64 protein-coding genes, 1 tRNA gene and 1 riboswitch (2 of these 66 running past the window's edge) are annotated in these 54491 nt (G+C 57.2%); of the genes, 32 read left to right on the top strand and 33 right to left on the bottom strand.

Going from position 1 to position 54491, the window contains the following annotated elements:
* Positions 1–518, bottom strand: partial view of a helix-turn-helix domain-containing protein gene (locus GOW92_RS03670; RefSeq protein ID WP_170558090.1) — the 5' portion only. The gene continues 490 nt to the left of window position 1, outside the view; 518 of the gene's 1008 nt are visible here — the first part of the coding sequence; its start codon is at positions 516–518; the stop codon falls past the left edge of the window.
* A 306-nt stretch (positions 519–824) separates the two neighbouring features.
* On the opposite strand from GOW92_RS03670, the gene GOW92_RS03665 reads away from it, so the two are divergent.
* The 6 genes from GOW92_RS03665 (at position 825) to ribD (ending at position 4409) form a co-directional block, all read left to right on the top strand.
* On the top strand, positions 825–1259 hold the full coding sequence (locus GOW92_RS03665) for a thiol-disulfide oxidoreductase DCC family protein (RefSeq protein WP_170558088.1): 435 nt from the start codon (positions 825–827) through the stop codon (positions 1257–1259).
* Positions 1260–1292: 33 nt separating this feature from the next.
* Positions 1293–1808: a DUF4166 domain-containing protein gene (locus GOW92_RS03660; RefSeq protein WP_170558085.1), complete on the top strand. Its 516-nt coding sequence runs from the start codon at positions 1293–1295 to the stop codon at positions 1806–1808.
* A 78-nt stretch (positions 1809–1886) separates the two neighbouring features.
* Positions 1887–2288: a hypothetical protein gene (locus GOW92_RS03655; RefSeq protein ID WP_170558083.1), complete on the top strand. Its 402-nt coding sequence runs from the start codon at positions 1887–1889 to the stop codon at positions 2286–2288.
* 18 nt (positions 2289–2306) lie between these two features.
* Complete coding sequence (locus GOW92_RS03650; RefSeq protein ID WP_170558081.1) at positions 2307–2720, top strand: secondary thiamine-phosphate synthase enzyme YjbQ; 414 nt, start codon at positions 2307–2309, stop codon at positions 2718–2720.
* 121 nt (positions 2721–2841) lie between these two features.
* Positions 2842–3312 (top strand): transcriptional regulator NrdR, encoded by a 471-nt coding sequence (gene nrdR / locus GOW92_RS03645; RefSeq protein ID WP_170324479.1) that lies wholly within the window; start codon positions 2842–2844, stop codon positions 3310–3312.
* On the top strand, positions 3309–4409 hold the full coding sequence (gene ribD / locus GOW92_RS03640; RefSeq protein WP_170558079.1) for a bifunctional diaminohydroxyphosphoribosylaminopyrimidine deaminase/5-amino-6-(5-phosphoribosylamino)uracil reductase RibD: 1101 nt from the start codon (positions 3309–3311) through the stop codon (positions 4407–4409). The genes nrdR and ribD overlap by 4 nt, the downstream gene beginning before the upstream one ends.
* Here ribD and GOW92_RS03635 read toward each other — a convergent pair.
* From GOW92_RS03635 to GOW92_RS03625, 3 genes are all read right to left on the bottom strand, one after another.
* On the bottom strand, positions 4406–6403 hold the full coding sequence (locus GOW92_RS03635) for a capsular polysaccharide biosynthesis protein (RefSeq protein WP_170558077.1): 1998 nt from the start codon (positions 6401–6403) through the stop codon (positions 4406–4408). The two genes, ribD and GOW92_RS03635, sit on opposite strands and share 4 nt — an antisense overlap.
* Positions 6403–7536: a polysaccharide biosynthesis/export family protein gene (locus GOW92_RS03630; RefSeq protein ID WP_170558075.1), complete on the bottom strand. Its 1134-nt coding sequence runs from the start codon at positions 7534–7536 to the stop codon at positions 6403–6405. Before GOW92_RS03630 ends, GOW92_RS03635 begins: the two co-directional genes overlap by 1 nt.
* Before the next feature lie 80 nt (positions 7537–7616).
* Positions 7617–8915, bottom strand: coding sequence for a capsule biosynthesis protein (locus tag GOW92_RS03625; RefSeq protein ID WP_170558072.1), 1299 nt, complete (start codon positions 8913–8915; stop codon positions 7617–7619).
* 138 nt (positions 8916–9053) lie between these two features.
* Between GOW92_RS03625 and GOW92_RS03620 the strand changes: the two genes are divergently transcribed.
* From GOW92_RS03620 to nusB, 4 genes are all read left to right on the top strand, one after another.
* The gene (locus tag GOW92_RS03620; protein ID WP_170558070.1) at positions 9054–9641 is read left to right on the top strand and encodes a riboflavin synthase; all 588 of its coding nucleotides are present in this window, start codon (positions 9054–9056) and stop codon (positions 9639–9641) included.
* Between the two features lie 112 nt (positions 9642–9753).
* The gene (gene ribB / locus GOW92_RS03615; protein WP_170558068.1) at positions 9754–10875 is read left to right on the top strand and encodes a 3,4-dihydroxy-2-butanone-4-phosphate synthase; all 1122 of its coding nucleotides are present in this window, start codon (positions 9754–9756) and stop codon (positions 10873–10875) included.
* 2 nt (positions 10876–10877) lie between these two features.
* On the top strand, positions 10878–11429 hold the full coding sequence (locus tag GOW92_RS03610) for a 6,7-dimethyl-8-ribityllumazine synthase (RefSeq protein WP_170558066.1): 552 nt from the start codon (positions 10878–10880) through the stop codon (positions 11427–11429).
* Positions 11426–11908, top strand: a complete 483-nt coding sequence (nusB, locus tag GOW92_RS03605) for a transcription antitermination factor NusB (RefSeq protein ID WP_170558064.1) — start codon at positions 11426–11428, stop codon at positions 11906–11908. Before GOW92_RS03610 ends, nusB begins: the two co-directional genes overlap by 4 nt.
* Positions 11909–12062: 154 nt before the next feature.
* Here the strand turns inward: nusB and GOW92_RS03600 are convergent, their stop codons facing one another.
* Positions 12063–12842, bottom strand: coding sequence for a helix-turn-helix transcriptional regulator (locus tag GOW92_RS03600; RefSeq protein WP_170558061.1), 780 nt, complete (start codon positions 12840–12842; stop codon positions 12063–12065).
* Positions 12843–12936: 94 nt separating this feature from the next.
* On the opposite strand from GOW92_RS03600, the gene GOW92_RS03595 reads away from it, so the two are divergent.
* Positions 12937–13233 (top strand): hypothetical protein, encoded by a 297-nt coding sequence (locus tag GOW92_RS03595; RefSeq protein ID WP_170558059.1) that lies wholly within the window; start codon positions 12937–12939, stop codon positions 13231–13233.
* Between the two features lie 255 nt (positions 13234–13488).
* Here GOW92_RS03595 and GOW92_RS03590 read toward each other — a convergent pair whose 3' ends face one another.
* The gene (locus GOW92_RS03590; RefSeq protein WP_170558057.1) at positions 13489–13914 is read right to left on the bottom strand and encodes an SRPBCC family protein; all 426 of its coding nucleotides are present in this window, start codon (positions 13912–13914) and stop codon (positions 13489–13491) included.
* Complete coding sequence (locus GOW92_RS03585; protein WP_170558055.1) at positions 13911–14231, bottom strand: ArsR/SmtB family transcription factor; 321 nt, start codon at positions 14229–14231, stop codon at positions 13911–13913. The genes GOW92_RS03590 and GOW92_RS03585 overlap by 4 nt, the downstream gene beginning before the upstream one ends.
* Before the next feature lie 114 nt (positions 14232–14345).
* On the opposite strand from GOW92_RS03585, the gene GOW92_RS03580 reads away from it, so the two are divergent.
* Entirely contained in the window at positions 14346–14777 is a 432-nt protein-coding gene (locus GOW92_RS03580) for an MmcB family DNA repair protein (protein ID WP_170558053.1), read from the top strand.
* 4 nt (positions 14778–14781) lie between these two features.
* Here the strand turns inward: GOW92_RS03580 and GOW92_RS03575 are convergent, their stop codons facing one another.
* Positions 14782–14970, bottom strand: a complete 189-nt coding sequence (locus tag GOW92_RS03575; protein WP_170558051.1) for a DUF6324 family protein — start codon at positions 14968–14970, stop codon at positions 14782–14784.
* 77 nt (positions 14971–15047) lie between these two features.
* Between GOW92_RS03575 and GOW92_RS03570 the strand changes: the two genes are divergently transcribed.
* The gene (locus GOW92_RS03570) at positions 15048–15530 is read left to right on the top strand and encodes a GNAT family N-acetyltransferase (RefSeq protein WP_170558049.1); all 483 of its coding nucleotides are present in this window, start codon (positions 15048–15050) and stop codon (positions 15528–15530) included.
* A 47-nt stretch (positions 15531–15577) separates the two neighbouring features.
* Positions 15578–15654: transfer RNA gene (locus GOW92_RS03565), tRNA-His, on the top strand.
* A gap of 92 nt (positions 15655–15746) precedes the next feature.
* Here the strand turns inward: GOW92_RS03565 and GOW92_RS03560 are convergent.
* The 11 genes from GOW92_RS03560 to secG form a co-directional block, all read right to left on the bottom strand.
* A complete protein-coding gene (locus tag GOW92_RS03560) occupies positions 15747–16553 on the bottom strand; it encodes an ABC transporter permease (RefSeq protein WP_170558047.1) in 807 nt (268 codons plus the stop codon).
* Positions 16550–17437 (bottom strand): ABC transporter permease, encoded by an 888-nt coding sequence (locus GOW92_RS03555; RefSeq protein WP_170559330.1) that lies wholly within the window; start codon positions 17435–17437, stop codon positions 16550–16552. Before GOW92_RS03555 ends, GOW92_RS03560 begins: the two co-directional genes overlap by 4 nt.
* Before the next feature lie 68 nt (positions 17438–17505).
* Positions 17506–18219 (bottom strand): transporter substrate-binding domain-containing protein, encoded by a 714-nt coding sequence (locus GOW92_RS03550; RefSeq protein WP_170558045.1) that lies wholly within the window; start codon positions 18217–18219, stop codon positions 17506–17508.
* Positions 18220–18250: 31 nt separating this feature from the next.
* Positions 18251–19027 carry an ABC transporter ATP-binding protein gene (locus GOW92_RS03545; RefSeq protein ID WP_170558043.1) on the bottom strand — a complete coding sequence of 259 codons (777 nt, stop codon included), beginning with the start codon at positions 19025–19027 and terminating at the stop codon, positions 18251–18253.
* 125 nt (positions 19028–19152) lie between these two features.
* Entirely contained in the window at positions 19153–19896 is a 744-nt protein-coding gene (locus tag GOW92_RS03540) for a phosphate/phosphite/phosphonate ABC transporter substrate-binding protein (protein WP_170559328.1), read from the bottom strand.
* Between the two features lie 5 nt (positions 19897–19901).
* Positions 19902–20339 (bottom strand): TerB family tellurite resistance protein, encoded by a 438-nt coding sequence (locus GOW92_RS03535; protein ID WP_170558041.1) that lies wholly within the window; start codon positions 20337–20339, stop codon positions 19902–19904.
* 20 nt (positions 20340–20359) lie between these two features.
* Positions 20360–20809 carry a TerB family tellurite resistance protein gene (locus GOW92_RS03530; RefSeq protein WP_170558040.1) on the bottom strand — a complete coding sequence of 150 codons (450 nt, stop codon included), beginning with the start codon at positions 20807–20809 and terminating at the stop codon, positions 20360–20362.
* A gap of 114 nt (positions 20810–20923) precedes the next feature.
* Positions 20924–21700, bottom strand: a complete 777-nt coding sequence (locus GOW92_RS03525) for an isocitrate lyase/PEP mutase family protein (protein WP_170558039.1) — start codon at positions 21698–21700, stop codon at positions 20924–20926.
* Positions 21701–21860: 160 nt separating this feature from the next.
* Entirely contained in the window at positions 21861–22343 is a 483-nt protein-coding gene (locus tag GOW92_RS03520) for a bacterioferritin (protein ID WP_170558038.1), read from the bottom strand.
* A gap of 123 nt (positions 22344–22466) precedes the next feature.
* Positions 22467–24110 (bottom strand): CTP synthase, encoded by a 1644-nt coding sequence (locus GOW92_RS03515; RefSeq protein WP_170558037.1) that lies wholly within the window; start codon positions 24108–24110, stop codon positions 22467–22469.
* A gap of 158 nt (positions 24111–24268) precedes the next feature.
* Positions 24269–24634: a preprotein translocase subunit SecG gene (secG, locus tag GOW92_RS03510; RefSeq protein WP_170412006.1), complete on the bottom strand. Its 366-nt coding sequence runs from the start codon at positions 24632–24634 to the stop codon at positions 24269–24271.
* A gap of 150 nt (positions 24635–24784) precedes the next feature.
* On the opposite strand from secG, the gene nthA reads away from it, so the two are divergent.
* The 5 genes from nthA to GOW92_RS03485 all read left to right on the top strand — a co-directional run bounded on the left by nthA (position 24785) and on the right by GOW92_RS03485 (position 28039).
* Positions 24785–25399, top strand: coding sequence for a nitrile hydratase subunit alpha (gene nthA, locus GOW92_RS03505; RefSeq protein ID WP_170558035.1), 615 nt, complete (start codon positions 24785–24787; stop codon positions 25397–25399).
* Positions 25396–26073: a nitrile hydratase subunit beta gene (gene nthB, locus GOW92_RS03500; protein ID WP_170558033.1), complete on the top strand. Its 678-nt coding sequence runs from the start codon at positions 25396–25398 to the stop codon at positions 26071–26073. The genes nthA and nthB overlap by 4 nt, the downstream gene beginning before the upstream one ends.
* Positions 26070–26405, top strand: a complete 336-nt coding sequence (locus GOW92_RS03495; RefSeq protein WP_170558031.1) for a nitrile hydratase accessory protein — start codon at positions 26070–26072, stop codon at positions 26403–26405. The genes nthB and GOW92_RS03495 overlap by 4 nt, the downstream gene beginning before the upstream one ends.
* A 99-nt stretch (positions 26406–26504) precedes the next feature.
* Positions 26505–27797, top strand: a complete 1293-nt coding sequence (locus GOW92_RS03490) for an adenylosuccinate synthase (protein ID WP_170558029.1) — start codon at positions 26505–26507, stop codon at positions 27795–27797.
* Positions 27797–28039, top strand: coding sequence for a DUF2842 domain-containing protein (locus tag GOW92_RS03485; RefSeq protein WP_170558027.1), 243 nt, complete (start codon positions 27797–27799; stop codon positions 28037–28039). Before GOW92_RS03490 ends, GOW92_RS03485 begins: the two co-directional genes overlap by 1 nt.
* Before the next feature lie 78 nt (positions 28040–28117).
* Here GOW92_RS03485 and GOW92_RS03480 read toward each other — a convergent pair whose 3' ends face one another.
* On the bottom strand, positions 28118–29731 hold the full coding sequence (locus GOW92_RS03480) for a hypothetical protein (RefSeq protein WP_170558025.1): 1614 nt from the start codon (positions 29729–29731) through the stop codon (positions 28118–28120).
* A 122-nt stretch (positions 29732–29853) separates the two neighbouring features.
* Here GOW92_RS03480 and GOW92_RS03475 point away from each other — a divergent pair, with 122 nt between their 5' ends.
* The gene (locus GOW92_RS03475; protein WP_170558023.1) at positions 29854–30561 is read left to right on the top strand and encodes a thiamine diphosphokinase; all 708 of its coding nucleotides are present in this window, start codon (positions 29854–29856) and stop codon (positions 30559–30561) included.
* Here GOW92_RS03475 and GOW92_RS03470 read toward each other — a convergent pair.
* The 4 genes from GOW92_RS03470 to GOW92_RS03455 are packed head-to-tail and all read right to left on the bottom strand — an operon-like array spanning position 30506 to position 33971.
* Entirely contained in the window at positions 30506–31420 is a 915-nt protein-coding gene (locus tag GOW92_RS03470) for a DMT family transporter (RefSeq protein ID WP_170558021.1), read from the bottom strand. The two genes, GOW92_RS03475 and GOW92_RS03470, sit on opposite strands and share 56 nt — an antisense overlap.
* A gap of 39 nt (positions 31421–31459) precedes the next feature.
* Entirely contained in the window at positions 31460–31870 is a 411-nt protein-coding gene (locus GOW92_RS03465) for a GFA family protein (RefSeq protein WP_170558019.1), read from the bottom strand.
* Between the two features lie 24 nt (positions 31871–31894).
* Positions 31895–33268 carry an L-serine ammonia-lyase gene (locus GOW92_RS03460; protein WP_170558017.1) on the bottom strand — a complete coding sequence of 458 codons (1374 nt, stop codon included), beginning with the start codon at positions 33266–33268 and terminating at the stop codon, positions 31895–31897.
* 1 nt (position 33269) lies between these two features.
* Entirely contained in the window at positions 33270–33971 is a 702-nt protein-coding gene (locus GOW92_RS03455; protein ID WP_170559326.1) for a glutathione S-transferase family protein, read from the bottom strand.
* A 167-nt stretch (positions 33972–34138) separates the two neighbouring features.
* Between GOW92_RS03455 and rpiA the strand changes: the two genes are divergently transcribed.
* The 6 genes from rpiA (at position 34139) to GOW92_RS03425 (ending at position 40524) form a co-directional block, all read left to right on the top strand.
* On the top strand, positions 34139–34924 hold the full coding sequence (gene rpiA, locus GOW92_RS03450; protein WP_170558015.1) for a ribose-5-phosphate isomerase RpiA: 786 nt from the start codon (positions 34139–34141) through the stop codon (positions 34922–34924).
* A 323-nt stretch (positions 34925–35247) separates the two neighbouring features.
* On the top strand, positions 35248–36606 hold the full coding sequence (gene gor, locus GOW92_RS03445) for a glutathione-disulfide reductase (protein ID WP_170558013.1): 1359 nt from the start codon (positions 35248–35250) through the stop codon (positions 36604–36606).
* Positions 36607–36678: 72 nt separating this feature from the next.
* Complete coding sequence (hflK, locus tag GOW92_RS03440; protein WP_170558011.1) at positions 36679–37824, top strand: FtsH protease activity modulator HflK; 1146 nt, start codon at positions 36679–36681, stop codon at positions 37822–37824.
* A complete protein-coding gene (gene hflC / locus GOW92_RS03435) occupies positions 37824–38702 on the top strand; it encodes a protease modulator HflC (protein WP_170558009.1) in 879 nt (292 codons plus the stop codon). The genes hflK and hflC overlap by 1 nt, the downstream gene beginning before the upstream one ends.
* Positions 38702–38896: a DUF2065 domain-containing protein gene (locus tag GOW92_RS03430; protein WP_170324515.1), complete on the top strand. Its 195-nt coding sequence runs from the start codon at positions 38702–38704 to the stop codon at positions 38894–38896. The genes hflC and GOW92_RS03430 overlap by 1 nt, the downstream gene beginning before the upstream one ends.
* A 185-nt stretch (positions 38897–39081) precedes the next feature.
* Positions 39082–40524: a DegQ family serine endoprotease gene (locus GOW92_RS03425; RefSeq protein WP_170559324.1), complete on the top strand. Its 1443-nt coding sequence runs from the start codon at positions 39082–39084 to the stop codon at positions 40522–40524.
* A 220-nt stretch (positions 40525–40744) separates the two neighbouring features.
* Here GOW92_RS03425 and GOW92_RS03420 read toward each other — a convergent pair whose 3' ends face one another.
* From GOW92_RS03420 to GOW92_RS03400, 5 genes are all read right to left on the bottom strand, one after another.
* The gene (locus GOW92_RS03420; RefSeq protein ID WP_170558007.1) at positions 40745–41413 is read right to left on the bottom strand and encodes a Crp/Fnr family transcriptional regulator; all 669 of its coding nucleotides are present in this window, start codon (positions 41411–41413) and stop codon (positions 40745–40747) included.
* Positions 41414–41573: 160 nt separating this feature from the next.
* Positions 41574–42179: an inner membrane-spanning protein YciB gene (locus GOW92_RS03415; protein ID WP_170558005.1), complete on the bottom strand. Its 606-nt coding sequence runs from the start codon at positions 42177–42179 to the stop codon at positions 41574–41576.
* Positions 42180–42195: 16 nt separating this feature from the next.
* Positions 42196–43098: an EamA family transporter gene (locus GOW92_RS03410; protein ID WP_170558003.1), complete on the bottom strand. Its 903-nt coding sequence runs from the start codon at positions 43096–43098 to the stop codon at positions 42196–42198.
* A gap of 87 nt (positions 43099–43185) precedes the next feature.
* The gene (ftsY, locus tag GOW92_RS03405; protein ID WP_170558001.1) at positions 43186–44349 is read right to left on the bottom strand and encodes a signal recognition particle-docking protein FtsY; all 1164 of its coding nucleotides are present in this window, start codon (positions 44347–44349) and stop codon (positions 43186–43188) included.
* Positions 44350–44407: 58 nt separating this feature from the next.
* Positions 44408–45046, bottom strand: a complete 639-nt coding sequence (locus GOW92_RS03400; RefSeq protein WP_170557999.1) for a lysoplasmalogenase family protein — start codon at positions 45044–45046, stop codon at positions 44408–44410.
* A gap of 133 nt (positions 45047–45179) precedes the next feature.
* Between GOW92_RS03400 and GOW92_RS03395 the strand changes: the two genes are divergently transcribed.
* Positions 45180–45575 carry a hypothetical protein gene (locus GOW92_RS03395; RefSeq protein WP_170557997.1) on the top strand — a complete coding sequence of 132 codons (396 nt, stop codon included), beginning with the start codon at positions 45180–45182 and terminating at the stop codon, positions 45573–45575.
* A gap of 10 nt (positions 45576–45585) precedes the next feature.
* Here GOW92_RS03395 and xseA read toward each other — a convergent pair whose 3' ends face one another.
* A complete protein-coding gene (gene xseA / locus GOW92_RS03390; protein WP_170557995.1) occupies positions 45586–47079 on the bottom strand; it encodes an exodeoxyribonuclease VII large subunit in 1494 nt (497 codons plus the stop codon).
* A gap of 74 nt (positions 47080–47153) precedes the next feature.
* On the opposite strand from xseA, the gene purD reads away from it, so the two are divergent.
* Positions 47154–48416, top strand: coding sequence for a phosphoribosylamine--glycine ligase (purD, locus tag GOW92_RS03385; protein ID WP_170557993.1), 1263 nt, complete (start codon positions 47154–47156; stop codon positions 48414–48416).
* Between the two features lie 70 nt (positions 48417–48486).
* On the opposite strand, the gene GOW92_RS03380 is transcribed toward purD, so the two are convergent.
* Both GOW92_RS03380 and GOW92_RS03375 read right to left on the bottom strand, forming a co-directional pair.
* Positions 48487–49230 (bottom strand): FG-GAP repeat domain-containing protein, encoded by a 744-nt coding sequence (locus GOW92_RS03380; RefSeq protein ID WP_170557991.1) that lies wholly within the window; start codon positions 49228–49230, stop codon positions 48487–48489.
* Positions 49230–49553 (bottom strand): 2Fe-2S iron-sulfur cluster-binding protein, encoded by a 324-nt coding sequence (locus GOW92_RS03375; protein WP_170557989.1) that lies wholly within the window; start codon positions 49551–49553, stop codon positions 49230–49232. Before GOW92_RS03375 ends, GOW92_RS03380 begins: the two co-directional genes overlap by 1 nt.
* A gap of 127 nt (positions 49554–49680) precedes the next feature.
* On the opposite strand from GOW92_RS03375, the gene GOW92_RS03370 reads away from it, so the two are divergent.
* Together GOW92_RS03370 and GOW92_RS25285 are read left to right on the top strand one after the other, a co-directional pair.
* Positions 49681–50055: an OB-fold nucleic acid binding domain-containing protein gene (locus GOW92_RS03370; protein ID WP_170557987.1), complete on the top strand. Its 375-nt coding sequence runs from the start codon at positions 49681–49683 to the stop codon at positions 50053–50055.
* 123 nt (positions 50056–50178) lie between these two features.
* A complete protein-coding gene (locus GOW92_RS25285) occupies positions 50179–51264 on the top strand; it encodes a Hint domain-containing protein (protein WP_170557985.1) in 1086 nt (361 codons plus the stop codon).
* Positions 51265–51278: 14 nt separating this feature from the next.
* Here the strand turns inward: GOW92_RS25285 and GOW92_RS03360 are convergent, their stop codons facing one another.
* On the bottom strand, positions 51279–51968 hold the full coding sequence (locus GOW92_RS03360) for a glutathione S-transferase N-terminal domain-containing protein (protein ID WP_170557983.1): 690 nt from the start codon (positions 51966–51968) through the stop codon (positions 51279–51281).
* Positions 51969–52089: 121 nt separating this feature from the next.
* A riboswitch (SAM riboswitch) is annotated at positions 52090–52167 on the top strand.
* A gap of 65 nt (positions 52168–52232) precedes the next feature.
* Between GOW92_RS03360 and metZ the strand changes: the two genes are divergently transcribed.
* Positions 52233–53423, top strand: coding sequence for an O-succinylhomoserine sulfhydrylase (gene metZ, locus GOW92_RS03355; protein ID WP_170557981.1), 1191 nt, complete (start codon positions 52233–52235; stop codon positions 53421–53423).
* A gap of 169 nt (positions 53424–53592) precedes the next feature.
* Positions 53593–54491 carry the 5' portion of a GTP cyclohydrolase FolE2 gene (gene folE2 / locus GOW92_RS03350; RefSeq protein ID WP_170557979.1) on the top strand. Its footprint extends 205 nt past the window's final position, so only the first 899 of its 1104 coding nucleotides appear in the window; its start codon is at positions 53593–53595; the stop codon falls past the right edge of the window.

Raw genomic sequence — 54491 nt, 5'->3', positions numbered from 1 at the left:
CTGGCTTCGCCGACCTCGTGTTGAAAGCGGATTTCGATAGGATAGAAACTTGTTTGCGTTAGCGAGCGTATGCGGGCGAGGGCCGCGAAAACCAAAAATTCGGTACGACGGTGATATCGGGCAAAACTGGCATCCTTCCAGTCGGCTTCGATTGAAGCAAAATTTCCGGAAACGCGCAGACTGAAGTATAACGCCGGGTCTATCATCCCGTGAAACCGCGACGAGTTTTCGATCACCTGCTTCAGATCACGCGAGTATTTACTGATATACGCCGTCAGGCTGGAGGACGACCTGAAGCCAAGCCCAGCACTGGCCGAAAAGGTGATGTCATTCAGCGCGTCGCAGGCGTAGCGGACAAACAACGCCTCTTTGTGTGCGCTATAGGCTGTTGCAGGTGGCGCAATGTCGCTGCGGCTCAAACCGGATTTGGCCAGAACGCGATCCCCAATCGAAGGATCTTTTGCCCGTTGATCCAACGTTTTGGACAACACTTGAATGCGCGCAATATCGACGTCCATGTTCAAACCCGAGTTAGCAGCATGTTTCTGATCACAGTCGAAATTCCGGCCGCTGGTGACAGTGTTGTCACCTATTCAAATGACAATGGCTGAACTTCGCAAGACTACAGTGACCATCAAGCGTATTTTCCGCGTGCTGTCGGGTTAGGCCTTGTGGGGATGAGGCCAGAGCCCAGGAAACTTGTCGCGCAGATGACCCGAGGCTCCCCGACACATCCTATTTCGCAAAGATGGCCCAGTGTCGCATTGCCGGAAAGGCGTAGTGGTGCGAATGTGCGTCAAATTGGGTTAGCAGGCGTAACTGATATGACCACACTGGCAACCGATGCGGCAGATGGTCAGGATTTCATTGTCTTTGACGGCGAATGCGTTCTGTGTTCGGGCTTCTTTCGTTTCATGGTCGCGCGGGACAAAGCGCAACAGTTCAAATTTGCCACCGCGCAATCGCCGTTGGGACAACGGCTGTACAATGAACTTGGACTGCCGGCCCGGGACTTTGAAACCAATCTCGTTGTGACCGATGGCGTCGTGCATCAACGGTTGGATGCTTTCGCCGCCGCGATGCACAAGCTGCCAGGGATCTGGCGTGCTCTTTCGATCTGCAAATACCTTCCAAGTATCATCAAAGACCCACTTTATTACGCGATTGCCAGAAACCGGTATGCCATCTTTGGGCGTTCACCGACCTGCATGGTCCCGGACAAAGCTCTGCGTGCTCGTTTCCTGCCCGAGGGGTTCTGAGTGCAACCCGATCCTTTTTTGCAAGCCTTGCCAATGGGAACAAGCCTGCCCAAAGCGTTGCAGGCATTGCATAACTCGGGCGGAATTTATTCCGGGCGATGCTCGGTCAAGCCGGGCAAGGGGTGGTTGGCCAAGGTCGCGTTGCGCTTTGCCAGTATGCCGCTTGGGGGTGACGACATCCCGGTGCGGCTCAGGATCGATCAAGAGGGGGGCACTTGGTTTTGGACGCGCGATTTCGATGGTCACGTCACGCAATCACGGCTGGCATTGGATCATCAAATGGGATGCGTCCGCGAACAGTTTGGACAGATTTCTGTCTGGCTGAAGCCGGTTTATGCGAACGAGCAGTTAGAGATCCAGATCCTGCGCCTCAGCTTGCTGCGCATACCCTGCCCAAAGCTGCTTTTGCCGCAATCAAAGACTGTGGAATGGCAGGATGAAGAAGGACGGTTTCGGTTTGATGTTTCAGCGCGGATGCCGCTTATCGGAGCTTTGATCCGGTATCAGGGCTGGCTAACGTGCGATCACGTCGGGACTGCCTTCGACTGAATTGATTGTGAACCAGCTTTGCCGGGTAAGAATGTATACTATTTGAAAAATCACCTCGAAACGAATGAGAGTATGATTATGAAAAAGGTTATGACTTTAGCGGTTTCGGCCGCGATCTTGCTGACTGTTCCGGTGTCGTCGGCCTCGGCCGCGCGAAACGGGTATCAAACAGTTTCTGTTAACAACACTGTATTCGAAGTGATCCCTCGGGCACGCCAGGATGTGGATGGATATTGGTGCGCGGCTGCGGACTATGCGCGTCGGACTTTAGGTGCAGGCTGGCAACAGCGTATTTATGTCTGGCGCGGCTATGGTCCCAGCGAAGCAACAGGTCGCCGCACAGCTGTTCAATTCTCGCTTCAGCAACCGACAAACGTGGCACAGCAAAGCAGTTCGTTCTCAGTCGGTTTTAAGGCTGGCGAAAGTATGTCGGTTCAGGGGGCCAATGGTCGCTGTCACGTTGTTCCTAGGTTCCGTTGAGCCAGGACGTATCGTAATATGCAGACCGAGTTTATTATTTCGACGAACGGGCCGGGGTTGTATGAGTTCACCGCGGACGTGCGCAACTGGCTGAACTCGGTCTCAGGCGATGGCCTACTGACAATGTTCGTGCGACATACGTCCTGTTCGCTGATAATTCAGGAAAATGCTGACCCCGAGGTACAAACAGATCTGCGTGCCTTTTTTGAAAGGCTAGTCCCGCCTTCCAATGACCCTGCGATGGCTTACCTGCGGCATATCTACGAGGGTCCCGACGATATGCCTGCTCATATCAAGGCAGCTCTTTTACCTGTGTCATTGTCTATTCCCGTGTCCGCCGGGCGTCCGGTACTGGGGACATGGCAAGGTATTTATCTTTTTGAACACCGTACTGCAGCGCACACGCGAAAGGTGGCGGCACACTTCGCCTGACCCCTTTATATTGCGGTGAAAATTTCCGACTACCCAAACTCTAGCGGCTATCCTATAGTTGTGGATAAGTAAGCGGCAAAGCTTACAAAAAGAGGCCGAACCAGGGACGAGGAGACGGCGGATGCGCTGCCCGTTTTGCGGAAATATCGATACTCAGGTCAAAGATTCACGCCCAGCGGAGGATCATGTGGCCATTCGCCGGCGACGGTTTTGTCCCGCGTGTGGCGGCCGGTTCACGACTTACGAACGCGTTCAGTTGCGTGATCTGGTGGTGATCAAAACCAACGGTAAACGCGAAGATTTCGATCGGGACAAGCTGGAGCGTTCGATCCGTATCTCGATGCAGAAACGCCCCATTGAACCGGATCGGATCGACCAGATGATCTCGGGCATCGTGCGCCGTCTGGAAAGCATGGGCGAGACCGATATCCCGTCCAGCAAAATCGGCGAGATCGTCATGGAAGCTCTGGCGCGGATCGACACCGTCGCCTATGTTCGCTTTGCGAGCGTATACAAGAATTTCCAGGCGGCCGATGATTTCGAGGAGTTTGTCCACGAACTGCGACCGCCGCAGCCTTCGACGGACGAGTGAGCGAAACAGATAAGCGATATATGGCGCTTGCCCTGTCTTTGGGGCGGCGTGGTCAAGGGACGTGCTGGCCAAACCCGGCTGTTGGTTGTGTTATTGTGCGCGACGGGCGCATTGTGGGACGCGGCTGGACTCAACCGGGTGGCCGTCCGCACGCTGAGCCTCAGGCGCTGGCACAAGCCGGCGAAGCCGCACAAGGTGCCACGGTCTATGTCACGCTTGAACCCTGCGCCCATCACGGGAAAACACCGCCATGTGCCGAGGCCCTGATCGTGGCGGGCGTGGCTCGTGTTGTTGCGGCCATCGAAGACAGCGATCCGCGTGTTTCCGGCCAGGGTTTTGCGATGTTGCGTGATGCCGGGATCGAAGTTATCACCGGCGTACTGGCTGACCAAGCGGCCCAAGATCTTTCCGGGTTTTTTCTGAAAACCGAACAGGGCCGCCCGTTCGTAACCTTGAAACTGGCCAGCAGTTTTGATGGGCGGATCGCCACCGCCACAGGCCACAGTAAATGGATTACTGGACCCAAGGCGCGGCGCGCCGTTCATGCCATGCGCGCGCGTCATGATGCGGTCATGGTCGGGGCAGGCACCGCGCGTGCCGACGATCCTTCCTTGACCGTGCGGGATATTGGCGTCGATGCTCAGCCCGTCCGGATTGTGGTCTCGCGGCATCTAGACATTCCCTTGATGGGGCAAATGGCACGAACTGCCGCAGAAGTTCCCGTTTGGCTCTGCCATGGCCCGTCACCGGATGCCGAACGCGCGCGTGCTTGGGAAGGTCTGGGTGCGCGTTTACTGCCCTGCGCGTTGGACGAACATCAGATCGACGCCGTAGACCTGTTGCATCAACTGGGACAAGCGGGCCTGACCCGCGTGTTTTGCGAGGGCGGGGCTGCTTTGGCCGCGTCGCTTCTTGCTGCTGATCTGGTGGATGAGTTGATCGGGTTCACTGCCGGTCTTGCGATTGGTGCTGAAGGGTTGTCAGCGATCGGCACGCTGGGTCTGGAAAAGTTGGACAATGCGCCGCGTTTTGAGCTGATCGAAACTCAAGTTATCGGGCCAGATATCATGCATCGTTGGGCGCGAGCGCTTCGCTAACGGCGCCAGATATGCGCGTGGGTCGCGAATGCCCCCTGCAACTTTGACAGTATACGAAGCAGTGGCCCGCTTGCCGGGGCAGCGCTTTGTGACAGCCGTTCGACAGCAACCTCGACAGGGCAGGGGTCACCTGTCACTGGGTCCATGTATCGAGGGTAGTCGATCAGAGCCGCGTGCACCAAGCCCAAGACCGTAGGTCGCGCGCCCCTTCGCGCGGGGACGGTTCCCAAATCGTTCGTCAGCCCCCACCCGGCATAGAACGGTGCGCCCAGGGTGGTCACACTAGTGCCGCGCATCAAAGCCTCGAACCCCAGCAAAGAGGTCATAGTCCAAACCTCCTGGACTTGCGATAGCAGGGCTGCGGGGTCGCATTGGGTGGCGATGACATCAGCAAACTCTGCGGCTTCGACAGCCCCATCGCGTAAGCCTGCTTCGACATCAGGGTGCGGCTTGTAGATCAGAATGGCGTTAGGGTTCGCTTCACGCACAACGCGCAGCAGATCGGTATTTGTGCGAATAGTGCTGGTGCCCAAGAGGATCGAGGCATCGTCTTCGACCTGACCAGGGACAAGTATCCGATGCCCTTCAGGTAGGTCCGGTGCGCCATCGCCAGTATTATATTTGGTAATCATGGCTGACACGATTTGAGCGATCAGTTTTTCAACTCGCAGTTCCTGATCCGGTCGCAAGGTTTCCCGGGCTGCAATCATCTCTTCCAATTGGCTGGGATGCGTGGGGTCATAATAAATCCCCTGATTGTCAGTCGCCAACGACAACGGCGGTACAAGATCTGCGCCCAGCCCGCGCGAGCGTAAAAACCCATCCTCAACTCGGACGACACTTTCCGTGCCCTTGGCCTTACTTGCCCAGACCATATGAGGGCGGTCGGACTGCGCCGGTTGTTCAGCGGTGAAGCGAACTTTTTTTTCGCGTCCGAACATTTGTTGAAGATGTTTGCGTTTCCACAGGCGCATACCCGACGCGGTCCATCCCTTATTATCCTGACGCCAGGCGCGCGTTTGCGCCTCAAGCGTATCCAGAACGGTTTCCAGCTGGCACAGCTTGTCCCTGTAAGGATCGTACCAAGTCGGGTAGAGGATCATCGCCGCAGCAAACAATTGCGCGCGCGTCAGGTTGCGTTGACGGTGCGGCAGGTGCGCTTCATCCTGCGTCAGGCCCCAACCAGCATAGAAAGGTTGGCCGAAGACACGCGGTTTGTGGCCTGCCAAAATTGCCTCGAACCCCATCTGTGAGGACAAGGTGTAAACTCCGACCGCGCCTTCCAACAAAGCCCACGGACTGACGGGCGTGCTGATGACCGAGACGCGATCGGATTGATCGGCTGTGGTAAAAAAGCCCGAACGATGCCCGGCTATGGTGTCCGGATGTGTCTTGATCAGAACTGTGGCGCCGGGGTTCTCTTCCTGCGCCATTACCAGCATTTCGCGAAACCGCGCCTCATCCCCGGCGCTAGCCGTTACGGCTGCGTCGCCGCGGACTTGATCGACAACCAGCACATAGCCGGGGTCGGGCGGCAGAGCAGACAGATCAAAAGCCGAGTACTTGCTAAGGTTCAATTTGCGCATCCGTTCGATCCCACCCCGCGCACGGTTCAGTAGGGCAGTGTCGTCCAACGGATGGGTGGCCAAAAGCGTTTCCAGATCAGATGTCTGGTTCGCGTCAAAATGCAAACCGGACCGATCAATTAACAGGCCAAGTGGGGGCTCTCCGCTGCGGCCCGGGTGTAAAGATCGTAGAAAGGCGTCTTCCACGCGCAACACTGGGGCATTGTGCCGGGTCGCGACCCCAAGGCCGCGATGGGCTGTTGGGCTGTTACCCCAAACCCCAACGTTGTCGCCCTGTTTCGGAAGGCCAATCCGCACGTCAAAACCGGACAAAGCCAACATGCGGCGAATGCGGCGAGATGTAAGGAGGCCGCCATTAAAGACAAGCAGCCGGGTACGTTCAGACCCGGCTGTTGTTTCAAGCGACATCAGTTGCCAGTCAATGTGGCGACATTGGCCAGCGGTGTGAGGCCACCAGCGATCAGGGAAATAGACTTGGTCCACTGCGCATATGGCGCTTCGGTCACATAGATAGTGTCGTCATCACGGATAACGAAATCCCGGGCAATGAACAGCCCGTTCGGGGCAGTCAGGTTCAACAAGTAGACCATTCGCTGATCGCCTTGCAGGTCCGAACGTCCCATCACCGATCGCGCGATGTCCTGACTTTCCCGGCGCAGAATGAATATCCCGGTAGGATCCGAGGACAACGACAGCAGGCCGCCGACCTGCGCCAATGCCTCAAGCGCCGAAAGGTCCTGTGTGTCAAACGCGACGCGAGATTGGCCGCCAGTTGCCCCCAAGGCAATGTACGACCGGCTGTCCGCCTCCACCAGAATGCGATCGTTGCCGCGAAGCGCCACATCCAGCTTTGGATTGCTGAATACGTCGTCGTACCAAACGGTTCCTTTCTGGTTGCCCCGGATCAGCGTCACGAGTGCAATGTCAGAACCTTCCACTACGCCGCCAGCCTGCGACAACATTCCGGACAGGGTTCGGGTCGGAAGTTCGATGGGATAAATCCCCGGAGCCGAGATGTTGCCTGTCAGCGCGACGGTTGCGCCATTCCCCGCAGCCCGGCGGACTTCGACCTGAGGGTCGGGCGTTTGATCCTGAAGTTTTTCGGTGATCACCTGACGGAGCTGCTCGGGCGTGTTTCCAGACGCGCGCACTCGCCCGGCATAGGGGACAAAAATGAATCCATCGGCATCCACCTGCACTTCGCTCAGGCTCGTCGAGGAACCGACCTCGCCTGTCAGCAGGCCGTCATCAACGTTTTCCCAGATCGTCAATCCCAACACGTCGCCGGGGCGAACGGTATCCGCCGTCAAACTCTGAGCACTGGTGAAGGAAGATGAAAAGCCGAATTGAGGGACTTTGGATGTCGCCCGCGCAACCCTGTCATCCACCTCGACGACAAAGGCATTTCCTCCATTCTCGACCGAACCCGCCAGAATCTCGGTTTTGTTGGGGCCTGATTTAGGAAGCTGGCACGCGGCCAGCGCGCCACAAACGGCAACAAGGGCGGCCCCTCGCGCCCAGCGAATTGGAAAGCAATGCACTGCCGATTATCCTCAGTCGTCTTTTGTTTGCGTCAATTTAGCTCGTTCATGGTTCAACATCCAGCACCAACCAGTCCGGCTCAATCGACAAGCTTCAACTGTGGCGTCTGCGCCTCGTTGCCGGCTAATACGGACTGATAAGGGTCATGCGCCTGCAATAGCATGTCGGCAGCTCGGCGCAGCAATTGACGCCGCCCGCGAAGTGAATAAAACCCGCCAGGTAACTGGCTGGTTTTCAATAGAAACTGACGGTAGGCGCGATAGGCTTCGTGGTCCGGAATGTCCGGGGCAGCAAAGAACCGAGCCAAGGGTTGCTGTGAAACAAACTCGGGTTTGTCGTAGACGGACCGCCCGAAGCTACGCAACGGTATTCCGCGCCAGAGAACTTGTTGGCCTGCGGTGGAGTTGATCGTTACGGCTGTGTTCGCGTCATCCAGCAATCGGGCCAGTTTGCCGCCAGGAACATAATGCACGCGATCCGCCACATTATGAGCGCGGGCTATTTCCCGCGCCCTGCGGCGCAGTGGCTCGCGATGGTTTTCAAGCGGATGTTCTTTCAGCACCAGATGGTGATGGATCGGAGCGCCTTTGGCGAATCCGGAAATGACATGCTCAAGGAAACCTGACATACAGGTATAGTCTGAATGCGCCTGAACCGAGCTGTCATGGCCCAGTTGCAAAAGGGCCAGGTGATAGGGGGCACCGCTTTGTCGAACGCGCATGGTGGCCCAAAGACGTCTGATACTGTGGAAAGGCATCAGCGCAAGCCGCTTGAAATACAGCCGGAACTCTTTTGCCACGGGCATTTCACGGTGTGTTTTGAAGTTGGAGTATCGCTTGTTTAAAAACAGAACAAACCAGTGGTATAGCGCGCCGTAGAATATGTGCTGTCGCATATCCCCCCAATGGGACGGTGGCGGTGGGACCGGTGCCTCTGACTGATCAAGCGCATGTTGCATCTGCGCGATGTCCAGTGACATCAGGCGTGAGTGCCCATTCGACCCGTCGCGCTCGTAAGTGACCCACCAAGGGCGCAGATACCCCTCTTCGAAGACATGGATGGTTACGCCCACTGCGCGTGCGACTTCCACGGCTTTTGCATGAACAGGGCGAGTGTCGCCATACAAAACAATGTCCGTGACCGACCGCGAGCGGATCAGCCCCTTTAGGGTTTCGGGCCACTGCTCGGGACCATCCAGAAACGGGATATAGGTGTTGCGGTCAAACCAGAATGCCTGATCGCCGGCGTTGAACCCCACGCGCAGAGTATCAGCACCGGCGGCGCGCAAAGTACGCGCCAGTGCGCTAAAAAACGGGCCATGTGGTCCCTGCAAGAACAGGAACACGCGGCGATCTGAGCCCGTGGTGAGTGAGTGCATAGTTGCTGCTCTTTATTCTGGTGCCGAAATTATGCCTGCTAACAGCAATCTGGGCAAGGCAGGGCTTGCCCACAGCGTTTCTTGGCCTTACCTCGGCTGTGATACATCCGCACAGGTTATAGACTAAGGGTATAAGCAATGTTCACAGGGATCGTCACCGATATCGGAATAGTTACCGAGCTGGACCAGCAAGGAGATCTGCGCGCCCGGATTAAAACGGATTATGACACTGCCGGTATCGATATCGGAGCATCTATCGCCAGTGACGGTGTCTGCCTGACCGTAATTGCCCTTGGCGACGACTGGTACGACGTGCAGATCAGCGCCGAAACTGTTTCGAAAACCAATCTGAACAACTGGACCGTCGGCCAGCGCGTCAATCTGGAACGCGCCCTCAAAGTTGGGGACGAGCTGGGCGGGCATATTGTTTCCGGCCATGTCGACGGCGTGGCTGAGGTTGTTGCGCTGCAGGACGAAGGCGACAGCACCCGTGTAACACTGCGTGCACCCAAAGAACTGGCCCGATTTATCGCGCCCAAGGGATCGGTTGCGCTGAACGGAACCTCTCTGACGGTCAATGACGTGGACGGCTGCGATTTTGGGATCAATTTCATCCCCCACACCAAAGAAGTGACGACCTGGGGCGATGTCTCTGTCGGAGATCGGGTAAACCTTGAGATCGACACGCTGGCACGCTACGTCGCCCGCTTGGCTGAGATGTCCTGAACCACAGGTTGAGACGTCGCGTTTCAGCGGGGTGTAGCAGCAAGCGCTCTGGTATTTGAACGCTTGGTGGTCTATCCAGCCGGTCAGAAACGCTCTTGCGAAAGGCTGCCCCATGAGCTTTGAAACCCCTGGCCCAGTCGAGGCCCAGCTGCGCGACGCGATCAGCCCGATCGAAGATATCATTGAAGAGGCGCGCAAGGGCCGGATGTACATCCTAGTCGACCATGAAGATCGGGAGAACGAGGGTGATCTGGTCATCGCGGCCGAGTTTGCGGATGCCGAAGCCATCAACTTCATGGCCACCCACGGACGGGGCTTGATCTGTTTGCCGATGACGGCGGAACGCGTCGAAACCCTTGGCCTGCCGATGATGGCAGTGAACAACTCATCCCGTCACGAAACCGCGTTTACCGTGTCCATCGAGGCACGCGAAGGCGTGTCAACCGGCATCTCAGCAGCAGATCGCGCGCTGACCGTGAAAACGGCGATCAACGAGCAAAATACGATGGCGCACATCGCGACACCGGGCCACATATTCCCGCTGCGTGCCAAGCGGGGCGGGGTGCTGGTGCGTGCGGGCCATACCGAGGCGGCGGTCGATATCTCACGGCTGGCCGGGCTGAACCCGTCGGGTGTGATCTGCGAGATCATGAAGCCCGACGGCACTATGGCACGTCTGCCTGATCTGGTTGCATTTGCAAAAGAGCACGACATGAAGATCGGTACGATCAGCGACCTGATCACCTATCGCTCGCGCAACGACAACCTGGTCGTTGAAACCTCACGCAGGACCGTAACGTCGGAATATGGCGGTGAATGGGAAATGCGCCTGTTTACCGATCAAACACATGGCATCGAGCATGTTGTCCTGATCAAAGGTGACATCACCACGCCCGAGCCGGTATTGACACGAACCCATGCACTGCATGAGGCGCCCGACATTCTGGGTCTGGGCCCGAAATCCCCGCAAGAACTGCCTCGAGCGATGGAAAAGATCGCTGCGAATGGGCGCGGCGTGGTTTGCTTGTTCCGCGAGCCGCGTAACTCGCTTTATGCAACCGATGACGAAGGTCCGCGCACTATCAAGCAAACTGGTCTGGGGGCGCAGATTCTGTCCAAGCTGGGTATCCAGGAATTGATCTTGCTGACCGATACTCCGGAAACAAAATACCTGGGGCTCGATGCGTTTGACCTGTCCATCGTTGGCACCCACTCCATTCTCAAGGATGATTGATCGTGGCTGAACAAGACAAACACGGCGTATTGCCGACACCGACCTTTGACAAACCGGTGAAACTGCTGGTCGTGGTGGCTCCGTTCTATCGCGCCATTGCCGACAATCTGGTCGCAGGCGCCAAGGCTGAAATTGAAGGGGCAGGCGGCACATGTGATGTAATTGAGGTGCCCGGCGCATTGGAAATCCCGACGGCGATCGCAATGGCGGATCGTCAGTGCAACTATGATGGCTACGTTGCGTTGGGTTGCGTCATTCGTGGTGAGACCACGCATTATGAGACGGTGTGCAATGATTCCAGCCGTGCGATCCAGTTGATGGGTTTGCAGGGTCTTCTTATCGGTAACGGTATCCTGACGGTCGAGAACGACGATCAGGCCGAGGTGCGCGCCAATCCAGAAAAGATGAATAAAGGTGGTGGCGCAGCCGCTGCGGCCTTGCATCTGATCGCACTCAGCCGTAAGTGGGGCGCTTCGAAAAAGGGCGTCGGTTTCAAGCCGCCGTCCGAGTCCATCCTTGTGGCGGGCGACAGCAACGGACCCACGACAGCATGACCCAGACCGACGCGCCGAAACCGGCCAACCAGAAACGCCTGATGAAATCCGCCGCCCGGCTGTATGCCGTTCAGGCGCTGTTCCAGATGGAGCAATCAGGACAAACGACCGAAGCAGTCGTGAACGAGTTTCTGGATCACCGGTTTGGTGCTGTCTATGAAGGTGATGAGATGCTGGACGGCGATATCAGCGTCTTTCGCAAGCTGGTGCAGGATGCCGTGAATTATCAGGCATCGATTGACCAGATGACAGACCGCGCTCTGGTCGCCAAATGGCCGATCGCGCGGATCGACCCCACCCTGCGCGCGACCTTCCGTGCGGCCGGGGCAGAACTGACGCAAAGCGATACACCACCAAAGGTTGTAATTACCGAGTTCGTTGATGTGGCGCGCGCGTTCTTCCCGGAAGGCAAAGAGCCGAAATTCGTCAACGCCGTTCTGGACCACATGGCGCGCGAGGCCCAGCCCGAGGCGTTTTGAGTAAGGCCGTAATCCAAATGAATAAGGCGCAGCCACACAAGGCGCTGCGCCTGAAATCTAATAATATGTTTGTTTAAACAAGTCTTCGGCCTCCACCACTCACAGTTTTTTCCAAAGACACCAGCATTTTATCGGAACGCATCCGGCGTGCCACCTATCGATTCCGATAGCCCGGCGGATTGATCAGGCCAAGTTGCATCGCTCGGACTAGTGCGGATTCTCTGGTCGGGGCTCTCAGTTTTTCGCGCGCATTCTTCAAATGGGTTCGTACCGTAACTTCCGAGAGGTTCAATAGTTCGGCGATTCTATCGTTTCGGTGCCCAAGAGCCAAAAGGTTCAGGACCTGCAGCTCTCGCGGTGTCAGGTCCGGAGTGGTTGGAGCGATGCTTGTGATGTCGTACACACGACCGTGATTGCTGGGGATATCCGATCCCAGATTAGTTGCCAGTACGGTTGCCAGGACACGCATTTCGCGGTGCCGCTCGGTCATTTGAGCCTCGGCGTCCGGTCGGTCCGATGACAGAACCACCAACTTGGCCTCGTTGTTAGGGCAGGGAACCACCAGAGAGTAAAGGTGAATATATCCGGCCTTTTCCAGATCGTGGTTCAGACCCAGCGCCTTGGAGGAATGGCCGTCCGCGGACCGGAGGCTTGCGGCCTGCACGTAGAGGCTTTCTTTGCCATTTTGAACTTGCGCCAGCATCGGATCCGCTTCGGCATAACCTTGGCTGTCATAGCGGTTCAGCCAACCTTTGGACATTGAACTTCGAACCCAATGAATGGCGCCAGTCTCGGGTGTGAAGCAAAGCATGTTCAGGGCGTTAAATCCGATCTCAGTCAGACGGTCTAACGTGAACTCCCACCGTTCCTGATCATCATGGCGCAATGACAGCTCTTCGAGAAGATCAAGCGTGAACAGGCTGAGGGCATTCATTGAAGCTCCGAATATAGTGTCGCACCCCTAGGGGCCGCAGTTTACTCAGCCTGAGCATGCGCTATCATCACGGTATCAGACAAGGAGCTTTATTATGCCCAAGCTGGTCCGTTTGTATATCACTCAGGTTGCATGGGGATTTGTCATCTCAGCCGTGTTTGTCGGAGTACTTCTGGCGTTGAACGTGGCCAACCTGCGCGGCCTGATTTTCGGGTCTGAGATCGGGCTGATTGCTCTGGCAATGATCTGGTTCATGAACGGGATCGTATTCGCCGGTGTTCAGTTTGCCTACGCGATTATGAGCATGGCTGAAAAGCCAAAGGGACCCCGGGGTGGCACACCCATCGCCGCCAAGTTTGAACCCGTCCGTGTGGCGGTGGACAAGAACTGACAGGACCTATTTCGGAAAACGGAAACTCTCGAAGACAAGGCGAGAGGCAAGTTTTTGTGGCGGGACCACCAGTCAACCGTGCGGTGTGATTCCCGAGGACCTGTATGTACAGGTGGGCGCCAGGTAATCAGGCCAGGACCTGAACAGAGCCAGCCCCCTCGGAATTGCTTAAGGCCACCAGAATGCTACCAATCACAAGAAGGGCAGAACCCGCCACGGGCCTAATTAGGGGTTGCGGCGGGTTTGCACAAGGGGTCAGGCGTCAACAGTTTCGTGCAGGGCCTTGCGCATCTTGCCTAAATGTTCGTCCCAACCGTCATCGAGTGCAAGGATCAGGCCAAATGCCTCTGCGCCTTGTGGCAGCCCTTCGTGCACCAGCCCCAGACGGGTGCCGCCCGGAACCGGGTCCAGTGTCCATTTCACGACGCTGACGGCGTCTCCCATGGGTTTGATTGTAAACGTGTATTCCAGGTATTCTGGTGGGCGCGCAGCACGTACCTCACCCCAGATCAGAAGGTCGCCGCTGGACGTACCGAACATTTCCAGCTTTTGACCGGCGGCAAGCAGTTGTTCGGGTTTGTGAAACCATTCAGCCAATCGGGCGGGTTCGGTCAAATAGGCCCAAACGGTTTCCGGCTCGGCCCTTAGGAAAATCGTTTTTTGCAGAACTGTTTTTGTCATCTTTCTTTCCTCTCAATAGCTTCTTTCAGATTGTTCAGACGATCGTCCCAGAACTGGTCAAAATAGCTGAACCAATCGAGGATGGGGGCCATACCTATTGGCTCCAGTCGGTTGATACGCTCGCGTCCGCGCGCCTCGACGGTGATGAGGCCGCCATCAGAAAGAACCGTCAGGTGCTTTTTTACCGCGGCGCGTGTCATATCGAACTGATCCGTCAACTGCGCGATCGTCATATCCTGAGACGCCAGGATCTGGACAATTTCGCGGCGGGTAGGGTCGGCCAGTGCGCGAAATGCGTTTTGAGTTTGAGTCTGCATTGGTCACCTCATAAGTGATACCATTTGGTATCTGTTTTATGAGATACCAAATGGTATCATGTCAAGTCCTTTGAGGTGCTTGATTTTTGTTCACGAATTGTTCACATTTCGGATATGACACTGGATTTACAGCCCGGACAAAAACTGGCCCGCGGGGTTTCGCGCCACTTGCTGACGCATGGCTTTGTATCCGTTGAGGAATTCGTTCCCACGCGCGGTCTGCGTGTTGACGTCATGGGGCTAGGACCCAAAGGGGAATTATGGGTAATTGAGTGTAAATCCAGTCGCGCCGATTATCTGACGGATTCTAAATGGCAGGGGTATCTGGATTGGTGCGACCGCTTTTTTTGGGCGGTGGACACCGATTTTCCGACAGATTTGTTGCCAGTAGAGACCGGTCTGATCATCGCAGATGCGTATGACGCCGAAATCATTCGAATGGCCCCGGAAGATAAGCTGGCACCTGCGCGGCGCAAGAAGATGATTCAGAAGTTTGCAACAGATACAGCCCGCAGGTTGCAGGCACTGCGCGATCCAAGAATCTGAATTATCAGTCTTTTACGATCCGGGCGGCTTGCACGGCGGCTAGGATTTCCTCTGCGATTTCTTCCGCTTCTTCAGGTTCGAAGTCCATCGGAACTTCGATGCCGTCGGCCTCGATGAACAGGCGCACCATGCCTTGGTCGGTCGGGCCGATCTGAAGGTTTGCCTGAATGTCACGTTCGGTGTTGATGCCCATACTCGCCTCCGGGACTGAGCATTCCTGCTAGCGCGCAAAGGGTTGAGAATCAAGCTGCCTTTGCGGTCAGGTAGGGTATGGATGATGTTCTGATCAGACCTTTCCGCCCAGATGATGCGCCCTGGTTGGTCGAACAACATGGCTTTCTTTATCAACGGGACGAGGGGTTCGATGACACTTTCGCGCCCCTCGTTGAACGGATACTGACGGAATTCCTCGACGCGCACGATCCGACACGAGAGCGAGGCTGGATCGCCGAGCAGGATGGCGTACGCCTTGGCAGTATCTTTTGCGTTGCGCTTGATGACCACACTGCAAAGCTGAGGTTGTTTCTGCTGATGCCAGAGGCCCGCGGGCAGGGCTTGGGTAAGCGCATGCTAGAGACATGCATGGGGTTTGCGCGCAGCGCCGGCTACAGCGAAATGGCGCTGTGGACTCATGAAAGTCATCGGGCTGCCTGTGCGCTTTACAGGGCGTCCGGATGGCAATTGACCGGCAGTAAAAAGGTTCATTCCTTTGGCTGCGATCTAGTCGAACAAAGCTGGGAAATTCGTCTTTAATCCTCTTGCATTCCGAGTGCGTGTTCGGTACATCGCCCCTCACGAGTGCCGCCTTAGCTCAGTTGGTTAGAGCGCTGGATTGTGGATCCAGAGGTCCCCTGTTCAAGCCAGGGAGGCGGTACCATTTCCCCCAAATCGACCATGATGCAGCTCAGAGTTCGAACTGTTGGGTGCCTTGTTGTGTTGAGAACGGAAAACCGATTGGCGCGCCTGAAATCAGCGCGCCAGGTTCAGTTTCAGCTTCACTTTGCTGCGCTTGGTCGTGGGCAGGTGGCGGTTCAGCTGTTTGTTTACCAACCCGAACAGGCCGATTACCGCCAGCGATAGCAGGATGAAGTAAAAAGCCAGAATCGGATAGGGGATGAAGGGGTTGAATGTTTTGTCCGCAAAATAACCCGCGTAGTACAGCGCGTCGCCCCGTTGCTGCCAGACCGGGAAGGCCGAGAAGAAGACTAGCGTTGTGGCGTGGAACAGGAAGATCGCTTCATTGGTGTAGGCGGGCCAGGCCAGCCGTAGCATGGTTGGCCAGATAATGCGCCGGAAACGCGCCCAACCGGTCATGCCATATGCGTCAGCGGCCTCTATATCGCCCTTAGGGATGGATCGCAGCGCGCCATAGAAAATCTCACCCGAGTAGGCTGCTGTGTTGAAAAACAGCACAATCAGCGCACCCAGCCACGCAGAAGTCAAAGCATCCAGAAACGGGAAGCTTTGCTTGAGCGACAGAAAGAAGAAATAGGCAAAGAAGAATTGGATGAACAGGGGAGAACCCCGGAACAGGAAGATGAACCACTCGGACGGTTTACGCAGCCATTTGTTAGTGGATGCCTTGCCCACTGCCAGCGCCGTGGCCAAAAAGAAGCCAGTTATCAGCGCCATGATCCCGAAATAGATATTCCAGATCATGCCTGAGCCGATAAGAGTGAACTGTTCGCACAGAGTAAAATCGGCTTTTGGAATTGCACGTTCACCAAGTCCGATCGAGCGCAGGCCGTAGTCCTGTATAGTTTGGATACAGCTCATGCCGTGGTCTCCTTCCGCAGCAACTCTCCGCCCGAGGTCGCTTGACCATGGGACAAGCGGCGCATCAGCTTTTCAAGCCCGATTTCCGAGACGCGGGTCATGCCCAGATAGAAGACAAGCAGAGCAAGGAAGTACCACATGCGCCAATCGCCATGTGGGTATTGGGTGAATTTCGGGTTTTTGAACGCACCCAGTTCGCGCGCCCAATAGACAATGTCTTCGATACCCAGCAGGAACAGCAACGGAGTGGCCTTGATCAGTACCATCCACAGGTTCGACAGGCCGGGCAGGGCATATACCCACATTTGCGGCACCAGAATGCGCCAAAAGGTCTGGCGGCGAGTCATACCGTAAGATTCGGCCGTTTCCAGTTGCGCATGAGGCACGGCTTGCATGCCGCCAAACAGGACGTTCGCGGCGAAGGCTCCAAACACGATGGAAAAGGTGATGACAGCCAGAAAGAAACCATAGGTCTCGTGCACCCACTCTGGTGCGCTTCCCAACGGCAATTTTGCCGCCTGGCAGACGATGAAGTCATTGCCTTGCCGGATCGGGTCGGTCCACTCCGGGCATAGAATCTTGTGACGAGTCCATTCGAACGCCTGGTCCAGCGCGATCACGAAGAACATGAAGAAGGCGATATCCGGCACTCCGCGCACGATGGCGATATAGCCCTTACCTATCAAGGAGAGCGGCAGGATGTGCGACCGGGCCGCCATGGCGCCCAGAAATCCAAATCCCAAGGCAACCGGCGCGGTGATGGCAAGTAGCAGCAGGACTTTGAAGAAGGACAGGTAGAACAGCCAATGCACACCGTTGGTCAGGTAACAGGCAAACCAACGAAACGTGCCGAGCGTATCGGGATCAGTGCAGAACGAGAAAATGGCGGGCCTCTTTGACTGGCAAGGGCTCTGAGGCGGCGCGCCCTAGGGGAGGCGCGCCGCAGAATGTATCAGAAGGTCGAGGACACTTCCCACTTGGTGATCAGCTCGTTCAGGCTCCCGTCGTCCTTCATGGACTGAATGGCGGCGTTGAACTTTTCCTTCAGATCACCGTCGGATTCGCGGATACCCATTCCGACGCCACCGCCCAGCGGGACTTCGTCACCGACAAACAACAGGCCCGAGCCGTCTTCGGTGAAGGGCACCAGAAAGGATTTGTCGGCCAGAACGGCATCTGCTTCGCCATTGCGCACGGCAGCAATGGTTTCTTCAGGGCTTGCGAACTCGACCAGAGTTGCGCCGGAATCGGCAACGTAGCCGGCCTGAATGGTACCGGTTTGTGCAGCGATCACGCCGCCTGCCAGATCAACACCATCTGCCATGGCGACATAGGCGGACGGATCCGGCGGCGTGTAGTTTTGGGTGAAGTCGATGACTTCGTCACGCTCGTCGGTGATCGACATGCCTGCGATGATGGCATCGTAGTTGCCTGAGACCAAGTTCGGGATGATCGAATCCCAGTCGTTCTTGACCCATTCGCAATCCAGGCTGGCACGCTTGCACAGCTCATCGCCCAGCTCACGCTCGAATCCGTCGATCTCGCCCGCGTCGTTGACGAAGTTCCACGGCGCATAAGCACCTTCGGTGCCCAGACGGACGGTGTCCGCCATGGCCATTCCAGCGCCCAGCGCCAGTGCTGCTGTGGTCAGAATCAGTTTTTTCATTGTTACTCCCCTATTTGGTTCTGTCCTGAATTTATGCCGCCATGGTGGCGGATAGGAAACCCTGAAGTCGCGTGGATTCAGGGGTCGTAAAGATGTCTTCCGGCAGGCCTTCTTCTTCGATAAGGCCTTGATGCAGGAACACAACATGGCTTGAGATATCAGCAGCCATTTTCATGTCATGCGTCACGATGATCATGGTGCGACCCTCAGAGGCCAGATCCTTGATTACCTTGATAACTTCCTGTTCCAACTCGGGATCCAGGGCCGATGTGGGTTCGTCGAACAACAGGGCCTGAGGCTCCATGCACAGGCCACGCGCAATCGCGGCACGTTGCTGCTGACCACCCGACAATTGCGCCGGGTATACATCGCATTTGTCACCGATACCGACCTTTTCCAGGTACCTGCGGGCGCTGTCCTCAACCTCGGCCTTGTCGCGGCCCATAACAGTCACCGGGGCCTCCATCACGTTTTGAAGGATGGTCATGTGGGCCCAAAGATTGAACTGCTGAAACACCATAGACAGGTTCGTGCGAATGCGCAGAACCTGTTTCGGATCGGCTGGCCGGCGGTTATGTGCGCTGCCGGTCCAGCGGACCGGTTCGCCCTTGAACAGAATTTCGCCCTCTTGGCTGTCTTCCAACAGGTTGCAGCAACGCAGAAGTGTCGACTTTCCGGACCCTGATGAGCCGATCAGAGAAACGACGTCGCCGCGTCTGGCGGTGATATCCACCCCTTTCAATACCTCAAGATTGCCAAAGCTCTTGTGTAGGTTCTTGATCTCGATGACCGGAGTGGAATCTGTCACGGGTGGTCCAGTTGTTATTGGTGTTGGTGCGGTACTAGGGCTGAAAATTCAGTGCAATGCAATGCGCAAATGACACGGAACAGGCTATAAACTGTCAAATTGACCAGACGTTCTGACCAAAGTGGTCACGGATCGAGCAAAACGGCAGCCTTGGAGGAGGGGTTGGGAACAGCAAGGTAATGCTCCACCGGAATAGCGACCAGACCGCGCAGGTGCAGCAGCTTTCGATCTGCGGATGACAAATCGTTGATTGCCGCGCGAACTGCCAGTGCAACCTCGGGCACATCCTGACCGTTGGCCGTGATATAGGGCAGGGCAGGCGAAGGATCGGTTGCGGCGACCTCGCGGAGCTCGTCGCCCAAACTCGAATGTTCTTTGAGCAGTTCCCAGGTCAGTGCATCCAGCGCGGCATAATCCGCGCGGCCGTCCTTCACGGCAGTTGCCGAAAGGGCATGACCGCCGGTTTCCAACACGGCACTTGGAAGGCGGCTATGCCGGGATAGATGGACCATGGGTGCGGCCCAGCCGGACTGCGAAAGCGCCTCATTGAAGGCAAAAGTACCGTTGGCAAGCTGATCCAGACCTCGGGTATCGTCTTTTCGGGCAACGATAATCGAGCGGTAGAAGCCCGCCGGGCATCCGGCCAAACCATAGTCCGGTGTACCGATAAGCTGAACTTTTCCATGCAAACGTGTGCGATAAGGCATGCCGCAGGTTTGGGAAAAAACAAGATCAGGGCTGTGCCAGACATCCCAGAAATCGACGTCTCTAGTCAGATGCATTGGGCCAAAGCCGAGATGTCCTCGAATCAACGACCAAAAGCGATCGTTGGCAGATTGCAGCGCGGGCATGTCGTACATGCCCAGCATAGCAATCACGATTTGGCTGCCTTTTGCCGGGCAAGAGCAGAATCGACGTCGCTGACACCCAACAGGCTAACCACCAGACGCAGCAGCGAATCTTCTTCGCCGGTGCGATGGCCGTCAGCCAGTGCAACCGACCACATCGCCTGAACCACGGCCAGGCGGTCGTCGTAGGCGACGGCCTCTTTGATAGCGCGGGTAAAGCGGACTGTATCGGGGGCTTCGGCTTCAAGATCCTCAGCACGGGCGCGCAAGGCTGCGGCCTCAAAAGGGGACAGGCCATACCGTTCCGTCGATATCCGATCGATTCGTGCCATTTCACTGTCGGCGTAATCGTTGTCGGACCGGGCGATGCGCACCAGAAGGGCCGTCAGGGCCAGACGCGCGTCGCTATCGGCAAGCGGGTCAGGCTGAGGCTGCGTGAGTCGGGAGAGAAAATCGCTGAACATAAGATCGATATAGAAGCGGACTACTTTTGATCCAAGCGCGTTTGTACCCGTTCATGCGCATTTTGGCTGTCTTTAAAGCTCAGGCCCATGGCAATTCGGGCCTCTTCGACGATCTTCATTTCACCTTCGTCCGAATTACCGTCGGCGAGAACGACTTCCCACAAGGCATCCAGCGCCGCCAGACGTTCTTGCAGGTCCGTCGTTTCGCGGATCAACTTGCCGAACGTATCGGTGTCGGGCGCAGCGGCGTGCAACTTTTCACAGGTGGCACGGACCTTGGCGGCTTCAATCGCGTTGTGCTGGTAGAGCCGCGCAAGGATGCGGTCGATCAAGCTGATTTCTTCCAGCTTGTAGTCCCGATCAGCCTGCGCCACGCGCACCATCAAAGCACCCAAGGCCAGTTCGGCATCGGGGTCAGGCAAATGATCGTGTTGTGGCGGGCGGAACGCCTGAAGGAATTTTTTCAACATACCGCGAGGTTATTCCATATTTTGTGGGCCGCCAAGCTTTGACTACCCGTCATAGCCGTGAATGGTCACAACTTTGCCGGTATCCGCTTGTATCGGTATCTGCCCGCTGGCTGGCTAGGCCCCGGAACGCAGCGCCTGTTTCGCCTGTTCCTGGAACCAGCCTAGCATCTGGCGGTACGGCACTGGTCCATAACTGATCCGGGCAACACCCAGCGCTGCAAGCGTCGCAGTATCCGGAGTACCGGGCAGGGCGATGATGTTCACAGGCAAATCAGTCGAATCGCAAAGCCGGGCGATCATGCCTTCGTCTTTGAGACCCGGTGCGAAAAACCCGCTGGCGCCCGCGTCGGCGTAAGCTTTGGCACGGGCCATGGCATCGTCTAGCATTGCCTCGTCGTGGGTGTCCGGCGCAGCCTTCAGGAAGATGTCGGTTCGGGCGTTGATAAATGCGGGGACTCCAGCAACGTCACAGCCTTCGCGCATTGCGCTAACGCGGGCCGCTTGGGTTTCGATATCGTACAGGTCCTTGGTGCCGACAATCTGGTCTTCGAAGTTGAAGCCGACAACACCAGTCTCAAGCGCGCTCTGGACATTGGCGATAACCCCCACCGCGTCCTCGGCATAGGCCCCCTCGAAATCCAATGAGACAGGAAGATCAACGGCGCTTACGATTCGGCGGGCGTTGTCCAGGGCGACATCCAAGGGGATATTCTGGCCGTCGCCAAATCCTTGCGCCATTGCCACTGGCGCGCTGCCGGTCGCCACAGCCTTGGCACCCGCATCCCGCACAGCACCGGCGCTGCCCGCGTCCCAGATGTTATAGAGGATGACCGGATCGCCCTTTCTGTGTAGGGCCGCAAAGGTTTCAGCGCGTTGGATTTGATCGGTCATTTCGGCCACTCCTGTCGTTATTTGCCCCACAGTAACCATGAGGAACTTAACCCGAGTAGTGTTTTCTTACTGAACGCCGTCACTTTGCGGTGACGAATGAAAAAGGGCCAACGTTTGTTGGCCCGATTTTTGCGACGTGATGAGATTAGCCGCTGAGAAATCAGTCTTCGCTGGCTGTGCTCGACACGTATCGGGCGCTGAACGCCGGCTCACCCAGTCGCTTGAGCAGCGACAACTCGGTCTCCAGCCACGCCTTGTGGCCTTCTTCCTCCAGCAATATTCGCTCAAACAGGGTTCGGGTTCCGACGTCCCCAGCCTCGGCCGCTTGTGCTGCAGCTTGGGTGTAGAAGTCGATGGCTTCCATTTCATCCTTCAGGTCCGCGGTAAACATCTCTTCGAGACTGTCCGCCGCCTTGGGGCTTTTTTGAAGCTCAAGCTCTGGTTTGGCCCCCAGAAACAGGATGCGTTCGATATAGGCATCCGAGTGCCCCAACTCTTCCTGCATCTCGCCGCGCATCTTCTCGGCCAGTATGTCCAAACCCCAATCGTTCAGTACATGCGAATGCAGCTGGTATTGATGCGCTGCGGTCATTTCCATGTGAAGCGCTTGTTGGAGGTTTGTTATCGTTGTCGCGTTGCTCATCTGAAATCTCCTAAATCTTTGAACTGCATCTAAGGCGCACCGCAGGCGGACCTGCTTATTCAAATAGTTAGGAGGTTACACCCCGCAAGACAATGCGGGGTGACAGTCCGACACAGACACCACTTAAACGAGGCGCGAGGTGTCTTTCGCTGCGCGGACAAAGTCGCGGAACAGGGGGTGTGGATCAAATGGCTTGGACTTCAGTTCCGGATGGTACTGTACGCCGATGAACCACGGGTGATCCGACCATTCTACGATTTCTGGCAGACGGCCATCAGGAGACATACCCGAGAAGTTCAGGCCAGCTTTTTCCAGCTTGTCGCGATACTTGATGTCCACCTCATAGCGGTGCCGGTGGCGTTCTTCGATATTGGTGCCGCCATACACCTCGGCCACTTTTGAGCCATCGGCCAGAACTGCGTCATACGCACCCAAACGCATTGTGCCGCCTTTATCGTCACCGACCTTACGTTCGACCTTGTGGTTGCCCTGGACCCACTCTTTCAGGTGGTAAACAACTGGTTCAAAACGCTTTTTCCCGGCCTCGTGGTCGAATTCTTCCGAACCTGCTTCGGTGATCCCTGCCGCATTTCGCGCAGCTTCGATCACGGCCATCTGCATACCTAGGCAGATGCCAAGATAGGGAACCTTGTGTTCGCGTGCGTATTGGGCTGCCTTGATCTTGCCTTCGGTGCCGCGTTCGCCAAATCCGCCGGGGACAAGGATCGCGTGGAACCCTTCCAGATGAGGGGCAGCGTCTTCAGTATCGAACACCTCGGCGTCGACCCATTCGACCTTGACGCGAACCCGATTGGCCATGCCACCATGTGTCAGGGCCTCGGCGATCGACTTATAGGCGTCTTCAAGCTGGGTATATTTTCCGACGATGGCAACCTTCACTTCGCCTTCGGCGTTGTGGATGCGGTCGCTTACGTCCTCCCACTTGGCAAGATCGGGTTTGGGGGCAGGGCTGATCTGGAACGCGTCCAAAACGGCCTGATCCAGACCCTCGCGGTGATAGGCCAGCGGAGCGTCGTAGATAGTCGACAAATCCTGCGCTGCGATCACGCTATCGGGGCGGACGTTACAGAACAGAGCAAGTTTCTCACGCTCTTTCGTCGGGATCGGGCCTTCCGAGCGGCAAACCAGAATATCGGGCGCCAGGCCAATCGAACGCAGTTCCTTGACCGAGTGTTGGGTTGGTTTGGTTTTCAGCTCACCGGAGGCTTTGATGTAAGGCAGCAGCGTCAGGTGCATAAACAGGCACTGGCCACGCGGCTTGTCCTGACTGAACTGGCGGATGGCCTCGAAGAAGGGCAGACCTTCGATATCGCCGACGGTGCCGCCGATTTCGCAAAGCATGAAATCGACCTCATCCTCACCGATGGCGATGAAATCTTTGATCTCGTTGGTGACGTGAGGGATCACCTGAATTGTTTTGCCGAGGTAATCGCCGCGGCGCTCTTTCTCGAGCACGTTGGAATAGATCCGACCCGAACTAACCGAGTCGGTCTTGCGTGCGGCAACGCCCGTAAACCGTTCATAATGGCCAAGGTCCAGATCGGTTTCGGCTCCGTCATCAGTTACGAATACTTCGCCATGTTCAAATGGCGACATCGTACCCGGATCGACGTTCAGATAGGGGTCCAGCTTGCGTAAACGCACCGAATATCCCCGGGCCTGCAACAGCGCGCCCAAAGCCGCCGAAGCCAGTCCTTTGCCCAAAGACGAAACCACACCACCAGTGATGAAAATAAAACGCGCCATGTTTTCGGCTGCTCCCGTGAGACGTCAAAATCAGCTGCCCGACGGTTCCGAAAAACCGCTGCACCACGGGACTTCACATATAAAGGATTCGCGCCCATAGCGCAAGAGAACCGCAAGATGCTGTTGCAGTCCTCTTTCAAGTTTCTAGGTTTTGTGGATCAGTTGGCCTGTGGGATCAGCGGCGCGTTGTCGCCCTCTGCCGGAGGCAGCAGATCGTCAGCCGACGGAACCGCCGGTGTGCTTTCCTCGGTCGGTGCAGGCGCAGGAACGCCCAAACGGTCAATTACCGAGCTGCCCGAGGATTTCTGTGCGGCCAAAATGGTCAGCGTGATTGAAGTCACGATGAAACATGCAGCCAGGATCCACGTCACCTTGCCCAGAGCGGTCGCTGCTGCGCGTCCGGTCATGGCTCCGCCACCACCGCCACCCATGCCAAGGCCACCGCCTTCGGACCGCTGCATCAGAACAACGGCAATCAGGCCCAGGGCCAGGAGGAGGTGGATGATGAGAACGACGTTTTCCATGGTGTTCCTGTACAGCGTGGCGTGTATCGCGTGGTATCTATGCAAGTTTGCCAGCGGGGGCAAGGGAGGAGTTGGCATCAAGATCGGTGATGTTTCAGATCACGGCAAAGGGACTGGACAGCAAGGTTGTAACTCGCGCAGGCTGCGGCCATGCCACATGACGATCACGACCACCCGCACGCCCTTTTGCCGCCCGATCCTGCGCTTCGCGTAAAGGCGCTGGAAACGATTCTAACGCGCAAGGGTCTGATTGATCCTGCGGCATTGGATGAGATCATCGATACCTATCAGAACAAGATTGGTCCTCAGAACGGCGCACGCGTCGTCGCCAAAGCCTGGGTTGATCCGGAATTCAAAGCCGAGTTGCTGAAAGATGCCACTTCGGTGGTCGCCGATCTGGGTTTTTACGGGCGTCAGGGCGAGCACATGGTTGTCGTCGAAAACACGCCCGAACAGCACAACATGGTCGTTTGCACCCTGTGCAGCTGTTACCCGTGGCCGCTGCTTGGGATTCCGCCAGGTTGGTATAAATCCGATGCCTATCGCGCGCGGGCAGTACGTGAGCCCCGCAAGGTGCTGGCAGAGTTTGGGGTGACCTTGCCCACAACGTCATCGGTTCGTGTTTGGGATTCGACTGCCGAGGTACGGTACCTTGTACTTCCAATGCGCCCTTTGGGTACGGATGGCCTGAGCGAAGACGAATTGGTGGGGCTTGTCACGCGCGACAGCATGATCGGAACCGGTTTGCCAGAGGAGCCATCATGACCCGAGTTCACGATATGGGCGGGCGCTTTGGCGATGGGCCTGTGCACCCTGAACCCGAAGATGCACCGGTCTTTGCCGAAGACTGGCATGCAAGGGCATTGGCCGTAACACTGGCAGCGGGATCGCTTGGGCAGTGGAATATTGATGTGTCCCGACACGCGCGCGAAAGGCTGTCGCCCAAGGATTACGCCCGATTTTCCTATTACGAAAAGTGGATTTCGGGGCTTGCGGACCTTCTTGTCGAAACAGGCGTGCTGACAGATGAGGATCTGCGCGGCGAGACAGCAGGCGACAAACACCCCCTGACAAGCCGCGTGTTGAAGTCTGACGCGGTTGCAAAAGTGTTGGCCAGCGGCGGGCCTGCGGATCGCCCTTCAAATGTGCGGGTGAAATTTGAGCCGGGGCAAAAAGTTGTGACCGCCCGTCAAGCCGCGAACCGCTTTGTGGACGGCGGGCATACACGTTTGCCCATGTACGCCACCGGGGCAAGAGGGCGAATCCTTATGATACACGGAACGTATGTGCTGCCGGACTCTAGTGCTCATAAGTTGGGAGACGCCCCCGAGCCGCTTTACGCCGTGGTTTTTCCGGCATCCGAGCTTTGGGCCAATCCCGAACACCCGCAAGATGAAGTCGTTTTGGATCTTTGGCAAAGCTATCTGGAACCAGCATGAGCGACTGCATAATTCATACTGCCCCCGAACCAGCCTTTGCGGAGCCCTGGCACGCTCAGGTCTTTGCTGTGACGGTTGCTTTAAACGAGGCCGGACGGTTCGACTGGCCGGAATGGGCCGCGCGGTTCTCGGACACCCTGAAACGCCACGGTCTGGATCGTGAGTTGAACGGCGGGGACGATTACTTTTTCGCGTGGCTGGAAACGCTCGAGACGTTACTGGCTGAGCAGGGGACTGCGACACCTGACGCCGTAAACCGGCTGCGAAACGCATGGGAAGACGCGTATTTGACAACCCCGCACGGCGATCCGGTGCGACTTACCGACGAGTAAGCACTGGAACTGCTCGACTGCGTCGAATTACCGGTTTCCCTACCGCATTCCCCCCGTTATACGAGCCGAGTTTGATAACTCAGCGCAAAAGGACCTGATATGGCCAATGTGGTTGTTGTCGGCGCCCAGTGGGGTGACGAAGGAAAAGGCAAGATCGTCGACTGGCTCAGCGAACGGGCAGACGTGATTGCACGCTTTCAAGGCGGACATAACGCTGGTCATACACTGGTCATCGATGGTGAGGTCTACAAGCTGCACGCGCTGCCGTCTGGCGTTGTACGCGGTGGCAAGCTGAGCGTTATCGGCAACGGCGTGGTTCTGGATCCGTGGCATCTGATCAAAGAGATCGGAACCATTCAGGCTCAGGGTGTCGACATCACCCCTGAAAATCTGATGATTGCTGAGAATACGCCGTTGATCCTGCCGTTCCATGGCGAACTAGATCGGGCGCGTGAAAGCCAAAACTCGGTTGCGAAAATCGGGACGACCGGCCGCGGCATTGGACCGTGTTACGAGGACAAGGTTGGCCGCCGCGTGATCCGGGTGGCTGATCTGGCTGATGATGCGACACTGGAATTGCGAGTGGATCGCGCCTTGGTTCACCACAATGCTCTGCGAAACGGCCTTGGGCTGGAACCGATTGACCGTAATGCTCTGATCGCTCAGCTGAAAGAGATCGCACCCCAGATTCTGCCCTTCGCAGCACCGGTCTGGAAAGTGCTGAACGAAAAGCGCAAGGCGGGTAAGCGTATCCTGTTCGAAGGCGCGCAGGGGGCGTTGCTGGATATTGATTTCGGCACTTACCCTTTTGTGACCTCATCCAACGTAATCGCTGGTCAGGCATCTACCGGGGTTGGCATCGGCCCGGGTTCGATCGATTTTGTTCTGGGCATCGTCAAAGCCTATACCACCCGGGTGGGTGAGGGGCCGTTCCCGACCGAGCTGGATGATGACGATGGCCAGCGTCTTGGTGAGCGTGGACACGAGTTTGGAACCACCACAGGCCGTAAGCGGCGCTGTGGTTGGTTTGATGCCTGCCTTGTGCGCCAGACCTGCGCGACCAGCGGCGTGAACGGTATCTCGCTGACCAAGCTGGACGTTCTGGACGGTTTCGAGACCCTGAAAATCTGCGTTGGCTATGAGTTGGACGGCGAACGACTGGACTATCTTCCAACAGCTGCGGACCAACAGGCGCGCTGCAAGCCGATTTACGAAGAAATGCCGGGTTGGAGCGAATCCACCGAAGGCGCGCGCAGCTGGGCGGATCTGCCGGCCAATGCCATCAAATACGTGCGCCGCGTCGAGGAGTTGATCGATTGCCCCGTTGCCCTTTTGTCCACCAGCCCGGAGCGGGATGACACCATTCTGGTGACAGATCCGTTTGCAGACTGATGGCAGAAGAGCAGAAACAAGGCCTCAGCTATAAGGCGCGCCGCCGTTGGTCTCTGGCGCTTTTACTGATTGGGTTGCCTCTCTATATCGTCGCAGTGGTGACGGTTGTGAATTGGCTCGATCGACCACCGATCTGGCTTGAACTACTGGTCTATATCGGTCTGGGCGTCGTTTGGGCCTTGCCCTTCAAATTCGTGTTCAAGGGCGTTGGACAGGCGGATCCGGATCAGTCGCAAGACTGAGAGGGCGCATTTCTTACTACACACAGAAAAGGGGCCGATGGCTAGCATCGGCCCCTTTCTCTATTGATTTCTCCGAGTTTAGCCCGCGGCGCGTTCATCGTCAGGGCGGAACCCGATCTGCGTTGAAGCTGCGAAACGACCGCCACCGGCTTTTTCGATCTTGCCGTCCCGAAGCAGCTGGCCGAACGAGCGCAGGCTTTCTTCACGGTTGAAGTCATCCTGCTTGAGCGAACGAATCTTGTTCATCAGCTGCGGGCGCGAGAATTGTTCCTGACCTTCGATGAACGACAAGTAGGCGGCTGCAGCTTCCAACAGGTCGGGCAGCGATTGTGCGCCTTGTTCCTGTGCAAAATGGGCAAAGCCACCTTCTTCGTTTGCTTCGTCCTCTGATTTGGACGTGACGCGGCGGGGGGTCACGGGGCCGGCGTCCTGTTCATTTGTGTCAACACGCTGTTCTGCAACCAGCTTCAAGGGGGATGAAGTGTCGGATTGCGGGCGCATGCTGGTGACTTGAATCTCGGGGCGGCGCGGGCTTACGACCGACGTCAGATCGCCACGATATCCGCTTTCTTCGGAGTCTTCGTCCCGCGGCTGGTTCCCGCGCTCAGCTTCGGTCGCAGCGACTGCCGTGCGCAGATGTGAATATGTTTCGCGCTGCGTACTGGTCGCCGGGTCGTCCATCTGGCTGTCTGCCTTGTCCATCAGGCGGGACATATCCTGATCCAAGGCCGTTTCGTCCGGTGCTCGACCGTCCATAGCAGCCTCGACCTTCGAAATCTCACTCAGAACATTGGCCTCATCCTCGGCGGTCAGATAGCCATCTTTGGACTCGGCGACGGCGTCGATCTGATCCTCTTCGGCTTCTTCACTCAGGATATTTCCCGGCTCATCGGTCTCAGCCGTTTCTTCAAGATCTGTGAACAGCGCAGAGGGCGTCGGGGCCTCTTCTTCATCTTCGTAGTCGTCGTCCTGCGGCATCGTGAATGGCTGAACGGATTCTTCCGGTTCCTCTGTCGTTTCAGCGTCCGCCACCGGCTCGGCCACAGCTGGAGTGTCGTCGATTTCTTCCGCCTCAAAAGTCGGTGCAGTTGGTTCAACTTCCGTTTCGGGCTTGTCCGTTTCCGTCAGGTCCGACACATCAAGCGAGCCCGCTTCAAACGCTGCGGCAACCGCATCTTTCGGAACGGCCGATTGATCGCCCAAGCCTGTTTCCTCGTCCTCGGTGTAAACCACCGAATTTTCTTCGGAATGCGAAACGACGGCGCGAATGCGCTGCAGTTTGGCGGCAATGCTGTCCGCAGCCGGTGCGGGCGCGCTTTCGACCGGTTCAGCATCTGCGAAGAACGACTCGGCGCCTTGCGCAGGGGGGGTCGTGCTGGGGGCCGGGTCTGGCTGTGCAGCTGTTGCAACCGCTGCAGGCGCAGACCTCGCCGCTTGCTGGGTCGCGCGCAGCAACAGTCCGGAATCACTTTGGCTGGCTTCCACATGTTTTGCGGCGTCGCGCTGAGCGATACGGGTCAGCATTTCTGCGTCAGGCTGTGGGGGTTCAGAACCGAAATACCGATCATCGGCGGAAAGGTCGCGGAAGTATTCTGCGATTGCCTTCATCGTTTCGAATGAATCGTCAAAGCCTTCCAAAGTGCAGGAGAAGGTTCCATAAGAAACGGTCAATACCTTGTTGTTCTGTACCATCAGACGCACGTCCTCTACAAACTACGAGAGCCAACCAGCCTTATGCAGGCACACCCATTGGCTCTGAACTCTCTGCATGAACCTATCATTTTGTGGTCTCAATGTGTCCAAATCCGGGAAAAATGATCAATCTAAGTAAAAATCGCCCAATTGTGCGGTCATTTGAGCCAATTGCACTGGTCGGAGGCGGGGAAATCGGGCCTGACGACCTGAATGTGATGCTGATTCGCGCCAAAACGGTGGTGGCTGCAGATGGAGGTGCTGCCCCATTGGTGGAATCGGGTCGCATCCCGGACGCTGTGATCGGCGACTTCGATTCGTTGCACAGCCAGCACAAAGACCAAATTCCTGCGGACCGGTTGCATCCCCTACGCGAACAAAACAGCACAGACTTTGACAAGGCTTTGCGCAGCATCGAAGCGCCTGTTGTTCTGGGGGCAGGGTTTCTGGGAGGGCGGCTGGACCATCAACTCGCCGTTCTTAACACCTTGGTTCAGAGGCAGGATAAACCTTGTATCCTGTTGGGAGAGACCGAAGTCGTCTTTCACGCACCACCGAGAATTTCCCTAAGCATCACGCCCGGCGACGTCGTTTCACTGTTTCCGTTTCGCCGAGTGACCGGCACTAGCAAGGGGTTGGAGTGGGCTATCGACGATCTGGTGATGGAGCCCGGCGGGCAGGTCGGCACATCCAATCGTGCGCTGGCGGATGTCGAGTTGACGGTGGACGGGCCGGGTTTGTTGGTGATGGTGCCGAGATACACTCTGGACCAGCTTATGCAGGCGTTTCTGTCGGGGCAGACCGGGCACTGGCCCGTTCGCGCAGAATGATATAAAGACCCGCCGCTACGGTGATACCAATACCGGCTGCTGCCAATCCGTCTGGAAGATCATGGAAGATCAACAAACCAAAGAGAGTTGCCACCGGGATCTCGAGATATTGCGTGGGGGCCAACGTGGCGGACGGGGCATAGCGTAGCGACCAGGTCATGAACAGATGCGCGACGGTGCCCAGAACCCCGATCCCGATCAGCAGCAAGTGACTGTCGCGCGCGGGTACGACGAAGGACACCTCCCAAATATTGCCGAGTGTTCCCATCGCCAGAACGGGCAGAAGCATAAATGTCGCCATCACTCCGGACACAGCTTGAAGGGCGATTGGATCAGTTTCCTTGGCAATCTGTCGCGTAACGAGCATGAAGAGCGAAAAGACCACCGCCACGAGCAAGGGCAGCAGCGCGGCCGCGCCGACCTGAACAAAGCTGGGTTGGATGACCAACAGAGTCCCCACGAACCCCACAACGCAGGCGATCAGGCGGCGTATGCCAACCTCTTCGCCCAGTACGTATTTGCCGAGCAGCAGCATGATAAAGGGCATGACAAAGGCGATGGCGACCGCGTCCGCCAAGGGCAAATACTGCAGCGCGCTGAACATTGCGGCGATGCCGATGATGTGCAGAACTGTTCGAATGAACGCGAGCCTTAGAAGACGTCCGCGAAAACGCCAGTGTCGGCCATTCAGGGCCACCAAGGGGATCAGGATCAACGCCTGAACGGCAAAGCGAACAAAGACCAACATGCCCAGCGGAGTCGTCTCACCCAAAAGCTTGGCGATGGAATCGCCCAGTGGCGCCAGCACACAAAAACACAGCATCAATAAGATGCCAAAAACGGGGCGATCCTGGGTCATGCGGTGACGCTACGGGTTTTGACGTCCGGTTGAAAGCGTCTATGAAATTGGCTGTACCTTTGTGTAATCCGGTCCGATACAGACCGGCAGATCATCACCCAGTTTCAGCCAGTCCAGCCGTTCTTCATGTGCCACGTGCAGCGTGGGCTGCAAAAGGTTGGGATTGTCCAACGTGGCGACATACAAATGCAGCACGTCGGACATGGATTCCGAGCGAAATGAGATCGGCGTGCCGCAATTGGGACAAAAGCTGCGTTCGACACCCGGGGACGAATTGAATGTTTTCGGCGGCGCTCCGGTCCAGCGCCATTGTCCGTCCCGCACGCCGAAATAGGTCGTCATGGGGGCGGCGCATTGCCGTCGGCAACTGTCGCAATGGCAGTTCACGCAGGATAGGACCGGAGGATCAACCTCATACCGGATGGTGCCGCACAGGCAGTGTCCTTGCATTATTGTCCTCCGTTACTGTCAGTGTCAGCAGTTTGGCACGTTCACCGCCAACCCGCCCAGAGACGTTTCCTTGTACTTCTCGTGCATATCATGGCCGGTCTGGCGCATGGTTTCGATCACTGAATCCAGTGGCACAAAGTGTTTCCCATCGCCGCGCAGTGCCAGCGACGCTGCCGAGACGGCCTTGATCGCCGCCAACCCGTTGCGTTCGATACAAGGCACTTGCACCAACCCGGCAACTGGGTCGCAGGTCATGCCAAGATGATGCTCCAACGCGATTTCCGCGGCATTTTCCACTTGCTCAGGTGTGCCCCCCATCACGGCGCACAGACCCGCGGCCGCCATGGCTGAAGCGCTGCCGACCTCAGCCTGACATCCGGCTTCCGCACCCGAGATTGAAGCGTTGTATTTGACCAGACCTCCGATTGCAGCGGCCGTCAGCAAGAAATCCTCGATATGGCTTTCCGAGGCACCCGGAACGTGGTCGAGGTAATAGCGCAGTACCGCAGGCATTGTGCCCGCTGCCCCATTGGTGGGGGCGGTGACAACTTGCCCACCAGCCGCGTTTTCCTCGTTTATCGCCATCGCATAGACGCTCATCCAGTCATTGATGGTGTGTGGCGCGTTCAGGTTCATACCCCGTTCAGCCAACAATGCGTCGTGAATGCCCTTAGCGCGGCGGCGCACCTTCAGACCGCCAGGCAGGATGCCATCGGTTTTCAGTCCACGTTCGATACAGTTGTTCATGACTTCCCAAAGGCGGGCCGTGCCTTTTGCGAAACTGTCGGCACAGCCCCGCGCGATTTCATTTTCGCGCTTCATCTGAGCGATGCTTTTGCCGCTGGCATTTGCCATCTCCAGCATCTCGGCTGCCGAGTGGAACGGGAAGGGGACCGGGGGGCCGTCATTGGTGGCTTTGCCTTCGGCCAGTTCTTCTTCTGTCAGGACAAACCCGCCACCGACGGAATAATAAACTTGCCGCAGGATCACGTCGCCCTGCGCGTCAGTAGCCATCAGGATCATCCCGTTGGCGTGACCCGGCAGGTTGTGGTCATAGTCGAAGGTCAGATCGGCTTTGGGATCAAACTGCAGTGTCGGCAACCCCTCGGGCGTGACTGAATGTGTTTCCGCGATAGCAGCCAGCGCGGCCTCGGCCTTGTCGTTGTCATAAGTGTCGGGAACGAACCCGGCCAGCCCAAGGATAGTGGCCCGATCGGTTGCATGACCTACGCCGGTAAAGGCCAGCGACCCGTGCAAAGATCCTTTGAGACCGGCAAATTCAAACGGCGACTCGCGCATAAGGTCCAGGAACCGCGCGGCCGCAACCATTGGCCCCATCGTGTGAGACGAGGACGGGCCGATGCCCACTTTGAACATATCGAAGACAGACAGAAACATATCAGGTAGCAGAGCCTTCTGGAGGTTTAGCATAAGCTGGACTGGTGAAGGGGGTAACCCCCAACCCCTCTGCCGAGATGGCAGCCCGGGTTGCGGGGCGGCTTTCGAGGTTCATCAGAATGATTTGCAGATGAGGCGTATCCGCCAGTTGGAACCAACTGCGATCGCTATTGGCCGGATAAAGGGCCATCCACCGCATTTGGCAAGCAAGATAGTACGTCAGGACCGAGGGCTGATCAGCATGTAGCCAGACTGGTCCAGTTTTGGCCACGTCATCCAAGATCCGAAGATGTTGGCGCAGACGTGGTCGAATTCCGTTGCGCAACTGTTCGGCATGTGATGCGTCGATGTATTTCTCGGCATAGAACAGAATGCGCAGATCGGCGTGCAATGTGTTCGACGCAAAGAAGAGCCACTTCAGAAACGCCGCCCGGTCCGGACTGTCAGGGGCGGGGGCCAGTTGAGCGTGTGCATCTGCCAGCCACAACAGGATGGCAGCTGTTTCAAAGATAGGGCCTTGCGGCGTTTCCAGGACCGGTATCAGCCCGTTCGGGTTCAAACCCCTGTATGCCGCGCTGTCCTGCGCGTTTTGCCGGCGATTCACCAAGGCCGTCTCATACGGTATGCCCATCTCTTCCAGCACCAGTCTGATCACCAGAGAAGCGTTGTCGGGGGCATAGTGCAGTATGTAGGGCGCGTTCATGGCCTGTATGTATACACCGACCGGCGTGCTCAACGCTCCGATTGCGACGTTTCCGATAGGAAACGCGTAGTTTCGCGACAAGTTGGCCAGTTGGAAGGGTGAATTGGCCCTCGCAGTTGGGTCGGAGATTCCGTATAAAATCCGCAATACCAAGGGGGAATGCTGCAATGACCGGAGATCTGTCACCCATCGACAAGGCCAAATATGCCGCGGCGCGACGGGCCGCTGACATGGTCCAGGACGGAATGCGGGTTGGGCTGGGCACCGGATCAACCGCTGCCTGGATGGTCCGCCGTCTGGGGGAGCGGGTCCAAGACGAAGGTTTGCGGATCAAGGGTGTTCCAACCTCGACCCGCACCGCACAACTGGCCCGTGAGTTGGGGATTGAAGTCGTCTCGCTGGATCAAGCGGGTTGGCTGGACTTGACGATAGACGGGGCGGACGAGTTCGACGGTGATCTAAACCTGATAAAAGGCGGCGGAGGCGCGCATCTGCAAGAAAAGATTGTCGCCACGGCCAGCGATCAGATGATCGTCATTGCCGACGCAGGGAAAGAGGTCGAAACGCTGGGCGCGTTTCCATTGCCGGTCGAGGTGATCCCATTTGGCTGGCAGACCACTCGGACACTGATTCAAGAGGCGCTGGATACGATGGATGTTCTTGGCACCTCAGCCACGCTGCGCATGAACGGAGAGGCGCCGTTTGTTACGGATGAGGGCAATCACATTCTGGACCTCCGCCTTCAGCGGATCGGTAACCCCCGTCAAACGGCGCTGGTGCTGAACCAGGTGCCGGGCGTCGTCGAGAACGGATTGTTCATCGACATTTGTGACAAAGTTGTGATCGGCCACGGCGATGGCCGGGTCGAGCTGCGCGATATCAACGATGGCACGTTCGAGTTGGATCAGTTGGTCGATGGTGGTGAGAACCTGTTTTCGGATCTGGCGGATTGAGCGCTAGAGGCGCAGACCCAATTTTCTCATTTGTAAACTCTGGGTACTCGCATTGGTATGATTGAAATTGCGACCTCGAACGATTTCGATCCTGTTCAACTTGGTGCTCGGAATGGTCGGTCAAGAAGCAGGGGCCTCCGTTGAATAAATGAAATACGAGCATATCTGGGCGTTTGATCACAGCGCTGCAGCGAACCCCTGTGCAAACTCGAGATTTCAGAGCTGCTGGTGCCCAGCGATCACTCTGGACAGCAGCGCCGGATAGAGTACACCCCTAGCAACGCCGATTTGGCGATTGCTGAAGTATGGAAGAGGCAGGACAAATGAGCTTTGACTACGATCTTTTTGTCATCGGCGGGGGCTCGGGCGGGGTCCGGGCTGCACGTGTGGCTGCGGGCGAGAACGGAGCCAAAGTGGCTCTGGCCGAAGAAGACCGTTATGGCGGCACTTGTGTCATCCGGGGATGTGTACCGAAAAAGCTGATGGTTTTTGCCAGTGAGTTCTCGGGTATGGTTGGCGACGCGCAGGCCTATGGCTGGGACATTCAGTCCGGTGCTTTGAACTGGGACACCTTCCACGGCAAGCTGGTGACGGAACTGGATCGGCTGGAAGGTATTTATCGCAATATCTTGAAAAACAACGGCGTCGAAAGCTTTGATCAGCGCGCAACCGTAGTGGACCCCCATACGGTCGAGCTGGCTGATGGTACCCGCAAGACGGCCAAGCACATCCTGATCGCTACCGGTGGTCGTCCCGTAATCCCTGAGTTTCCGGGGTCGGACCTGGCGATCACTTCGAACGAGATCTTCCACCTCGAAAAACTGCCTCAAAGCATTTTGATCGTCGGTGGCGGCTATATCGCCAGCGAATTCGCTGGGATCATGAACGGGTTGGGCGTCAAGACCACTCAGTTCTACCGTGGTGCGCAAATCCTGCGTGGCTTTGATGAAGAAGCGCGCGGTCTGATCTGCGAAGAAATGCGTCAGAACGGCATTGACGTTCGCCTTGGCACCAATGTGCTAGAAATGACAAAAGTAGGCGACAAGATCCGCGTGAAAGCGACTGATGGCACCGAAGATCAGTTCGATGTGGTCATGTACGCCACCGGTCGCGCACCCAATGCAGATAATCTGGGCCTTGAGGCGCTGGGCGTGGAACGCGGTCGCAAAGGTGAGATCGTGGTGGATGAGTACAGCCAGACTGGCGTGCCTTCGATCTATGCAATCGGTGACGTTACTGACCGTGTGAACCTGACGCCGGTTGCGATCCGTGAAGGGATGGCCTTTGTGGAAACGGTGTTTAAAGGCAATCCAACGCCGGTCGATCACGAATTGATCCCAACCGCGATTTTCACTCAGCCGGAGTTTGGCACCGTGGGCCTGAGCGAAGAAGAGGCCGCAGCGCAGGAACCTGTCGAAGTATACGCGACTTCGTTCAAGCCAATGCAAAAGGCCTTTGCCGGTGGAACACAGCGCGTGCTGATGAAGCTGATCGTCAGTCAGGCGACTCGCAAAGTGCTGGGCTGCCACATTGTTGCGCCCGGTGCGGGGGAGATGATTCAGTTGGCGGGCATCGCGGTCAAAATGGGCGCAACCAAGGAAGATTTCGACCGTACAGTCGCCGTTCACCCGGTCATGGCCGAGGAATTGGTGACAATGCGGCAACCTGTACGCACTGCTTGATTTGCAACCGCGCGCACACAAGTTACAAGGGAACCCGTGATCACACGGTCCAACACAAGGGAATAGATACATATGGCGGGCAACAGCGGCGGCCCCTGGGGGGGCGGAGGCTCTTCGGGCGGCGGAGGAAATCGGGGTAACAACGGGGACGGGCGCAAGCCCCCCGAAGGCGACAGCCCGCAGATCCCCGAGATCGATGAGCTGATGAAAAAGGGTCAGGAGCAACTTCGTGTCCTGATGGGCGGTCGCGGCGGTTCGGGCCGCGGTGGCAATGGTCAGGGTTCTGGCGGCGGCGGTCCGATCTTTACCAAAGGCACGGTTCTTATCGGTGTCGTCGTGGCGGCGGTATTGTGGGGGGCGGCCAGCTTCTACACAGTCAAACCCGAAGAACAGTCGGTTGAACTGTTTCTTGGTGAATTCTCAGCCGTCGGAAATCCGGGTCTGAACTTTGCGCCTTGGCCATTCGTGACCGCCGAAGTCATCCCGGTCACGCGCGAACAGACCGAGGACATGGGCGGAGCTCGCGGAAGCGATGATGGCCTGATGCTGACCGGCGACGAGAACGTGGTTGATATCGACTATCAGGTCGTCTGGAATATCAACGATCCGGCCAAGTACCTGTTTAATCTGCGCGACCCGCGCCAGACGATCCGCGCGGTGTCGGAATCGGCTATGCGTGAGATTATCGCGCAAAGCGAATTGGCTCCGATCCTGAACCGGGACCGCGGTATCATTGCAGACCGTTTGCAGGAACTGATTCAATCCACAATGGATAGTTACGATTCAGGCATCAACATTGTCCGCGTCAACTTTGACAAGGCCGACCCACCACAAGACGTGATCGCGGCCTTCCGTGACGTTCAGGCCGCGGCACAGGAACGTGACCGCCTGCAGAATGTGGCGGATGCCTACGCTAACCGCGTCCTGGCGGAAGCCCGTGGTGAAGCGGCGCAGGTACTGGAAGAGGCTGAAGGCTATCGCGCGCAGCAGATCAACGGTGCACAGGGTGAAGCCAGCCGTTTCAGTGCGGTTCTGGAAGAGTACTCAAAAGCACCTGATGTGACCCGAAAACGTCTGTATCTGGAGCGGATGGAACAGGTTCTCGGTGACGTCGACAAGATCATTCTGGACGAAAACTCGACCGGTCAGGGCCAGGGCGTTGTGCCTTACCTGCCGCTCAACGAGTTGCGCCGTAGCCCTGCAGGGGAGAGCAACTGATGCGTAAGTCACCTATTATCCTTATTCTGGTTGTGATCCTGGGCGTCGTTGGCTTGTCTTCGATTTTCATCGTTGATGAACGTGAACGCGCGCTGGTTCTGCAGTTTGGTCGCGTTGTCGCAGTCAAGGAAGAGCCGGGTTTGGCATTCAAGATTCCGGTGATTCAAGAAGTCGTACGCTATGACGACCGCATCCTGTCAATTGACGTTCAGCCGCTCGAGGTCACACCTCTGGATGACCGTCGTCTGGTTGTCGACGCATTCGCGCGTTACCGGATTTCTGATCTGAACCGGTTCCGTCAGGCCGTTGGTGTCGGCGGTATCCCAGTTGCCGAGGACCGTTTGGACCGCATCCTGCGCGCCGAAACACGCGAAGTACTGGGTTCGGTTTCGTCCCGTGACATCCTCAGCTCGGACCGTGCGGCGCTGATGCTGCGCATCCGTAACAGCGCGATTGCCGAAGCGCAGGCGCTGGGCGTGAATGTGATCGACGTGCGTTTGAAAGCGACCGATCTGCCTCAGGCCAACCTTGAGGCCACATTCGACCGGATGAAAGCGGAACGTGAACGCGAAGCGACCGACGAACGTGCCCGTGGTAACGAGGCGGCGCAGCGCGTGCGTGCGCAGGCAGACCGGACCGTGGTGGAGCTGGTATCTGACGCCCGACGTGAGGCCGAGATCATTCGCGGTGAGGCAGACGCCGAACGCAACGCGATCTTTGCCGAAGCCTATGGCGCAGACCCGGAGTTCTTTGAATTCTACCGCTCGCTCAGTGCGTATGAAAACGCACTGCAGGGCGGAAACAGCTCGATGGTGCTGAGCCCGGATTCCGAGTTCTTTAACTACCTGAAATCGCCCACCGGGCAGGCTGGCCGGTAATGGGCCTGATCCTTCTGGCTTTCGGGCTAGTATTGATTGTCGAGGGGCTGGCCTATGCGCTGGCCCCTTCGCTTATTGAGCGTATGCTAGAGGCGCTGCGGTCACTACCCGAGCAGGCCCGGCGGTTGGCCGGTTTGCTGTGCGTGGTCAGTGGTCTTGTGCTGCTATGGGGCGCATATCAGGTCGGGTTTTGACGTGGTGACCTCACTTGCAGGTGATTTCCCTACGATCCCGAGTTGCGGGCAGGGACAAACCGACTACATTGGTTCCTGAGAAGATTTGCCCAAGGGCATTTTGACGAGACTTGTTGACAAGGAGTTCCCAAGTGCAGGCACAAGCACGCAGTATTTCGGTCCGGCAGGACGAGGGTGTTGGTTTCATGCGGCTGATGTGGCTGGTTCTGGTGGGGATGATGCTGGTTCTGGCTCAAACCGTCTCGGCGCAGGCGCGAAGCGAAAGCCTTGCACCACTTGCCGAGCAGATCAGCCCGGCTGTCGTCAATATCACGACATCAACCCTGATCGAGGGTCAAACGGGACCACAGGGCATTGTGCCCGAAGGGTCTCCTTTCGAAGATTTTTTTCGGGATTTTCAGGATCGCGACCGAGGCGGTGATGGCGATAACCGACCACGTCGCAGCAACGCGTTAGGTTCGGGATTTGTGATTTCCGAAGACGGTTACATCGTCACAAACAATCACGTAATCGCCGAGGCCGATGAAATCCTTGTGGAGTTCTTCCCCGGCGATGGCCAGCCTGCCAAGGAACTGCCTGCCAAGGTGATCGGCACAGATGAGAAAACCGATATCGCGCTGCTCAAAGTCGAGGCTACAGGCCCGCTAAAATACGTGCAGTTTGGTGACAGCGACATCGCCCGTGTCGGAGATTGGGTTATTGCCATGGGCAACCCGCTGGGGCAGGGTTTCTCGGTTTCTGCCGGGATCGTGTCGGCTCGGAATAGGGCGCTGAGCGGATCGTACGACGACTACATCCAGACCGACGCAGCGATCAACCGGGGCAACTCGGGCGGGCCGCTGTTCAATATGAATGGTGAAGTGATCGGCGTGAACACTGCGATTTTGTCGCCTAATGGCGGCTCAATCGGGATCGGCTTTTCGATGGCATCCAATGTCGTGGTCAAGGTGGTCGACCAATTGCGTGAATTCGGTGAGACCCGACGCGGCTGGCTGGGTGTACGTATTCAGGACGTGACGGAAGACATGGCCGAAGCAATGGGGCTTGAAAAGCCGGGCGGCGCACTGATCAGTGATGTTCCGGATGGCCCTGCCAAGGATGCTGGTCTGTTGGCTGGTGACGTGATCCTCAGCTTTGATGGGGTCGAGGTCGAAGATACACGCGGTCTTGTGCGTCAGGTTGGCGAGACGACGGTTGGTAAATCTGTGCGCGTCGTCGTGCACCGCGATGGTGGCACGCAGACCGTTCTGGTCACCTTGGGACGTCGCGAGGATGCCGAGCGGGCCGAACAGAGCGACGAGGAAACTTCGGAAGCGCCAGCGGACGAAAACGCAGACATTCTGGGCCTGACCATTTCGCCGCTTACAGACACGCTACGCACCGATCTTGGTCTTGAAGAGGACGCAGACGGGCTGGTTGTCACCGAAGTGGATGAATCCTCGGAAGCGTTTTCCAAGGGTCTGCGCGCCGGTGACCTAATTACTGAGGCCGGGCAGCAAAAGGTGACGTCGATTGAAGATCTGGAAGCACGCATGGAAGAAGCGCATGAAGCTGGGCGTAAATCGCTGTTGTTGCTTGTACGCCGCGGCGGAGACCCACGGTTTGTCGCGCTGACTCTGGACGAGTAACGCATCCCATCAAACTCTCTAACAAGGTCAGGGCAATGCTCTGGCCTTTTTCAATTCTACGTGACGCTGAAAGTAACTGAGCCACACGCCGGGGAGGCGTGTGGCTCTGGTACAGGGAGAGGTCAGTGGACAGATATCGGGGATGATTCTCTGACCTCCTACGGTAACACCTAAGACATTAGCTATTTTGGCATGCGTCGTATGTGAAGGAGGTCACAAGTCAGATCAGGTCAGATTCCGCCAGCTCTTTCAGGGCGTTGAAATCCTGGATCATCAGCCCACCGCGCGACGCCTCGACAACCTTGTCCCGTTTCCACGTGGAAATCGTTTTGGATACCGCCTCGCGCGTGGCGCCGACGAACTCAGCCAGCTCGCTTTGGGACAGGGTAATACGCATGGCCGGATCGTCCTGAAGGGCGGACAGATGCAGCAATTTGCGGGCCAGACGAATGGGCATTGGCAGAAACACCTGTTCGTTCAGCTGTGATCCCATCCAGCGCATGCGCAGTCCCGCCAACCGGATCATATCGACCGCAAGATCGGGATGCTGTCTGATCTGGTCCATGACGTCACTGCGGCGCACGCGCAGAACTTTCGATGGCTCGGCCGCCGCAATCGTCGCTGTGCGGGGCCCGCTATCGAACAATGCGATTTCACCAAACACTTCGCCCGGTTTCATAAGGGTCAAAGACAGCTTTCGCCCGCTCATCGCAAGAAAGGAAACCTCAAGCGTGCCTTCCGAAATCACATAGAGCGCATCGCCTTCATCCCCTTGCTCAAACAACACCTGTCCCTGGTTCAGGGAAATCTCGGTCGCGAGTGATGAAAGCATCGCCCTGAGACGGTCTGATGCCTCGGACAGAAATCCGCTGTTTGGGAGTGCTGTCATGTGGTTGAGCGGTCCCCGGCTGCTGGTTTTGAGTGGTGACCCAATGTTCCACAGCCGGGCTATTATTCCAAGGTTTTTATTGGTTTGCCCATACGCCCGTCGTTTAAGGTCTCAACATGAACGCAAACGTATTGGCTGTGCGGCAAGCCACGCTACTCGCCTATTGGTGGTCGGGGTCATCCATGTAGCGTTGCAGCAGGCTGAACTGAAGCATCAGAAACGCCATCAATGCGATTGGAAAGGCGAAAGTTTCGATCTTGACCCACAGATCCGTCGACATTGTGCGCCAAACAAATTCGTTGGCAACGGCCAAAACTGCAAAGCAGCCGCATAGCCGGCGGGTCAGGATCATCCAGCCCTCATGGCGCATCGGCAGCATATCCTCGAGGACATAGGCCAGGTAGGATTTCCCTTGTAGCAGTCCAATTCCCAGGATGGCCGAGAAGAAGCCATAAACCAGCGTTGTTTTCATCTTGAAAAACCGCTCGTCATTGAACCACGCGGTCAGGCCACCGAAGAAGATGACCATAAAGGCGGTGAATATCTGCATCCGGCTGAGTTTGCCGGTCAGGTACCAGAGGATACCCATGGCTGCCAGCATCAGTGGTACAAAGATGATCGTGGCAACGATAAAGCCGGAATACTCGATGCCGCCAATCAGAAAACTGTCGTCACGCAGGCGTAGGTAGATGAAGAAGAAGGCCAGCGGGGGGCCAAGTTCCAGCACTTGTTTCAGAAACGGATTGATTTCTTTTTTGCCTGACATGTCGGTTCCTTGCTGCCTATCCGCCCATTTCAACTATTACGGCGCCCAATGCAATCAATGCCATCAGGGCGACCCGTCTTGGCCCCACCGTTTCTTTCAACACCAGCCACCCGATCAGCGCTGCAAAGACCGTCGAGGTTTCCCGCAGAACTGCCGCTTCGCCGACCTTGTCCAGCCTTGTGGCCAGCATGATTGCTCCGAAGGACATAGGCGCGATGATGCCACCGGCCAACCCCCGCGCCATCAGGGGACCAATCGCGGGTCGGTTTATCATGGTTCGCCATCTGAGGAAGGCGTAAATCGGCATCGCAAACCCATCGATCATGAAAAACCAAGCCAGAAAGGTAAACGGATCGGCAGTGGCGCGAATACCATAGGCGTCATACGTGGTGTAGAGGGCCACGAACAGCCCGGTCGCGATTGCCAGCGTCAGCGCCATACCCAGTGTTTCGCGGTTGGTTTCAAGATACCGTAAATTGTAAGCGGCTAGCCCGAAAATGCCGGCCAGCAGAACCAGAACACCGAACCATTGGATGCTGGTAAAGGTTTCGCCGAACAAAAGATATGCGCCGATGACCGTGAACAGGGGGCCAGTTCCGCGTACCACCGGGTAGACGACGGTGTATGAGCCCTTGGTATAAGCCATGGCCTGAAGGACCTTGTAGGCGATGTGGATTAGCCAGACGACCGCGAAGATCGGCCACATATAGGGTTCCGGCCAGGGCACAACGAAGAAGGCGAACGGGGCGGCCATCAGGCAATAGCAGGCGTCGATTGCGCCCCGGGATAGCCATGGATCGTGACGGCCTTTTTGTAACGCGCCGAAAACTGCATGCAGGAAGGCTGCCATCAAGGCAAGGCCAAGGGCCAGATGGTGGCCCGCTTCGGTGCCTTCGAGAGAAATTAGCCAGTCGCTCAAATGTCAGTCTTTCCGCTGGATGGAGAGGTTGGGGGTCTTCCACCCTAAGACCCCCGGAAGATACTTGGGGCCAGATGAAGGTGCGGATCAGCTTTGGTCGAGGCCGGTGAGGGCGGCTGCGAATTCTTCGGGGTCGAATGGGGCCAGGTCGTCGATTTGCTCTCCGACTCCGATGGCATGGATCGGCAGGCCGAACTTGTCGGCCAGTGCAACCAGCACGCCCCCCTTTGCGGTGCCATCGAGTTTGGTCATGACCAGCCCTGATACGTCGGCGAGGTCGCGGAAAGTCTGGACCTGGCTCAGCGCGTTCTGGCCAGTGGTGGCGTCCAGTACCAACAGCGTGTTGTGCGGGGCGGTCTCGTCAACTTTGCGGATCACCCGGACGATCTTGGCCAGCTCTTCCATCAGGTCCGAACGGTTTTGCAGGCGGCCGGCGGTATCGATCATCAGCAGGTCCGCGCCGTCCTGCTGGGCGCGGGTCAGCGCATCAAACGCCAGCGACGCAGGATCAGATCCTTCGGGCGCAGTCAGAACTGGCACACCTGCACGTTCGCCCCAAACTTGAAGCTGTTCGACAGCGGCGGCGCGGAATGTATCTCCGGCCGCGATCACGACTTTTTTGCCGGCCGCTTTGAACTGGCTGGCTAGCTTGCCGATTGTTGTGGTTTTGCCGGACCCGTTCACGCCAACGACCAGCACGACTTGCGGGCGTTTGGGGTAGATGGGCAGCGGCTTGGCCACGGGTTCCATCACGCGGGCGACTTCCTGGGCCAATAATTGCTTGATCTCTTGCGTAGACAGCTTTCGGCCCAGCCGTCCCTCAGCCATGTTTGAGGTTACGCGCAGGGCGGTGTCCACTCCCATATCCGAGGCGATCAACAGCTCTTCCAACTGCTCCAACATATCGTCGTCCAAGGTACGGCGAACGACCGCCTTGGCTTCGCTACGCCCAAAGAAACGCCCGAGCATACCTTTGGATGGTGCGTCTTCGGGTGGGGGTGGAGCAGGTGTTGGGTCGATGGGCGCGGGTTCTGGCGTCTCGACAGGTTGTGGTGCGGGCGCAGGGTCCGGCGTTTCCGGCACAGGTTGTGGAACTTCTGGAACCGGTTCGGGCTGCGGCTCGGGCTCGGGGATAATGGGGGCGGGGGCGGCAGTTTCCTCGCCACCGTCTTCGACGATGGCGTCCAGCCCCTGTTCGAGGCGGGACGAGGATTTGAACAGCTTGTCCTTTAGCTTTGAGAAAAACGCCATTTTTGGTCTCCGCAGGTGTTCCCCTCACCTAATGCGGATTTGCGGCAGTTGCAAAGGGTCACAAAAACGCAATCAACAGCCCGGCTTGCGCGCCCCAGTAAAGGACCCAGATCATGTAGGGCGTGAAGCGCAGCGCTGGATGATCGACGGGCAGCAAAAACTTCTCTGTCGCCAGGATGAGATCTGACGCGATGAAAGCCAGTGCGGCGGGCAGAGCCCAACGCAGCGCGCCTGCTTCGGGCACGGCGAGAACCGTTAGCCCCATACCAAGAATAATCGGAATATAGCATAGAACCGGAACCTTAAGATCTCCGGCGCGTGGGGCGAGGAGGGTCGCGGCCACGATCCCAAGGATGACCAGCGACCAGAAATAACCGGGTTTGCCCAGAATCAGGGCGGTATCACTGGCCGGGTAGCTGAGAAACAGGGCGATGTATGCCAAATGGCCCGCTGCAAATGCACCGATCCCAGCCATGAAGGTCGAATCCGTCTCACGCGATAGCAGTGCGTCGCCCAGTGCACACAAGGCCAACGCAAGGGACAAGAGCACGGGGGCGCCGCTTAGGACCGCCGTAACGGCCAAAAGTGCCACAGAGGCTGTCTTGAAGAGGGACCGCAGAGCGCTGGCAGGTCGTTGCGACATCGGCAAGTAGATCAGAGCACTCGCTGCAGCGATCCAGAAAAGAGCGGTCGTCATGAAGTTTCCCCCGGTTGGATTTTTTAGCAGCATCACCGGGATGGTCGCCGCAACTCAAGCGGTGACGTTAAGGCATCCGTGCGACGGCAGTTGTGTATTGGCGCGCCTGACGTGCATCTGGCAGAATACTCCTATGCTGAGATACCTTGCGATTCTATTGACCCTTGCCGCGCAGACGGCTGCTGCTCAACCAGCACTGACAGGGGCTGAATTCGACACCTACACGCGTGGAAAAACCATGTTCTACGGGTTTCAAGGAACGGTGTACGGAGTCGAGCGCTATTTGCCCAATCGCCGTGTGATCTGGTCGTTTCTGGATGGCAATTGCAAAGAGGGTGTCTGGTACGAAAAAGCGGATCAGATCTGCTTTGTTTACGAAGACCGGATTGATCCGCAGTGCTGGGTCTTTACCAAGTCTGACGGCGGGTTGATCGCCCTGTTCGAAGGCAACTCGGATGCCACTGAATTGTACGAGGCCGAAGACGTCAATGAAGAGATGGTCTGTCTTGGCCCCGAAGTTGGTGTCTGATCGTGTTTGCCTAGAAGAGTGAACCCTGATCCGGTGCATCTTTCTTTGCGGATCGTTTTGGCGTCGCAGATGAGGTCGTGGGCTGACCCGTGTTCAGCAAGCCATCCGCGAACTCGATTTCGAAGGCGCTGTGTTTTGACGCCTGTTTCTTGGTCGTCAGGACCTCGCCCCCAGCGCGAACGACGGCGTAGCCACGCTGCAGCGTCGCCTTATAGCTGAGTGTTTCACGCAGGCGATCGGCGGCGTCCAGTTGTTGCCGCATCCGATCCAGGCGTGTGGCCTGCGCTGCGTTCATTCGATCCGCCAACCTGTTGATATTCTGCCGTTGTTGTTCGATCTCTCTTTGGATCGGACGCAGCGAGAGGCGGGAGGATAGATTCCGCAACGCCTCGTTTCTGGTTGAAACGAGGGTACGCAATGTCGATGGGCGCAGATGGGCCGACAGTTCGACCACTTGCAAACGCCGGTTTTGAACGCCGCGGTTCAGGGCGGGTGTAAGTCTATCCGCAATCAAATCAAGGCGTTGACGCGGAGTGTTTAAAAGGCTGTCTGGGCGAGGCAACGCGCGGGAAAGGTCGCGAAGTCGTTGAGAACGCCTTTGAACCGCGTCCGTCGCGGCACGAGACAGACGCGCGCCTTGTTCGCCGGTCCAAGCCAGCAGTTCCATACGAACGGGAACAGCAAGTTCGGCGGCAGCGGTCGGTGTTGGCGCACGGCGATCCGAAACAAAATCGATCAGCGTCGTGTCCGTTTCGTGACCCACCGCAGAAATCAACGGAATATCGGATGCCGCAGTTGCGCGCGCGACGATTTCCTCGTTGAAGCCCCACAGGTCCTCGATGGATCCACCGCCGCGCGCGACGATGATCAGATCGGGCCGGGGTAGTGCACCGCCCGGTGTCAGTTTGTTGAAACCCTCGATCGCACGCGCAACTTCAGGGGCGCAGTTGGCACCCTGCACAGCGACAGGCCAAATCAGCACTTTGCGCGGGAAGCGGTCGCGCAGGCGGTGCAGGATATCTCGGATCACGGCTCCGGATGGTGAGGTCACCACGCCAATGATTTGGGGCAGGTAAGGCAGCTGTCGTTTGCGTTCAGGCGCAAACAGGCCTTCGGCCTCAAGCTGCTTTTTGCGTTTTTCCAGAAGGGCCATCAGCGCGCCCTGTCCTGCAACGGCAACCTCGTCGACGTTCAGGTTATATTTTGACTGCGCACCAAAAGCCGTCAGGCGGCCGGTGACCACGACCTCAAGACCTTCTTCCGGGACGACGGACAAGTTGGAAACCTGACCTTTCCAGGTGGTGCAGGCCAAAACATTGCGATCATCTTTAATGTCATAATACAGATGGCCCGAGCGCGCCTTGAAAACGCGGCCAACCTCACCGCGTACTCGGATTCGCCCGAACGCGCCTTCGAGCGTGCGTTTTACTTCGCCCGAGATGTCCGAAACGGAGTATTCAGGGGTGTTTTGGCCCGGGATTGGGTCATCAAGCAGGTCGGACATTTCAGCGCCTTGTGTCAAATGCCCGGCCAGCTTAGAACGCCCGGAAGGCGAGGCCAAGCAGATCGGAGACCTTCATGAACATCCTTATTCTCGGCAGCGGCGGGCGCGAACACAGCCTCGCCTGGGCTGTGATGCAAAACCCCAAGTGTGACCGTCTGATCGTGGCACCGGGAAATGCCGGGATTGCGCAGATCGCTGATTGTGCTGCGCTGGATATCGAGAATGGCGGTGCGGTTGTCAGCTTTGCCGAAGAGAACGCGATTGATTTCGTGATAGTTGGCCCCGAAGCGCCTCTGGCCGCCGGCGTTGCCGATCGCCTGCGCGAGGCAGGTGTGCTGGTCTTTGGACCGTCTGCCGATGCCGCGCAGCTGGAAGCGTCCAAGAGTTTCACCAAGGAAATCTGCGACGCTTCGAACGCGCCCACGGCGGCTTATGCTCGTTTCACCGAAGCTGAACCTGCCAAGGTCTATATCCGCGAGCAGGGCGCGCCGATCGTGGTTAAAGCCGATGGTCTGGCCGCAGGCAAAGGCGTGATTGTGGCAATGGATGAGAAAACCGCGCTGGACGCCATTGATGACATGTTCGGCGGAGCATTCGGCGGCGCGGGTGCCGAGGTGGTCATCGAGGAATTCATGGAGGGCGAGGAAGCGTCCTTGTTCGTGCTGTGTGATGGTGAGGACATCCTGTCCATCGGCACGGCACAGGACCACAAACGCGTAGGCGAGGGCGACACAGGTCTGAATACCGGCGGCATGGGGGCGTATTCGCCTGCACCCGTTCTGAGCACCGAGATTGAGGCGCGGGCGATGGAAGAAATCGTGCGTCCGACCATGGCCGAGATGAAACGCCGGGGCATGCCGTTTCAGGGCGTCTTGTACGCGGGCCTGATGATCAAGGACGACCAGCCAAGGTTGGTTGAATACAACGTCCGTTTTGGTGACCCGGAATGCCAGGTCCTGATGATGCGCCTTGGCGCGCAGGTGCTGGATTTGCTTCATGCTGCGGCCGAGGGGCGTTTGAGCGAAACGCAGGTTAACTGGGCCAACGATCATGCAATGACGGTTGTGATGGCGGCGCAAGGCTATCCTGGATCTTATGAAAAAGGGACCGCGATCAGGGGCTTGGACGCTCTTCCTGAAGATAGCAGTAACATGGTCTTTCACGCCGGCACCAAGACCTCTGAGGGGCAGGTGCAGGCAGCAGGCGGGCGCGTGTTGAATGTAACCGCCCGCGGCGAGACCTTGCAGAAGGCTCGGGATCGGGCTTACGCGATGGTTGAGGGCGTGGATTGGCCAGAAGGCTTTTATCGCCGGGATATCGGCTGGCGGGCACTGTGATCAGTTAACGAGGCAGGGTGCTTTGCCCCTTGGCCCGAGGCCTTACACCCCAAGTACATTATTGGACAGATCAGCAGGTCAGCGCGCGCTTTAGGCTTTTGGGGCCCGTAAAGGGGGCGAGGTCGGTTTCGGCCCAGCCGTTTTCGTATGAGACGCTGACTATGCGTTTCCAGTTTCCACTGGCAAGGATCAGTTCCGGAGTGCCGCTGCAATTGCGCAGGCCGCCGGAGATATAGTCCTCTCCAATGCGGTGATTTGTGAGATTAGGCAGAGACGCGATTTCGGTAAGCTCGCCGTCGGCAAAGCGCCAGATGCGCAGGGTTTTGGCCAAATGCGGGCGATCGACATAGGCGATCTCGACGTTACCGTCGCCGTCCAGATCGGCCGCGCCGACCGGCGCGAGCCAGCGATAGCGAGTGCCGATATGGGGCGTCGCGGCAATCTTTTCTCCGCGCGAGTTGTATATGGCCAGCTGAGCGCCTGTTTGATTGTGAGATTCGACGACGATGACCTCGCTTTTGCCATCCGCGTCTACATCTGCTAGCCGCGGGGCGAGGTCTTCAAATACTCTGTCGGGAGGCAGGCGAACGGTGAACACCTCATCGTTAACGGTCAGCTCTAGTGCGCCGTACTCTATATTGTCACCTAAAACCCCGTGGGCATAGCGTGTGGTGGGCTCTATGAAACGAGCGATTGTTATCGTGTCGGCAATTGATGGAGACACGCCTGCCAGCCCCGAAAATAGTGCCAGCAGCGCGCCGCGTGCCCGACGATGCCAGAGGCGTTCGGGTTGGCGCGGCGCTTTGGAGTGCATCAGATCTGCTTTTCCGGCATTTGAACGACCAGCCCGTCCAGATCGTCGGTGACCTTGATCTGGCAGGTCAGGCGTGAGCGGGCTGGGTCAGGCTCGTAGGCGAAGTCCAGCATGTCTTCTTCCATGTCATCCTTGGCCGGGACCTTTTCGACCCAGTCGGGGTGGATATAGACGTGGCAGGTCGAACAGGCGCAGGCGCCGCCGCAATCGGCCTCGATGCCGGGGATATTGTTGTCACGGGCCCCTTCCATGACGGTCAGGCCGTTGGCGACGTCGACTGTATGTTCGGTACCGCCGTGCTCGACATAGGTGATCTTTGCCATTGCGTGCGTCTTCCTTTTTCGCTTGTCGAATTCTTCCTTAGTGAAGGCATTTAGCTCTTTCCAGTATCATTTGCGACTCGTCACGCCGCCTATGGACTTTCCTTGCGTATGTTCTATTTTTGTTCTCATGATTGTGTTGTCTTCCCGCCCTGCATCTTCGGACCGGACCTGGCCGCGCCCGCCTGCATGCTTGCCCGCCAATCGGTTGGATGACCCGCCCGAAGGGGCGCTGGTGACCGTTGCGGGGCTGGTGATCCTACGGCAGAGGCCGGGCACAGCGAAGGGAGTGATCTTTGTCACGCTTGAGGATGAGACCGGCATCGTGAATGTGGTGGTTTGGCGCAAGATCTACGAGCAGTTTCGCCGCGCGGTGATCTCAGGGCGGTTGCTGAAGGTCACCGGTCGGATGCAGCGGGCGCATTCGGTGACCCATGTGATCGCTGAAGAGATCGAGGATATTTCGGGGATGTTGGATGTGTTGGTGCGGGGGGAGGCTGTATAATCTGGCAGAAAAGATGCACTAAAAATCGAATATTTGCATTTTGAAGGACCGTCGCAGAAACTGATGGACACAAGGCATCCTGATCGATGAACATTGAGCACCGTAATTGGTCCGAGGTTTCACGTGGCAAACTATTCCTACATAGGTTACTCGCCTGACGTCATATCGGTGACGGTGTTTGGTTTTGGTACAGTCACGCTGTCACCAACCTACGATCCCAGCACAGACCGGCGCGTATTCAATGTTGAGGACGAACCCGGGCCACCGCCGCTTATCAACGGTGACCCTGACAATGGTACGGATTTCAATGGAGACCGTTTCAACAACGAAATCGGGGATGACCTGACCCAACAAGGTCTTGTTACAGATCTGGACGGCAATCCAATTTCCGGCCTTACCGAAAACGGGAACATCTATCTTGAAGAGTCCTATGCGCTTGCAGATCCCGATGGCGGTACAATAACCGTATACAGGGTTGAAGTGGACGGCGTTCTTGCGGGTTACATAACCTCTGAACCGTTGGTGCCGGGCGTTGCTTACGATTCTACCCCGTCAAATGTGACACCGGACAACGCGCCGGATACGACAGATCCGGATGCAATCGTTGACGTCCCTTGTTTCGTTCAGGGCACGCTGATCGGGACACCGTCAGGTGAAAAGGCTGTTGAAATGCTTGAGGTCGGCGATCTGGTTTTGACCGCTGAGGGGCAGGCTAAAGAGATCAAGTGGATCGGATCACGGTCGGTTGATGTCTCGCGTGCTGATAAATGCTATCTGAAGCCCGTTAGAATTGCCAAAGGAGCATTGGGCCAAGGATTGCCAGCATCCGACCTTTTTGTGTCGCCCAACCACCGGATACTTGTTTCTGCTGCCGGGCTGGAATTGCTTTTTGAGGATGCAGACGTTCTGGTACCCGCGAAGTTCCTGTTAGATCTGCCGGGGGTTGAGGTTGTCTCGGATTCTTGCCGTGTCGTCTATTACCACTTTATTTTCGACAAGCACGAGATTGTGGTGTCAAACGGCGCATATACGGAAAGTCTGTTTCCAGGGGATATCGCGTTAAAGGGCATGGCGCATGAAGCGCAATTGGAACTCGCTGAAATCTTCCCTGACATTTTTGAAAGCTTGCCGTGGGGGTACGGACCAACCGCAGCGAAGGTCCTCAGAAAACACGAAGCTGCAATGGTGATTTCGCAATACATGCGGTAGGTCTTCAAGTCGTTTCACCGTTTGAACAAGACCCCCTGCGATTGCTTGTCCCGATGGTCTCCACGTAACTCGGCATGTAGCGCGCGTCCGGCCTTAACGCCGGGGCGGTCGCTAAGCGTTTCGAGCCAGCGGGTAAAGTGGGGTTTATCGTCTAAAACCTGCTGCTGACCCTCCCACAGGCTGGCCCAGCCCCAGATTGACATGTCGGCGATGGAATAGAAATCGCCCGCGACGTATTCGTTTTCAGACAGCCGACGATCCAGCACCCCATACAAGCGTGCAACCTCCGACCGGTATCGGTCTTTGGGGTAAGGCAGGTCCTGCGGCGGGTCCAGTTGCGGCGCGTACTTCAGGAAATGATGCGCCTGACCAGCCATCGGGCCGACGCCGCCCATCTGCCACATCAGCCATTCCTCGACTGCGATCCGGTCACGCTCGGTGTTGCCGTAAAAGCGACCTGTCTTGCGGGCCAGGTACATCAGGATCGCGCCGCTCTCAAAAACCGAGATCGGTGCGCCGTCGGGCCCGTCGGGGTCGACGATTGCGGGCATGCGATTGTTGGGGGCGATTTTAAGGAACTCGGGGTCGAACTGATCACCCTTGCCGATATTGATCAGGTGGGTGGTGTAAGGCAGCTCCATCTCTTCCAAAGCGATGGATGCCTTCCAACCATTCGGCGTGGGCCAGAAATACAGATCGATCATAGTGCCTCCTTAGGTTGACGAAATCATGATGTATTCTGAGCAATCGGCAAGAGGCGGTTACGAAAGCGTGACACATGGCAAGCGGACTTGACGGCCAAGGACGCGCGGCGTATTTGCGTCGCAGAAGCTACGTGGCGATTTGTTACCGGATTGCGGGCCACGCTAAACAACACCGCTAAAAGGTCAGGATGAAAGGCCCCTTTCGCTTGACCGCGTCTGGGGTTTTTTTGTTGCCCTTGCCAGACAAGGGTCGAGAGGAATGAGATGAGCGAGAGCTGGAACAAACGCACCCAAGCCGTCCATGGCGGCACCCGCCGTAGCCAATATAACGAAGTCAGCGAGGCGATCTTTCTGACGCAGGGCTTTGTGTATGAGACTGCCGAGCAGGCCGAAGCACGGTTCATCGAGACCGGCCCGGATGAGTTCATCTATGCTCGCTATGGCAACCCGACCGTTTCCATGTTCGAACAGCGCATTGCGGCGCTGGAAGGCGGCGAGGATGCCTTTGCAACCGCGTCAGGTATGGCTGCGGTGAATGCGGCGCTGACCTCGATGCTGCAGGCTGGCGATCATGTGGTGTCGGCCAAGGCTCTGTTTGGGTCCTGCCTGTACATTCTTGAAAACATCCTGACCCGCTATGGTGTAGACGTTACCTTTGTCGACGGCACCGATCTGGGGGCCTGGAAAGCTGCCATCCGGCCAGAGACCAAAGCCGTCTTCTTTGAATCCATGTCAAACCCGACGCTCGAGGTGATCGATATTTCTGCGGTTGCCGAACTGGCCCATGCGGTCGGTGCGGTCGTGATCGTGGACAATGTCTTTTCCACGCCCGTCTTCTCGCGCGCAATCGAGCAGGGTGCAGATGTTGTCGTCTATTCCGCGACCAAGCACATTGACGGGCAGGGGCGAGCTCTGGGTGGTGTCATAATTGGTACCAAGGACTTCATCCGGGGAACGGTTGAGCCCTACCTTAAGCACACTGGCGGTGCGTTGAGCCCGTTCAATGCGTGGATCATGCTGAAGGGGCTGGAAACGATGGCTCTGCGCGTGAACGCGCAGGCCGAGACGGCGCAGACCATTGCCGAAGCTCTGGAGGGGCATACGGCGCTGGAACGCACGCTCTATCCGGGTTTGAAGACCCATGCGCAAAACGCGTTGGTGCAAACCCAATTGGGCGGTAAAGGCGGAACGGTCCTTTCGCTGGATATCAAGGGCGGCAAGCACGCGGCGTTTGCGTTCCTGAACGCGCTGACGATCCCCGTCATCTCGAACAATCTGGGCGATGCCAAGTCAATCGCGACACACCCCGCAACGACTACGCATCAGCGTCTGAGCGACGATCAGAAGGACGAATTGGGCATCACACCGGGCTTGATCCGCTTTTCCGTCGGTTTGGAGGATGCGGGCGACCTGCTTGCAGACATCAAACACGCGCTGGACGTGTCGCAACGTTAACTTGCCGCAGCGGTTTACTGAAAACCGGGTCGAACCTAGGTGAAAATGACGTAAGTCATGCGTTTTTCGCCGAATTTCGATCCGGGCTGTGTTTTTCAGCGTATAAAGCTAAACTGGAAAGCAAGCCGAGCCCGAATAATGTCCGGCGACCAACCGAGGAACCCGATCGATGAACGTGCACTCCCGCGACATTGAGGATATGCCCGACAATGACGAAGCCGCAGCCGCGTTGAAGACATTGCGCAAATGGGCCGAGTCCGCGACCGAGGCCGAGATCAGCCAGCTTGACCCGGCAATTGCGCGTCTTGTTCCTGGTCTGGTGCCCGTAAACTATCCGTCTCTGTCGCGCGAGTACCCAGAAGGCTTTACCGTTGACAGTGCGTATCGCGCGACCTTGCCGGATCTGCAGAATGGCCCGTCCAGCCTGATCCGGGGCGCCAAGCAGCAAATCCAGCATGTTGGTATCTCGAACTTCCGTCTGCCGATCCGATTTCACCGCAAGAATGGCGATGATCTGGCGCTTGAGACCTCGGTTACTGGCACTGTCAGCCTTGATGCTGAAAAGAAGGGCATCAATATGTCCCGGATCATGCGCTCGTTCTACAAGCACGCCGAACGGACATTCAGCTTTGAGGTTATGGAGGCCGCGCTGGATGACTACATGACCGATCTGGACAGCTTTGATGCGCGCATTCAGATGCGGTTTTCCTACCCCGACCGGGTGCAAAGCCTGCGGTCCGGTCTGGAGGGGTACCAGTATTACGACATCGCGTTGGAGCTGGTCGAACAGGGTGGTGTGCGCCAGAAGATTATGCATTTGGATTACGTCTATTCCTCGACCTGCCCCTGTTCGCTGGAGCTTAGCGAACATGCGCGTTCGACGCGCGGACAACTGGCGACTCCGCATTCTCAGCGCTCAGTAGCTCGGATTTCGGTTGTGGTCGATTGCGACACAGATTGTCTGTGGTTCGAGGATCTGATCGCCATTTGCCGCCGTGCTGTGCCGACAGAGACTCAGGTAATGGTCAAACGTGAGGACGAGCAGGCCTTTGCCGAACTTAACGCGGC

Origin of the sequence: Ruegeria atlantica, assembly GCF_013032505.1 — a bacterium.
In the GTDB taxonomy this organism is placed as follows: domain Bacteria; phylum Pseudomonadota; class Alphaproteobacteria; order Rhodobacterales; family Rhodobacteraceae; genus Ruegeria; species Ruegeria atlantica_F.
Note: the sequence above shows the minus strand (reverse complement) of the source record. Positions and strands in the feature narration are given on the sequence as shown.

Coding starts and splice junctions, on each gene's coding strand:
- GOW92_RS03665 (WP_170558088.1), top strand. CDS start 825: ATGACCACACTGGCAACCGATGCGGCAGATGGTCAGGATTTCATTGTC.
- GOW92_RS03660 (WP_170558085.1), top strand. CDS start 1,293: ATGGGAACAAGCCTGCCCAAAGCGTTGCAGGCATTGCATAACTCGGGC.
- GOW92_RS03655 (WP_170558083.1), top strand. CDS start 1,887: ATGAAAAAGGTTATGACTTTAGCGGTTTCGGCCGCGATCTTGCTGACT.
- GOW92_RS03650 (WP_170558081.1), top strand. CDS start 2,307: ATGCAGACCGAGTTTATTATTTCGACGAACGGGCCGGGGTTGTATGAG.
- nrdR (WP_170324479.1), top strand. CDS start 2,842: ATGCGCTGCCCGTTTTGCGGAAATATCGATACTCAGGTCAAAGATTCA.
- GOW92_RS03635 (WP_170558077.1), bottom strand. CDS start 6,403: ATGTCGCTTGAAACAACAGCCGGGTCTGAACGTACCCGGCTGCTTGTC.
- GOW92_RS03625 (WP_170558072.1), bottom strand. CDS start 8,915: ATGCACTCACTCACCACGGGCTCAGATCGCCGCGTGTTCCTGTTCTTG.
- GOW92_RS03620 (WP_170558070.1), top strand. CDS start 9,054: ATGTTCACAGGGATCGTCACCGATATCGGAATAGTTACCGAGCTGGAC.
- ribB (WP_170558068.1), top strand. CDS start 9,754: ATGAGCTTTGAAACCCCTGGCCCAGTCGAGGCCCAGCTGCGCGACGCG.
- nusB (WP_170558064.1), top strand. CDS start 11,426: ATGACCCAGACCGACGCGCCGAAACCGGCCAACCAGAAACGCCTGATG.
- GOW92_RS03600 (WP_170558061.1), bottom strand. CDS start 12,842: ATGAATGCCCTCAGCCTGTTCACGCTTGATCTTCTCGAAGAGCTGTCA.
- GOW92_RS03595 (WP_170558059.1), top strand. CDS start 12,937: ATGCCCAAGCTGGTCCGTTTGTATATCACTCAGGTTGCATGGGGATTT.
- GOW92_RS03590 (WP_170558057.1), bottom strand. CDS start 13,914: ATGACAAAAACAGTTCTGCAAAAAACGATTTTCCTAAGGGCCGAGCCG.
- GOW92_RS03585 (WP_170558055.1), bottom strand. CDS start 14,231: ATGCAGACTCAAACTCAAAACGCATTTCGCGCACTGGCCGACCCTACC.
- GOW92_RS03580 (WP_170558053.1), top strand. CDS start 14,346: ATGACACTGGATTTACAGCCCGGACAAAAACTGGCCCGCGGGGTTTCG.
- GOW92_RS03575 (WP_170558051.1), bottom strand. CDS start 14,970: ATGGGCATCAACACCGAACGTGACATTCAGGCAAACCTTCAGATCGGC.
- GOW92_RS03570 (WP_170558049.1), top strand. CDS start 15,048: ATGGATGATGTTCTGATCAGACCTTTCCGCCCAGATGATGCGCCCTGG.
- GOW92_RS03560 (WP_170558047.1), bottom strand. CDS start 16,553: ATGAGCTGTATCCAAACTATACAGGACTACGGCCTGCGCTCGATCGGA.
- GOW92_RS03550 (WP_170558045.1), bottom strand. CDS start 18,219: ATGAAAAAACTGATTCTGACCACAGCAGCACTGGCGCTGGGCGCTGGA.
- GOW92_RS03540 (WP_170559328.1), bottom strand. CDS start 19,896: ATGCTGGGCATGTACGACATGCCCGCGCTGCAATCTGCCAACGATCGC.
- GOW92_RS03535 (WP_170558041.1), bottom strand. CDS start 20,339: ATGTTCAGCGATTTTCTCTCCCGACTCACGCAGCCTCAGCCTGACCCG.
- GOW92_RS03530 (WP_170558040.1), bottom strand. CDS start 20,809: ATGTTGAAAAAATTCCTTCAGGCGTTCCGCCCGCCACAACACGATCAT.
- GOW92_RS03525 (WP_170558039.1), bottom strand. CDS start 21,700: ATGACCGATCAAATCCAACGCGCTGAAACCTTTGCGGCCCTACACAGA.
- GOW92_RS03520 (WP_170558038.1), bottom strand. CDS start 22,343: ATGAGCAACGCGACAACGATAACAAACCTCCAACAAGCGCTTCACATG.
- GOW92_RS03515 (WP_170558037.1), bottom strand. CDS start 24,110: ATGGCGCGTTTTATTTTCATCACTGGTGGTGTGGTTTCGTCTTTGGGC.
- secG (WP_170412006.1), bottom strand. CDS start 24,634: ATGGAAAACGTCGTTCTCATCATCCACCTCCTCCTGGCCCTGGGCCTG.
- nthA (WP_170558035.1), top strand. CDS start 24,785: ATGCCACATGACGATCACGACCACCCGCACGCCCTTTTGCCGCCCGAT.
- nthB (WP_170558033.1), top strand. CDS start 25,396: ATGACCCGAGTTCACGATATGGGCGGGCGCTTTGGCGATGGGCCTGTG.
- GOW92_RS03495 (WP_170558031.1), top strand. CDS start 26,070: ATGAGCGACTGCATAATTCATACTGCCCCCGAACCAGCCTTTGCGGAG.
- GOW92_RS03490 (WP_170558029.1), top strand. CDS start 26,505: ATGGCCAATGTGGTTGTTGTCGGCGCCCAGTGGGGTGACGAAGGAAAA.
- GOW92_RS03485 (WP_170558027.1), top strand. CDS start 27,797: ATGGCAGAAGAGCAGAAACAAGGCCTCAGCTATAAGGCGCGCCGCCGT.
- GOW92_RS03480 (WP_170558025.1), bottom strand. CDS start 29,731: ATGGTACAGAACAACAAGGTATTGACCGTTTCTTATGGAACCTTCTCC.
- GOW92_RS03475 (WP_170558023.1), top strand. CDS start 29,854: ATGATCAATCTAAGTAAAAATCGCCCAATTGTGCGGTCATTTGAGCCA.
- GOW92_RS03470 (WP_170558021.1), bottom strand. CDS start 31,420: ATGACCCAGGATCGCCCCGTTTTTGGCATCTTATTGATGCTGTGTTTT.
- GOW92_RS03465 (WP_170558019.1), bottom strand. CDS start 31,870: ATGCAAGGACACTGCCTGTGCGGCACCATCCGGTATGAGGTTGATCCT.
- GOW92_RS03460 (WP_170558017.1), bottom strand. CDS start 33,268: ATGTTTCTGTCTGTCTTCGATATGTTCAAAGTGGGCATCGGCCCGTCC.
- GOW92_RS03455 (WP_170559326.1), bottom strand. CDS start 33,971: ATGAACGCGCCCTACATACTGCACTATGCCCCCGACAACGCTTCTCTG.
- rpiA (WP_170558015.1), top strand. CDS start 34,139: ATGACCGGAGATCTGTCACCCATCGACAAGGCCAAATATGCCGCGGCG.
- gor (WP_170558013.1), top strand. CDS start 35,248: ATGAGCTTTGACTACGATCTTTTTGTCATCGGCGGGGGCTCGGGCGGG.
- hflK (WP_170558011.1), top strand. CDS start 36,679: ATGGCGGGCAACAGCGGCGGCCCCTGGGGGGGCGGAGGCTCTTCGGGC.
- hflC (WP_170558009.1), top strand. CDS start 37,824: ATGCGTAAGTCACCTATTATCCTTATTCTGGTTGTGATCCTGGGCGTC.
- GOW92_RS03430 (WP_170324515.1), top strand. CDS start 38,702: ATGGGCCTGATCCTTCTGGCTTTCGGGCTAGTATTGATTGTCGAGGGG.
- GOW92_RS03425 (WP_170559324.1), top strand. CDS start 39,082: ATGCGGCTGATGTGGCTGGTTCTGGTGGGGATGATGCTGGTTCTGGCT.
- GOW92_RS03420 (WP_170558007.1), bottom strand. CDS start 41,413: ATGACAGCACTCCCAAACAGCGGATTTCTGTCCGAGGCATCAGACCGT.
- GOW92_RS03415 (WP_170558005.1), bottom strand. CDS start 42,179: ATGTCAGGCAAAAAAGAAATCAATCCGTTTCTGAAACAAGTGCTGGAA.
- ftsY (WP_170558001.1), bottom strand. CDS start 44,349: ATGGCGTTTTTCTCAAAGCTAAAGGACAAGCTGTTCAAATCCTCGTCC.
- GOW92_RS03400 (WP_170557999.1), bottom strand. CDS start 45,046: ATGACGACCGCTCTTTTCTGGATCGCTGCAGCGAGTGCTCTGATCTAC.
- GOW92_RS03395 (WP_170557997.1), top strand. CDS start 45,180: ATGCTGAGATACCTTGCGATTCTATTGACCCTTGCCGCGCAGACGGCT.
- xseA (WP_170557995.1), bottom strand. CDS start 47,079: ATGTCCGACCTGCTTGATGACCCAATCCCGGGCCAAAACACCCCTGAA.
- purD (WP_170557993.1), top strand. CDS start 47,154: ATGAACATCCTTATTCTCGGCAGCGGCGGGCGCGAACACAGCCTCGCC.
- GOW92_RS03380 (WP_170557991.1), bottom strand. CDS start 49,230: ATGCACTCCAAAGCGCCGCGCCAACCCGAACGCCTCTGGCATCGTCGG.
- GOW92_RS03375 (WP_170557989.1), bottom strand. CDS start 49,553: ATGGCAAAGATCACCTATGTCGAGCACGGCGGTACCGAACATACAGTC.
- GOW92_RS03370 (WP_170557987.1), top strand. CDS start 49,681: ATGATTGTGTTGTCTTCCCGCCCTGCATCTTCGGACCGGACCTGGCCG.
- GOW92_RS03360 (WP_170557983.1), bottom strand. CDS start 51,968: ATGATCGATCTGTATTTCTGGCCCACGCCGAATGGTTGGAAGGCATCC.
- metZ (WP_170557981.1), top strand. CDS start 52,233: ATGAGCGAGAGCTGGAACAAACGCACCCAAGCCGTCCATGGCGGCACC.